The organism is Streptomyces sp. DSM 106670, from assembly GCF_055792845.1.
Genome location: NZ_CM147704.1, coordinates 2897316 through 2954986 on the forward strand (window position 1 = coordinate 2897316; position 57671 = coordinate 2954986).

Sequence of the window (57671 nt, forward strand, 5' to 3'; positions counted from 1 at the left end):
ACGATGCCCCGGCCGCCCGTGCCCGCACCCGTGGCCGCACCCGTGTCCGTAACGGCGCTCGTGCCGCCGGCCTCCGGCAGGGGCAGTCCGGTGGCCGCGCCGAGGGTGGTGCGCAGCCAGTGGGCGACGCCCTCCGTGCCCGGTGCGGCGCTCAGCGGGGTCTCGCGGTCCAGTGCGTACGGTCCGCAGGGGGCGGCGGTCAGGGTGCGCGGGGCCGGGATCAGACCGAGCGCCGCGGGGTCCGCGGCGTCCGTCGCCGTCCTGTCCTCGGGTGTCATGACATCAGTCCTTAACCGCTCCGCCCAGTCCGGAGACGAGGCGTCGCTGTACGAGTACGAAGAAGACCAGTACGGGGATGGTCATCACCGTCGAGGCTGCCATGATCCCTCCCCAGTCGTTCTCGTCCGGTTTGAAGAAGACCAGCAGCGCCATCGGCAGCGTCGACTGGGAGGTGTCGCTGATGATGAACGACTTCGCGAACAGGAAGTCGTTCCAGGTGGTGATGAAGGAGAAGACGCTGGTCGCCACGAGGCCCGGGAAGACCAGCGGGAAGAGGATCTGCCACAGGAAGCGGGTGCGGCTGGCCCCGTCGATGTAGGCGGCCTCCTCCAGGGCTTCGGGGACGGCCTTGACGAAGCCGCGCAGCATCCAGATGGCGAACGGCAGCGAGAAGGCGAGGTGCGGCAGGATCAGCGAGCCGAGGGTGTTCAGCTGGCCGAAGTCGCGCATCAGGAAGAACAGCGGGATGGTCAGCGCCTCCACCGGCACCATCTGCGCCACCAGGAACATGATCAGCAGCGTGGTGCGGAACTTGAAGCGGAAGCGGGTCACGGCGGTGGCGGCCAGGAAGGCGACCAGCGCGGAGAGGATGACGACCGTGCCCGCCACCAGCAGGCTGTTGAGGAAGTAGCGGCCGAAGTCCTGTTGTTCGAAGACCCGGCGGAACGAGTCGAGCGAGGGGGCGAGCGTCCAGGGGCGGGCGTCGGTGGACTGGATCTCCCCGGCCGGTTTGAAGGCGGAGAGCACCATCCAGTAGAGCGGGAAGGCGACCGCGACGGCGATGAGCAGGGCGGCGGCCTCGGCCAGCAGCCTGCCGGGCCGCTTGACGCGCAGGAGCGTGCGTGCGCTCACAGTTCCTCCCCCTGGCGGCGTACGAGACGCAGATAGACGAGCGTGACGGCGAGCAGGATCACCAGCATCACGACGCCGATCGCCGATCCGAGGCTGTACTGCGAGGACGCGAACGCCTTCTGGTAGGCGTACACGTTGAGCACCAGGTTCTGGCCGGCGATGCCGCCGCCGTTGGTCATGACGTAGATCTGGGTGAAGACCTTGAAGTCCCAGATGATCGACTGGATGGTGACGACGATCAGGATGGGCTTGAGCATCGGCGCCATGATGGTGCGCCAGATCCGCCACTGGGACGCGCCGTCCAGCGAGGCGGCCTCCAGGACTTCGGTGGGGATGGCGCGGATGCCCGCGTACACGGTGACCATCACGAACGGGAACGAGCACCACAGGACTTCGAGGAGGACGAGCGCGAAGGCGCTGTAGCGGCCGTACGTCCAGGAGAAGTCGCCGAGTCCGAGCACCTTGTTGACCGGCCCGAAGTCGGGGTCGAAGAGGAAGACCCAGACGGTGGAGCCGGTGATCGCGGGGGTGGCCCAGGCGCCGAGCGCGGCCATCATCAGCGCGAGCCGGGGCAGGGCGCGGATGCGGGTGAGCAGGACGGCGAGCGCGCAGCCGACGAACAGGGTGGAGACCACGCAGGCCGCGGCGAACAGCACGGTGGCGAGGAGGACCTGCCAGAACTGGCTGTCGTTGAAGAGCGTGGCGTAGTTGCCGAACCCCTGGAAGGTGGTGGGTTCGCCGCCGCTGACCTGGGCCTGGGTGTACTCCAGGAACGAGATCAGGCCGAGCTGGTAGATCGGGTAGACCAGCAGTCCGGCGAGCAGGACGAGGGCCGGCAGGAGGTAGAGCCAGGGGGTCCAGCCGGAGTGGCCCCGGGGGGACACGGACCGGCCGCGCCGGGGCGGGCGGGCGGCCTGCGAGCCGCTGCCCGCCCCGGCGGCGCCCGCGGGCGGCGCCTTGAGCGGAGAGGTGTGCGTGGTCATCGTCAGCCGGCTTCGGTGAAGGCCGCGTCCATCTTCTTCGCCGCGTCGTCCGAGGCCTTCGCCACGTCCTTACGGCCGGAGACGATCTCCTGGAACATCGTCGGCAGGATCAGCGAGGCGTCGATCTGGCCCCAGGCGGGCGAGGCGGGGACGAACTTGGCGCCCGCGCCGAGGGTCTGGACGAACGGGGCGACGAAGGGCTCCTTCTTCGCGGCGTTGTCCAGGACGTCGGTGTAGGTGGGCAGGAAGCCCATCGCGTCGAACATCTCGGCCTGGGTCTTCTTGCCGGAGAGCGACTTCATCAGGTCGACGGCGAGGGTGCGGTGCGAACTGCTCTTGAGGACGCCGAGGTTGTTGCCGCCGGCGAAGGCGGGGGCGATGGAGTTCGGGGCGACGCCGGGCAGCGGGACGACGGCGTACTTGCCCTTGACCGCGCCCGCCTCGACGGCGGCGTGGCTGAAGTCGCCGCCGATGGCCATGGCGGCCTTGCCGGAGGCGAAGGCGGTCACGGTGGCGTTGCCGCCCATGGAGGCGCACTTGGCGGCCGGACAGTTGTCGTCGCCGAAGAGCGAGGTGTAGGCCTCGATGCCCTTGCGGGCCTTCTCGCTGTTGATGCCGGACTTGTAGGTGCCGCCGCTCTCGCCCGCGAGTTCGCCGCCGTTGGCCCAGATGAAGGGCATCGCGCCGTAGGTGTACGCGCCGCCGACCGCGAGGCCGTAGAGGTCGGGCTTCGCCTTGTGGATCTTCTTGGCGGTGGAGATCAGTTCGGCCTGGGACTTGGGGGGATCGATGCCGAGGTCCTTGAAGACGTCGGTGCGGTAGTAAAGGGCCCGGACGCCGACGAAGAAGGGCGCGCCGTAGACCTTGTCGCCGACGGTGACGGACTGCTTGGCGATCGGGTCGGTGTCCTTGGCCTCGTCCCAGGCGCCGAACTCCTCGGTGACGTCCGCGAGTCCGCCGTCCTTGACGTATCCGGCGGTGTCGCTGTTGCCGTACTCGATGAGGTCCGGGGCGCTCTTGGGGTCGTTGAACGCGGCCTTGATGCGCTGCGCGCGGGTGTCGACGGGTATGTACTCGACCTCGACCTTCGCGCCCTTGTGGGCCTTCTCGAAGTCGGCGACGGCCGCGTCGACGACCTTCTCCTTGGGCTTGTTGCCGACCTCCTGGAAGAGCCAGACACGGAGCGTGCCGCTCTTCTCGTCACCCTTCGCACTGGTGTCGGAGGTCTGCGGCGCGCAGGCGGTGGCGGTGAGGCCGGCCAGCACAAGCGCCGCAGCCGGGGCGGCAATTCGGGCAGAAAGCTTCATCCGGAACCCCTACCGGTCATGCGTTGCATCATGTGCAACGTGCGTTTCGTTCTGCACAACTGGCAGGAGAGTAGATCCGCGCCCCGGCGACGACAAGTGGTCTCGACCACTCTGTGACCAGCGGATGCAGCCCGTGCAACGCGACCGTCCGGTCACCTTCCGTGAGCGGGCATGGAGAAGGCCCCCGGGGCGCGCGGTGACGCGCGCCCCGGGGGCCTGTCGGCGAAGCGGTGGGAGCCGGACCTACTTCTTGTCCTTGCCGCCGCCCTTGCCCTTGTCCTTGTCGCCACCGGCGCCCATGGACTCGTAGATCTCCTTGCACATGGGACAGACCGGATACTTCTTGGGGTCGCGCCCCGGTACCCAGACCTTGCCGCACAGCGCGACCACGGGAGTGCCCTCCAGGGCGCTCGCCATGATCTTGTCCTTCTGGACGTAATGGGCGTAGCGCTCGTGGTCGCCGTCGCCCCTCGACACCTGCGGCGTCGGTTCGACGAGGGTCCCCGTACCTGCCCCGCGATCGGGCTCAAGAGTGCTCATAACCGCCAAGGGTACTGAAAGCCGCGGCCTTCAGCGGCCCTCAGTTGAGGGAAGGGTCGTCCGGGTACGTGGCGATCATCGCGAGCTCGCTGCGCTGACGGCGGAGCACCGCACGCCAGAGCCGCTCCGGGTGCGGGGACGAGACGTCGCCGGGCTCCGACTCGACCACGTACCACGCGCCCTCGTTCAGCTCGCCCTCCAGTTGACCGGGGCCCCAGCCCGCGTATCCGGCGAAGATCCGCAGCGAGCCGAGGGCGGGGCCGAGCAGCTCCGGCGGGGTCTCCAGGTCGACCAGGCCGATCGCCCCGTGCACCCGGCGCCAGCCGAGCGGGCCCTCGTCGCCGGGGATCACCGCCACGCCGAGCGCGGAGTCGAGCGAGACCGGGCCGCCCTGGAAGACGACGTCCGGCTCGCCGGTGAGGCCGGCCCAGGACGCGAGGATGTCACCGACGCCGACCGGGGTCGGGCGGTTGAGGACCACGCCGAGGGAGCCCTCCTCGTCGTGGTCGAGGAGCAGCACCACCGCGCGGTCGAAATTCGGGTCCGTGAGGGCGGGTGCGGCCACGAGCAGTCGCCCTGTGAGCGAGGACACCTCGGTCATGGCAGGAATGATCCCGCATCTTCGCCCTCCGCGGGGGCCGAGTGACCGTGATGCCGCCCTCAGCAGACCGAGCGCAGCTCAGGGCGCACGGAGGCACGGGGAGCGCACTGTCCGGCGGGGGTGCGGTGGGCCATCCGGACGGTAACCCTCCGCAAGATCGGATGCGCGGAGGGTGTTGTGGCGGATTCATGACGTTCGTACACCCCCCTTCGCCTTACGGAAGGGGGGTAGGAGGCCATTACCCTTTTCGTTGGCCCCCTGCCCGACCACTCCGGAACGCGAGATACATGACCGGCACAGACGATGTCCTGCTTGTCCACGGCGGCACCCCGCTGGAGGGCGAGATCCGCGTCCGAGGCGCCAAGAACCTGGTGCCGAAGGCAATGGTCGCCGCGCTGCTCGGCAGCGGGCCCAGCCGTCTCCGCAACGTTCCCGACATCCGTGACGTACGGGTCGTCCGGGGACTGCTGCAGCTGCACGGCGTCACCGTCCGCCCCGGCGACGAGCCGGGCGAACTGATCCTCGACCCCTCGCACGTCGAGTCCGCGAACGTCGCCGACATCGATGCCCACGCGGGTTCGTCGCGCATCCCGATCCTCTTCTGCGGCCCGCTGCTGCACCGCCTCGGCCACGCCTTCATCCCGGGCCTGGGCGGCTGCGACATCGGCGGCCGGCCGATCGACTTCCACTTCGAGGTGCTGCGCCAGTTCGGCGCGACCATCGAGAAGCGGGCCGACGGCCAGTATCTGGAGGCCCCGCAGCGGCTGCGCGGCACCAAGATCCGGCTGCCGTACCCCTCGGTGGGCTCCACCGAGCAGGTGCTGCTCACCGCGGTGCTCGCCGAGGGCGTCACCGAGCTGTCCAACGCGGCCGTCGAGCCGGAGATCGAGGACCTCATCTGCGTACTGCAGAAGATGGGCGCGATCATCTCCATGGACACCGACCGGACCATCCGGATCACCGGTGTCGACAAGCTCGACGGTTACACCCACCGGGCGATCCCGGACCGTCTGGAGGCGGCCTCCTGGGCGTCGGCGGCGCTGGCGACCGAGGGCAACATCTATGTGCGCGGCGCCCAGCAGCGTTCGATGATGACCTTCCTGAACACCTTCCGCCGGGTCGGCGGCGCCTTCGAGATCGACGACGAGGGCATCCGCTTCTGGCACCCGGGCGGCGCGCTCAACGCCATCGCGCTGGAGACGGACGTGCACCCCGGCTTCCAGACCGACTGGCAGCAGCCGCTGGTCGTGGCGCTGACGCAGGCCGCCGGCCTGTCGATCGTCCACGAGACGGTGTACGAGTCGCGGCTCGGCTTCACCTCGGCGCTCAACCAGATGGGTGCGCACATCCAGCTGTACCGCGAGTGCCTGGGCGGCTCCGACTGCCGCTTCGGCCAGCGCAACTTCCTGCACTCGGCGGTCGTCTCCGGACCGACCAAGCTGCAGGGCGCGGACCTGGTCATCCCGGACCTCCGGGGCGGCTTCTCGTACCTGATCGCGGCGCTGGCGGCGCAGGGCACCTCCCGGGTGCACGGCATCGACCTGATCAACCGCGGTTACGAGAACTTCATGGAGAAGCTGGAGAAGCTCGGCGCGAAGGTGGAGCTGCCGGGCGGTTCGCTCGTCTGACCCCGCACAGTGCTGCCGCACACAGCGCTGCGCACCCGGCGCCCCGGCCCTCTCACGGAGGGCCGGGGCGCCGTGCTGTTCCGGCGAAGCGGCCCGGGGTGGTGCCGGCGATCCGCTTGAAGTGCCGGGTGAGGTGGGACTGGTCGTGGAAGCCGACCGCGGTGGCCGCCTCCCCCGGGGGCACGCCCTCCAGCAGCAGGCGGCGGGCGAGGTCGACCCGGCGGGCCGTCATGTACTGGTGCGGCGCGATGGCGTAGGCCGCGCTGAAGGCCCGTACGAGATGGGTCGGGTGCGCGTGGACCAGCCGGGCGGCCTCGGCGAGCGTGACGCCCTCCCGCAGCCGCTCGTCCAGCAGCTCGCGCAGGTCCCGGGCGACGCCCGGCCCCGGCCGGGGGCGCTGCGGGGCCTCGGCGGGCCGCAGATGGCCGCGCAGCCGCTCCTCGACGAACGCCAGGCGGCTCTCCGCCTCCAGCGCGTCTCCCGGGTCGGCGAGGGCGGTGTGCAGCCGGGCGACGCGGGCGCGCAGCAGCGGGTCGGCCAGATCGGGGGTGTCGACGGCGGGGCCGATGAGGCTCGCGTCGAGCCGGCTCAGGTCCAGATAGAGCACCCGTTTGCGGAAGCCGTCCGGGGTGGCGGGCGAACCGTTGTGCGGAACGTGCGGCGGCAGCAGGCTGACGGTGCCGTCCGGGGTGCCGTGCGGATGACGGTCCAGGTCGTAGCGGACGGCGCCGTCGTCGACGATCAGGAGCGTCCACGCCTCGTGGACGTGCATGGGGTAGGCGTGCTCGGTGAAGCGGGCGTGGAAGACCTCCACGACGCCGGCGACGGAGGGTCGCCAGGCCGAGATCTCCTGCGGGCGGCTCACGCGGGTCACGCCAAGAACGTACAAGACGCTCCGGTGGGGCGGCGGTCAGTCTCGGAGCATGGGAAACACGCACGAGAACACCGGCGGCGGCGAGGCCGCGCCCGTCCGCTTCGACACGAAGATCGCGGTGCTGCTCCGCGACGACCTGGAGACCTGGCAGCGGCTGAACGTGACCGCCTTCCTGGTGAGCGGCCTGGGAACCGCGGCGCCCGAGGTGATCGGCGAGCCCTACGAGGACGCCGACGCGACCGCCTACCTGCCGATGCTGCGGCAGCCGGTGCTGGTCTTCGAGGGGGCGAAGGAGACGCTGACCGCCGCGCACACGAAGGCGCTCTCCCGGTCGCTGACGGTGGCCGTGTTCACCTCGGACCTGTTCGGTACGGGGAACGACCGGGACAACCGGGCGGCCGTACGGGCGGTGGGGCGCGACGCGCTCGATCTGGTGGGGCTCGCGGTGTACGGGCCGCGCAACGCCGTGGACAAGGTCCTCAAGGGCGCGCGCATGCATCCATGAGGTCCGGGGCCCCGGCCCGCCGGAAGGGGCTGTGCGGGGCGCATGTGCCCCTGGCATGCGCGAGGGCGGCCACTCCTGGTCGGGAGTGGCCGCCCTCTGTTGCGCCTTCGAGGGTTACTTACCCTTGGCGGCTTCCTTGAGCTTCGAGCCCGCGGAGACCTTCACGCTGTAGCCGGCGGGGATGTTGATCGGGTCGCCGGTCTGCGGGTTGCGAGCGGTGCGAGCGGCACGGTGGGTGCGCTCGAAGGTCAGGAAGCCGGGGATGGTGACCTTCTCGTCGCCCTTGGCGACGATCTCACCGACGGTCTCGGCGAGCGCGGCCAGCACGGCGTCGGCGTCCTTGCGAGTCACCTCGGCGCGGTCGGCCAGGGCGGCCACCAGCTCACTGCGGTTCATGTTGTTACTCCCGTGTTCTTCTTGCCTGTGAGGCGTGAGATCGAAGCCGATGCTGCCAGGGCCCTCTGACAGTCCCCGGACCCGGGTCTGATGTCAGACCCTCTCGCCCGATTACGCATCCTGCCCCCACCAGCGGCGGGAAAGCCAATCCGGAACCCTTCGGGGTCAATGAAAAGCGCCACGGTTTGCTCGTGGTGACGCTCCGTCGACTTGGCCGAGCGGTCCGCAGCGGATGCCGGGCCCCGCAGGGCCCACTGCCCGCCCACCCTAAAGGGGCGTTTGGGGCGCCGCGACCCGCGACGCGCCGTACGGCACGGGCGGGTGCGGCCCGGGGTACTTCGCGCGTACCCCCCGAAAGGGCCCCGAAACGGCCGTGTCAGACGGTCGTGGAGGGGGTGGTCGCGGTGGCTCCGGCGGCCTTCGCGGCGGCCCGGACGGCTCCGGCGACCGCACCGGCGACCTTGTCGTTGAAGACCGAGGGGATGATGTAGTTCGCGTTGACCTCGTCCTCGGCGACCACGTCGGCGAGGGCTCCGGCGGCGGCGAGCATCATCTCCGTGTTGACGGTGCGGGACTGAGCGTCCAGCAGACCGCGGAAGACACCCGGGAAGACCAGCACATTGTTGATCTGGTTGGGGAAGTCGGAGCGGCCGGTGGCGACGACGGCGGCGGTCTCGCGGGCGATCGCGGGGTCGACCTCGGGGTCCGGGTTCGCGAGCGCGAACACGATCGCGCCGTCGGCCATCGCGGCGACGTCGTCGCCGTTCAGGACGTTCGGGGCGGAGACGCCGATGAAGACGTCGGCGCCGACGACGGCCTGCTTGAGGGTGCCGGTGACGCCCTCGGGGTTGGTGTTGTCGGCGATCCAGCGCAGCGGCGAGTCCGGGTCGGCGGCGACCAGGTCCTCGCGTCCGGCGTGCACCACACCGTGGATGTCGGCGACGACGGCGTGCTTGACGCCCGCGGCGATGAGCAGCTTCAGGATGGCCGTACCGGCCGCTCCGGCACCGGACATGACGACCCGTACGTCCCCGATGCCCTTGCCCACCACGCGCAGCGCGTTGGTGAGGGCGGCCAGCACGACGATCGCGGTGCCGTGCTGGTCGTCGTGGAAGACGGGGATGTCGAGGGCCTCGCGCAGCCGGGCCTCGATCTCGAAGCAGCGCGGCGCGGAGATGTCCTCCAGGTTGATGCCCGCGAAGCCGGGGGCGATGGCCTTGACGATCTCGACGATGGCATCGGTGTCCTGGGTGTCCAGGCAGATCGGCCAGGCGTCGATGCCGGCGAAGCGCTTGAAGAGGGCCGCCTTGCCCTCCATGACGGGCAGCGCGGCCATCGGGCCGATGTTGCCGAGGCCGAGCACCGCGGAGCCGTCCGTCACAACTGCGACGGAGTTGCGCTTGATGGTGAGGCGGCGCGCGTCCTCGGGGTTCTCGGCGATGGCCATGCAGACCCGGGCGACGCCGGGGGTGTAGATCATCGACAGGTCGTCACGGTTGCGGATGGGGTGCTTGGACGCCATCTCGATCTTGCCGCCGAGGTGCATGAGGAACGTACGGTCGGAGACCTTGCCCAGCACGACGCCCTCGATGTCGCGCAGACCTTCGACGATCTCGTCCGCGTGCGAGGTGGAAGTGGCGGCGATGGTGACGTCGATTCGCAGCTTCTCGTGGCCGGAAGCGGTCACGTCGAGGCCGGTGACCGAGCCACCGGAGGACTCCACGGCCGTGGTGAGCTGGGAGACCGCGGTGCCGCTCGCGGGCACCTCCAGCCTGACCGTCATCGAGTACGAGACGCTGGGCGCCGTTGCCATGGCCGAGTCCTTCGCTTTCCTTAGCTTCATTGCCGCGCATCCGGAACCCTCGTTCCGGATGCGCTTCCCGATCGTCGCACCTACCGACTGGTAGCCGGTAATGACTGCCGTCTTTCGGAAAGTAGTTTCCACCATACGAGAGATCACCCGTTCGGCGGAACCCCCAACCGGCGGAAAGCGGTCGGCGGGACCCCCACAACGAGAACAGACCCGCGCCACCGGAAGGTGACGCGGGTCTGTCTTTTACGTCTAGGTGGCACCGGCCCGCCATGCTCGCCTCGCGGCAAGTGGTCGCTCGAAGCGACGAAGGTTGGGCCCGGGGGCTTGGATCGAACCGGTGCCAGTACCAAGGTAACAAAGACCCCGGAAAAGTGATTCCCGTGCGCCGGGTTGACTCGCGGAACCTGCCGCGTCAGTCCCTGAGCAGGTCCGGCACCCCGTCCTCGTCCGGCAGGTCCCGCTCCCCCGAGACCACCGTGAGCTGCTGCGTCGCGCGGGTCAGCGCCACGTACAGCACCCGCAGACCGGCCGGGGACTCGTCCGCGATCTCCGCGGGCGAGACGACCACCGTGGCGTCGTACTCCAGGCCCTTGGCCTCCAGGCTGCCCAGCGCCACCACCCGCTCCCCCAGCTCCGCGAGCCACTCGCGGGCCTGGGCGCGGCGGTTCATCGCGACGACCACGCCGACCGTGCCGTCCACCTCCGCGAGCAGCCGGGCGGCCTCCTCGCGGACCGTGGCGGCCAGCTCCCCGTCGCGCACCGGCTCGAAGCGGGGCACCACCCCGGTCGAGCGGACCGCCGCCGGGGACTCCATGCCGGGCATGGCCAGCGCCAGCACCTTCGCGGCCAGCTCCGCGATCTCCGCCGGGTTGCGGTAGTTGACGGTGAGGGTGAAGCGGCGGCGCGGCCGGGAGCCGAGCGCCTCGTCCCGGGCGGCGGCCGCCTCGTCCGGGTCGGACCAGGAGGACTGGGCCGGGTCGCCGACGACCGTCCAGGTGGCGTGCCGTCCCCGGCGGCCGACCATGCGCCACTGCATCGGGGTGAGGTCCTGCGCCTCGTCGACGATGACGTGGGCGTACTCGGTGCGCTCCGCGGCGAGCCGCTCGGCCCGCTCCCACTGGGTCTCCTCGCGCTGCGGCATCAGCTCCTCCAGACCGGTGAGCTGGTCCAGCGGATCGGCCTCGCGCTTGCGCTTGGGCCGGTTCGGGGTGCCCAGCAGCGCCTGGAGCTCGTCCAGGAGCGCCACGTCGTGGACGGAGAGCGGACCGTTGCCGTCCGCGTCCAGCCGCTTGAGGGAGCGGGCCAGGCGGCGCACCTCGCCCTGGTTGAGGATGCGCCGGGACCAGCGGGCGAGCCGCCGTTCGTCGGCCATCGCGGCCAGCACCCGGCGCGGCGTCAGCTCGGGCCACCATGCGTCGAGGAACTCCAGGAACGGGGTCTCGGTGGAGACGTCCTCGTCGAACGAGGAGCGCAGCTCCGCGGCCAGCTGGGGGTCGGTGTACCGGCCGCGCCCGGAGGACTTGCTCCACAGGGCGTCCAGCAGCAGCTTGCGGGCGCGCGGGCGCAGCAGGTTGACCGGGGCGGTGCCGCCCAGGGCGTTGTGCCGGATGCGCTGGAGCTCGTCGGCCTCCAGCTCGACCCGGGCCCCGAAGGCGACCACGCGCAGCCGGTTCGGGGGCGTCGCCGCGCCCCGCTGCCCGGGCTCCTCGCCGAAGGCGAGCTGGCCCGCCTCCTCGCGGGGCGCGGCGGGCCTGCCCTGTTCCAGGGCGCCCCGGGCGGCCTTGCGCAGCACATGGAGCATCCGGGAGGAGCCCTTGATCCGGGCCACGGCGGGTTCGTCGTAGGCGGTGGCGCCTTCGAGGCCCGCCGCGTCGTCGGAGAGCGAGCCGATCGCGCGGATCGCCACCTGGCCCTCCTCGCCGAGCGAGGGCAGCACCCCTTCGGTGTACGCGACCAGGAGCGGGGTGGGCGAGACGATCAGGATGCCGCCCGCGTACCGCCGCCGGTCCTGGTAGAGCAGATACGCCGCCCGGTGCAGGGCGACCGCGGTCTTGCCGGTGCCGGGACCGCCGGTGACCTCGGTGACGGAGGCGGCGGGGGCCCGGATGACCAGGTCCTGTTCGGCCTGGATGGAGGAGACGATGTCCCGCATGGTGTGGCTGCGGGCCTGGCCGAGCGCCGCCATCAGCGCGCCGTCCCCGATCACCGGCAGCCGCTCGCCGTCCAGATACGCCGTCAGCTCCGGGCGCATCAGGTCGTCCTCGACCCCGAGGACCTTGCGGCCCTTGGAGCGGATGACCCGGCGGCGTACGACACGGCCCGGCTCCTTCGGGGTGGAGCGGTAGAACGGGGCGGCCGCCGGAGCCCGCCAGTCGATCACCAGCGGGGCGTAGTCGGAGTCGAGCACCCCGATGCGGCCGATGTGGAGCGTCTCCGCGATGTCGGCGGTGGCGTCGTCCCGTACGGAGTCCTCGGCCGGCTCGACGGAGGTGTACGCGCCGTCCGGGCCGCGCTCCCCGTCCTTGCCGAGCAGGAGATCGATCCTGCCGAACAGGAAGTCCTCGAACTCGCTGTTCAGCCGGTTGAGGTGGATCCCCGCCCGGAACACCTGGGCGTCCCGCTCCGCGAGCGCGCCGGGCGTACCGACCTGGCCGCGCTTCACGGCGTCGTTCATAAGAAATTCCGCCTCGTGGATCTTCTCTTCGAGGCGGTGATAAACACGGTCGAGATGCTCCTGCTCGACACCGATTTCCCGGTCCCGCAGCGATTCGACAGCGGCATCCTGCGCGGCCACCGAGGCCCCCTTCTTAACGGCACTGGGCAGCCGTCAACCCTATGCGAAGGGGGGCCCGAGCGCACCTGCCGACCGCATCCCGATCGCGCGTCGTACCGGGCGGGGGCGCGGGGAAGCGCGGCGGGCGCGGTTCAGGCCCCGATCTCCACCAGCCGCTCCCCGTCGAAGGTCCGCACCTCGAAGCGGGCGATGTCCTTCCGGTCCATCGCCGCTCCGCCGTGCACATACAGCGGGGCCTTCGCCGTCGGATGCGTGGCGCCCTCGATGCCGTACCCCCACTGCGGGACGGACCAGGAGGTGACGACCTCCTCCTCACCGGTCTTGGAGACGGCGATCAGATTGCACTTCTGCGGCCCCTTGACGTTCTTCAGCTCCAGGACCGTGTGGGTGCCCCAGGCCTTCTCCTCCATGCCGACGGTCGCGCCGACCTGGGTGGTGGGGTCGGTCGCGGAGACCTTCTCCGTCATGTGCTCGAAGAAGGCGTCCTCGGCCGGGCTGGTGGGATGGGGGTCGTTCGCGGCCACCGATCCGCCGCCGCCGCGGTCGTCGCCCGCCGTGACCGCGAACGCGGCGACCGGGCCGCCGATGATCAGGGCGGCGGCCGCGGCGACCAGATAGCGGCTGCGCCGGGTACGGCGGTGCCGCTTGCGCGCGACCTCGTCCATCAGCCCGCCGAGCACCCGGGGCGCGGGCTTCTCGGGTACGTGCGGCACGGGGCGGGCGCCGGGCACGGCGGAGGGCGCCTCGGAGAGCATCGCGAGCATGGGCTCCATCGAGGCGAACTCGTCGAGATGCGCCGCGCACCGGGCACAGCCCGCGAGGTGCGCCTCGAAGGCGCTCGCCTGCGCGTCGTCGAGGATGCCGAGGACGTACGCGGCGGCCGCGTCGTGCTCGGACCCTTCGGGCTCCACGCCGAACGGACCGCCGGGGCCGGTGGGGCCGCCGGGGCCGCTCGTGCCGCCGGGGCCGGAGTGGTGCGCGGGCCCTGAGGGGTGTGCAGGACCCGCGGTATACGGGGGACGTGAGGGACCGGACGGCGTGCGGGGGCCGGGAGGCCGGGGCCCGAACGGCTGCCACTGCTGGTCGCTCATGCCGTGATCCCCCTCTCTTCGAGTGCGAGCTTCATCGAACGCAGTGCGTAGAACACCCGGGACCGCACGGTCCCGCTGGGAACGCCGAGCACTTCGGCGGCCTCGTTGACCGTACGTCCCTTGAAGTAGGTCTCGACCAATGCTTCCCGGTGCGCGGGGGTCAAATCTTCGAGCGCGTCGGAGAGCGTCATCAGCCACAGCGCCTTGTCGATCTCGTCCTCCGCGGGAATGACCTCCAGCGGCGACGGATCGACCTCGCGCGGCCGGGCCTGCCGGCTGCGGTGGTTGTCGATGACGATGCGCCGGGCGACCGTCACCAGCCAGGGTCGGACGGAGCCGGTGGCCCGGTTGAGCCGGCCGGCGTTCTTCCAGGCACGGATGAGCGTCTCCTGCACCACGTCCTCGGCCCGCTGGCGGTCGCCCGCCACGAGCCGGAGCACGTACGCGAGCAGCGGCCCGGCATGTTCGCGGTAGAGCGCCCGCATCAGCTCCTCGTCCGGTATCCCGGAGGAGGACGGGGGCGGCTCACTGCGATGTCGAGCCCTGTGCGGACGGTCATCGGCCACGGCCGCATCCTTGCGCACCCGAACCTCCCGGTCGAGACCTCTGAAACGAGCTCTTGGACCATCGATACGGGGGCGGGGGCCGGTTCATTCAACGCCGGGCGGAATTTCTTTTTCCGGGCCGTACGCGCCCGGTCTCTCGCGGCCGTGCGCGTCGGTCGTCCGCGAGGTCCTGCGCCGGTGCCGGGCGACCCGTTCGCGGTTGCCGCAGACCTCGCCGGAGCACCAGCGCCGCCGCCCGCCGCGCGAGGTGTCCAGGTAGAGCCGGTGGCAGGCCTCGCCCTGGCAGCGGCGCAGGGCCGCCCGCGCGACCGGGTCGGTGAGCAGGTCGACCGCGTCCCGGGCGACGACGGCGAGGAGCCCCGCGCAGTCGGGCGCTGAGCTCAGGGCGCGCACCAGGTCGCCGTCCGCGCCGCGCACCGCGCGCGGCCCCGGAGGCGCCCCGGAAGCCAGGGAGTTGAGCCGCTCCAGTGCGCCGTCCGCCTCGGGCCCGCCGAGCTGAGCGGCCATCAGACGGCTGACGGCGGAGCGCAGTTCATGGAAGCGGGTCACCCAGGTGTCGTCCAGGGCGGTCAGCGCGGTGCCGGGCGGGACGAGCCGGGCGTCGGTCAGCCACTGGGCCAAGTGACCGGGCCCGTCGAGCTGTTCACCGGTGCCGGGCACGCCGCCCGCACGTTCCGTGGCCACCAGATCGAGGCAGATCCGGCCCGTGTCGAACCGCCATGTCCGCGCACCTCTGCCCGCTGCCATGATCCCGCTCACCGCCTTGGGTCACCCGGTGGAACGACCCTCCCCAGAGTGCTCCTGTCGGGGCCCGGCCGGAACCCCCGCCGCCGCCCCCGTACCGTGACGGCCATGGGTTACGAGGGGGAGGTACGTATGGACCCGTACGACGGGAGCACCGTGATCGGCTCCGCGGGGTTGCGGCTGCGCCGGTGGCGCGAGGAGGATCTACCCGCGCTGCTGCGGGCGTACGAGGATCCGGCGATGCGGCGATGGCTGGACACCCAGGTCACCGGGCCGGACGGGGCGGCCGACTGGCTGGAGGCGCAGCGTGCGGGGTGGGCGTCGGGCACCCGCTTCGCCTTCGCCGTGACGGAGGGCGGGCGGGCCGGTGAGCCGCTCGGCAACATCGTGCTGAAGCGGCCGGATCCGGTGAGCGGCCTTGCGGAGGTGGGCTATTGGACGACGGCCTCGGCGCGCGGCCGGGGCGTGGCGTCACGGGCGCTGACGGCGCTCACCGACTGGGCGTTCACGCACTTCGGCGAACAGGGCCCGACCCGGCTGGAGTTGCTGCACCAGGTGGACAACGAGGCCTCGTGCCGGGTCGCGGAGAAATGCGGATACCCGTTGGCACGCGTGATCCCGGCGCTGCCGCCCGACTATCCGCTGGACGGCCATGTGCATACGCGTGAGGCTCCGGCGGCGACGCTCAGCCGGCCGGCGGATCGTCGTGCAGAAGCCGCTGGAACAGATGGTGGTCGCGCCAGCGGGCGTTGATGTGCAGATAGCCGGGTGCGGTGCCGATCCGCTCGAACCCGGCCTTGGTGAGCACCTGTTGGGACGGGGCGTTGTCGGTGACGGTGGCCGCCTCGACGCGGTGCAGGCCCAGCCGGTCGCGGGCCGCCTCGCAGACCGCGCGGACGGCGGCGGTGGCGAGGCCGCGTCCGGTGCGGCCCTCGTCGACCCAGTAGCCGAGGCGGCCGTTGCGGAAGGGGCCCCGCTCGATGCCGGAGAGCGTGAAGGCGCCCACCACCTGGTCGTCGGCGTCCGCGAGCACCCAGGGCATGGCCCGCCCGGCGTCCCGGTCGGCCAGCAGCGCGGTGAGCCGGGCGGTCTGGCCCTCGACGGTGTAGAAGGTCTCGGGGCGTACGGGTTCCCAGCGGCGCATGTACGCGCGGTTGCGGGTGAGGGCGGTGGCGAAGGAGGGCGCGTCGGTGAGTTCGGCGGGCCTGAAGGTCACGTCGGGGGCGAGGAGGTGGGTGCGGTCGGTCATCCGGTCACGCTAACCGGGACGGCCGGGCGTTCCGTACGGCCCCCGGGCCCTCAGCGCCCGTACTTCGTGTCCGCCGACGCCCCCTCAGCGCCCGTACTTCGTGTCCGCCGACGCCCCCTCAGCGCCCGTACTTCGTGTCCGCCGACGGGTCCAGCGCCAGCCGGTAGCCGCGTTTGACGACCGTCTGGATCAGCCGGGGCACGCCCAGCGCCGTGCGCAGCCGGGCCATCGCGGTCTCCACCGCGTGCTCGTCGGTGCCGCTGCCGGGCAGCGCCCGCAGCAGGTCGGCGCGGGCCACCACCCAGCCGGGGCGGCGGGCCAGCGCGTGCAGGAGGGCCATGCCCGCGGGCGGCACCGCGCGCAGCTCGTCGTCGACGAGGACGGCGTGGCCCCGGATCTCGACGCGGTGTCCGGCGACGGGCAGGATGCGGGCGGCCGCCGGAAGGTGGGCGCACATCAGCTGGACGAGGGGGCCGAGCCGGAAGCGTTCGGGCTGGAGGGTGTCGACGCCCCGGGCCTGGAGCGGCAGGGCGGTGACCGGTCCGACGCAGGCGACCAGGACGTCGTCGCGCAGCGCGCCGAGGACTTCGGGAAGCTGTCCGCGGGTCTCGGCGCGGCCGAGGAAGGAGGCGGCGGCGGGGGCGCTGGTGAAGGTGATCGCGTCCAGGCCCCGGGCGGCCGTGACGTCGAGCATCCGGTCGAGCGGGGCGAGGTCCTGCGGCGGCATCCAGCGGTAGACGGGCACGACGACGACATCGGCGCCCGCGGCCGTCAGCGACTCGACGAAGCCGGGCAGCGGTTCGCCGTGCAACTGGAGCGCGACCCGGCGTCCCGCGACGCCTTCGGCCAGGAGCCGGTCGAGGACCTCGGCCATCGATTCGGACCCGGGCGACCAGGTCTCGGTCAGCCCGGCGGCCCGGATGGCGCCCTTGACCTTGGGGCCCCGGGCGAGGAGTTCGACCCGGCCCAGCGTCTTCAGCAGGGCGTCGCCGATGCCCCAGCCGTCGGCCGCCTCGATCCAGCCGCGGAAGCCGATCGCGGTGGTGGCGACGGCGATGTCGGGGGCGTGGCCGATGAGTTCCTCGGTGGCGGCGAGGAGTTCGCTGTCGTCGGCGAGCTGCACGATCCGCAGGGCGGGGGCGTGCAGGACGGCGGCCCCGCGGCGTTTGAGGAGGGTGCCCAGCTCCTCGGCACGGCGGGCGGCGGTCACCCCGACGGTGAAGCCCGCGAGGGGGCCGTGCGCTGTGTCGTCGTCCTGCATGGCGTGTTCCCGGCTCCTGTGTCCCGCTGGTACGCGATGTGCGGAGGCCCGAGACTGCCAACGGTGCGTGACAGGCTCGGTTCCTCCGTATTTCCCGGCCGTTACGTCGTACGACTCCGGGATGTCGTCCTGCGGGCTCCCTCACACCTCCGCGTAACCGAGCTGGGCCCGTGCGGTCACGGGTGCGGGGCGGCGAAGGTATACCGCCCAGGTGAGGGTGAAACACACGCCGTAGAAGACGAGGAAGGACCAGAAGGCCGCGGTTCCGGTGCCGGAGGTCTGGAAGGACTGGCGGAAGGCGAGGTTGATGGCCAGCCCGCCGAGCGCGCCGACGGCCCCGATGAGGCCCATGGCCGCGCCGGAGAGCCGCCGTCCGTGGGCGGCGGCCGCCTCGCCGTCGAGCCCCCGGGCCAGCGCCTTGGCGTGGAAGATGCCGGGGATCATCTTGTACGTCGATCCGTTGCCGAGGCCCGTCAGGACGAACAGGGCGGTGAAGCCGGTGAGGAAGACCGGCAGCGAGGCGGTTCCCGAGGCCTGGATGACGACGCCGGTGGCGGCGGCCATCGCGGCGAAGGTGGCCAGGGTGATCCGCGCGCCGCCGTACCGGTCGGCGAGCCTGCCCCCGACGGGCCGGATCAGCGAGCCCAGCAGCGGGCCGATGAAGGTGAGCGAGGCGGCCTGGAGCGGGGTGCGGCCGAACTGGGTCTGGAGCACCAGGCCGAAGGCGAAGCTGTAGCCGATGAACGAGCCGAAGGTGCCGATGTAGAGGACCGACATCAGCCAGGTGTGCGGGTCGCGGACGGCCTCCAGCGCGGCCCCGGTGTCGTTCTTCACGGGCCGCAGGTTGTCCATGTACAGGGCGGCGCAGACGGCGGACAGCACGATCAGCGGGATGTACACACCGAGGACGATCCGGGGGTGCGAGGCGCCCAGGGTGCCGATGACGAGCAGGCCGATGAGCTGGACGACGGGGACGCCGACGTTGCCGCCGCCCGCGTTGAGGCCGAGCGCCCAGCCCTTCTTGCGCAGCGGGAAGAAGGCGTTGATGTTGGTCATCGAGGAGGCGAAGTTGCCGCCGCCGATCCCGGTGAGCGCCGCGACCGCGACGAAGGTGGCGTACGAGGTGCCCGGTTCCATCACCCAGAACGCGGCCAGCGTCGGGACGAGCAGGCTCACCGCGCTGAAGACCGTCCAGTTGCGGCCGCCGAAGCGGGCGACGGCGAAGGTGTACGGCACCCGCACCAGCGCTCCGACGAGGGTGGCGGTCGAGATGAGGAAGAACTTTCCGGCCGGGTCGACGCCGTACTCCGGTCCCATGAACAGGACCATCACCGACCACAGGGTCCAGATGGAGAATCCGATGTGCTCGGAGAGCACGGAGAACCACAGGTTGCGGCGGGCGACGCGGTCGCCCTTCTCGCGCCAGAACGTCTCGTCCTCCGGCTCCCAGGTCTCGATCCAACGGCCTGCCATCACGCGCCTCCACAAGGGGTCGGGGTGTTGTTCCCGACGCTAGGGAGCCCGCGTTTCGGCGTGGTGCCGCGAGGTGACCGGTGCGCAACCTTGCTCTCACCGGGCCGTTCCCGGCCCGGTGAGATGGACCGCTACGGCCGCCCGTCCGGCCAGAGCTGCGGCCGGCGGCGGGCGGCGAGGTCCTCGGCCCAGCCGAAGGCGAGGACGCAGAGCGCGATGAGGGCCCAGGTGATCAGCAGGACGGGCACCCAGCTCTCCAGCAGCCAGGGCACGTTCTCGCTGAGCGCGTCCACCGACCAGAGCCGGTCGTAGAGGGTGGCGGCGGTCAGGATGCAGACGTTGTGCCAGAGGTAGACGGTCACCGCTCGCGAGTTGAGCAGGGTGATCGGCCGGTCGAAGGCCCGCAGCCGCCTCGGCCACTCGGTCCAGGACGGGCTGTAGTGCAGCAGGAGCAGCACACAGCCGAAGGACCACAGGGCCTGGGCGAGCGGGATGGAGTCCAGGTCGAAGCCGCTGCGGAACCCTTCGTGGCTCGCCCACCACAGCCCCGCGCCCGCGAAGAGCGGGGCGATCGACGGTACGAGGTAGGAGGGCAGCCGTTTCAGGACGCCTTCCTGGTGGGCCATGCCGAGGACCCAGCAGGCGCCGAAGGTGGAGAAGTCGGTGATCGCGGAGTCGAGCCGGTCGGTGGTGGAGAACAGCTCCAGACGCATCACGACGGCGAGCGCGAGCGGCGCCAGCAGCGTCGGCCAGGGCAGCCTGCGCAGGCCGCGCAGGATCAGCGGCGAGAACAGCACGAACCACAGGTAGGCGCGGATGTACCAGAGCGGCCCGGCCAGCTCCTCGGGCCAGCTCTCGCCGAGGAAGCCGTCGATGCCCGCCACGTCGTAGGCGTACGGCGGATCGCTGAGCGGCAGCACCCAGTACGCCATGTGCTGCCACCACCAGCCGGGGTGGCCCTCGGCGTCCGGGCCCCAGCCCTGGGCGAGCATGCCGGTGACGCCGATCGCGCCGAGCAGCCACAGCGGGGGCAGCAGCCGACGGATCCGGCCCCGGATGACCTGGACGGCGGGCCGCTTCAGCGAGCGGGCCATCAGCGTCCCGGCCAGCGCGAACATCACGCCCATGGAGGGGAAGACGATGGGCAGCCAGGCCCAGCCGGTCAGGTGGTAGAGGACGACCCGGAAGAGGGCGAGGGCCCGCAGGAGGTCGAAGTACCGGTCGCGTCCGGGCCGCACGGACTTCGCGGGCTCCGCCGGGGCGGGCGGCGGGACCGTGGGGTGCGGGGCGGTGGCCCGGGGAAAGGGCGGGGCGGTCATACGTAGGGCCTCCGGTCCGTGCTGTCACCGCTGACGGCCGGCCCGGCGTCCTGGGCCTGCCGGGGGCGCTGGGCGGACGAGCCGCCGGGGGCCTCCACCGCGCCGGTGCGGCGGAGCTTCTGCCAGCGCAGCCGGCCGCCGGTGAGCGCGGTGATCCAGGACTGGAGCAGCACGACGTACATGAGCTGGCGGTAGAGGATCTGCTGGAGCGGCAGCGAGATCAGGTGCGTCATGCGTTCCCGGTCCAGCCGGAACGCGTACGCGGCGCAGACCGCCTGGACCACCAGAACGCCGAACCAGGCGGCGACGGTCTTGCCGGTCGGCCCGAAGACCAGCCCGTACAGCAGGAACACGTCGATCAGCGGGGCGAGCAGCGGGGCGACGACCATGAAGAGGGAGACGAAGGGCAGCCCGACCCGTCCGAAGCGGCCCGACGGCCCGCGTTCGATGACGGCCCGGCGGTGCTTCCAGATCGCCTGCATGGTGCCGTACGACCACCGGTAGCGCTGCGACCAGAGCTGCTGGACGGACTCCGGCGCCTCGGTCCAGGCGCGGGCGTTCTCCGCGTAGACCACACGCCAGCCGTCCCGGTGCAGGGCCATGGTGACGTCGGTGTCCTCGGCGAGGGTGTCCTCGCTCATGCCGCCGACCCGCTCCAGGGCCTCGCGGCGGAACGCCCCGACGGCACCGGGGATGGTGGGCATGCAGCCGAGCACGTCGTACATCCGGCGGTCCAGGTTGAAGCCCATCACGTACTCGATGTGCTGCCAGGCGCCGATGAGGGAGTCGCGGTTGCCGACCTTGGCGTTGCCCGCGACGGCCCCGACCCGGGGGTCGCCGAAGGGCTGGACCAGTTCGCGGACGGTGGCCGGTTCGAAGACGGTGTCGCCGTCCATCATCACGACGATGTCGTAACGGGCGTGCCGGATGCCGTTGTTGAGGGCGGCGGGTTTGCCCGCGTTCTGCTGGCGCACGACCCGTACGCGGGGCAGCCGCATGGCCTCGACGAGGTCGGCGGTGCCGTCGGTGGAGCCGTCGTCGATGACGATGATCTCGATCGGGTGCTCGCTCGCGACGAGGGAGCGCACGGTGGCCTCGATGCACTCCCGTTCGTTGTACGCGGGGACGAGGACGGAGACCGGGCGGGTGACGGGCGCGCCCCAGCTGAAGTTCCTGCGGCGGACCTTGCGGGCGTGCAGGAAGGAGAGCAGCAGCATCAGCCCGAAGCGGGCCAGCACCAGGACGCCGATCACGGCGAGCCCGACGACCAGGACGCCGGTGATCCGCTCGGACACGGCGACGGCGGAGACGAACGCCTTGCCCTTCCACAGCGCGAACCCGGTGACCGGGGTGTGGGCGCTGGGGGCGTCCAGGGCGGTGGTGAGCCGGGTGAAGGTGTAGCCCTGCTTCTTGAGGTCCGGCAGCAGGGTGTCGAGCGCGGCCACGGTCTGCGAGCGGTCGCCGCCGGAGTCGTGCATCAGGATGATGGCGCCCTTGCCGTCCTTCGGCGTGGCCCGCTCGACGATGGCGCGGACGCCGGGGCGCTTCCAGTCCTCGCTGTCGGTGTCGTTGACGACGGTGAGGTAGCCGCGGCTGCCGATGTACTCCGTGACCGGCCAGGACTTGTTGTCCATGGCGTACGAGAAGGAGGAGTACGGCGGCCGGAAGATCGAGGTACGGATGCCAGCCGCGCCCGCCAGCGCCAGCTGGTTCTGCGACAGCTCCCAGTCGATGCGCTCGGTGGACTGGTAGGAGAGGTCGGGGTGGTTGAAGGTGTGCAGCCCGATCTCGTGGCCCTCGGCGACCATCCGCTCGACCAGCCCGGGGTAGCGGGCGGCCATGTTGCCGGTGACGAAGAAGACGCCGTGGGCGTCGTACTCCTTCAGCTTGTCGAGCACCTTCGGCGTCCACACCGGGTCCGGCCCGTCGTCGAAGGTCAGGACGATCCGGTGGTCGGGTATGCGCAGGGTCTCGGGGTCGCCGGAGCGGGCGTCGATGACGGGCCCGCCGGAGCGGACGTCCTTCGGCACCCGGGTGTGGGAGTCGGCGTCGCGGACCCGGTGGTCGGCGAGGATCTCGCTGTGCACGTATCCGCGCAGCATCAGCATCGCGAGCAGGGCGACGAGGAACGTCGTCGGCAGGAGGTAGCGCATGGGGAGCCTGAGCCGGCTCCGGCCGCGTGGCGCCTTCCTCTTCCTGCTGACCTTGCCGTTCCTGCCCCGCGTGGCGGGGGAGTTCATTTACGGGGCGCTCTCTTCTTGCACCGGTGGTTCGGGGGTCTCGGCGGGCGGCGTCGTCGGAGCGGGCGGCTCCGTCTCGGGCGGCGGCTGCGTGGGGTCGACCGGCGGTTTGGCGGTCGAGGCGGCGGGGGCCGGTTTCGTGGCCCCGCCCGTACCGCCTCCCCCGGTGGTACGGGACGGGTCCGCCGACGTGGACGCGGAGGGGCGGTTCGCCGATCCGGCGGGCACGAGTACGGAGGTGGCCGACGGGGTCGCGCCGTCGGGGGCGCCGGACGCACCGGGCGTCGCGGAGCCGGAGGCCCCGGGTCCCGGCTCCGGGGCGTCGTCGGACGGGTCGTCGGCGGCGTCGCCGGGTGCGGGCACCTCCTCGACCTGCTCCGCCTGCGTCTCCTCCTTGGGCTCGGACAGGGGCAGCCAGGGGGCGCTGGAGTTTCCGCCGAGGACGGCGAAGACCAGCGTCACGGCGTAGGCGGCGCAGACAGCGGCCAGGATCCAGCCGAGGCGCCGGAAGGTCTTGCTGCGGCGGCCGCTCTCGTCGACGAAGACGGGGCCGTCGGAGCCGTCCGGCGGGGTGGGCTCGCCGGGCAGTTCGGCGAGTTGACGGCCCAGTCCGTCGAGCTGGATCGTCGCGTCGTTGGGCTCATGCGTATGCCCGGTTCTCTTGCCTTCGCGCCAATTGTCCACAGGTGCAGCCCATCCCCCACTCAAAGAATCGGGCACACCGAATTTGACTGGTTCTTTACTGTCGGACTGGGTCCCCACCCGTCCAAGAACCTGGCGTACATGCACCCGGACGATGAATGTAGCGCACGACATTGACGCCCAAGTGCCCCTGAACGGAGTTGATCAGGAACGGTTGCGCATCGGTGACGGATCGCCCCGAAGCGACCACCGGCCGGACGGCGGGACCGGTCGGCCATCGGCAAGTGCCAACTGGTCAGTAGGGTTTTGCGGCGCGTTGTCGCCGGGCCGGTCGGGACCGGTGCGGCGACAACGCGCCGGTATGGAAACGGAACCGGACCGGCCGGTGGGCGCGGCAACGGTCCGGGCCGCGACCGAAGGCCGACGACGCCCGGCACGAGCCGTCCCACCTGGCGCAATGACCCACCGGAATTCGGCCACGCCTCCTCGTCAGTGCGGGCGCGGGCCCGGGGAAGGTTCGGCGGCGAGCGAGCCGAGCGGTATGACGAGGGGGCTGTGCGAGACGGGATCCTCGATGACCCGGCAGGGCAGCGCGAACACGTCCTCGACGAGCTCCTCGGTGATCAGGTCGGCGGGCGGCCCCTCCGCGACGACCGCCCCGTCCTTCATCGCGATGACATGGGTGCCGTAGCGGGCGGCCTGGTTCAGGTCGTGCAGCACGGCGACGAGGGTGCGGCCCTCCCGGTTGAGCCGCCGGAACAGCTCCAGCAGCTCGATCTGGTGGGCGATGTCCAGGAAGGTCGTCGGCTCGTCGAGGAGCAGCAGCGGGGTCTCCTGGGCCAGCACCATCGCCACCCAGACCCGCTGGCGCTGCCCGCCGGACAGCTCGTCGACCGGCCGGCCGGAGAGTTCGGCGACGCTGGTCTCCGCCATCGCCCGGAGCACCGCCTCCTCGTCCTCCCGCGACCACTGCTTGATCAGCTTCTGGTGCGGATGACGGCCGCGCGCGATCAGGTCGGCGACGGTGATGCCGTCGGGGGCGAGCGAGGTCTGCGGCAACAGGCCCAGCCTGCGGGCCACTTCCTTGGACTTGTACGAGGTGATCGCCCGGCCGTCCAGGATCACCTGCCCGGTGCTGGGGCGCAGCAGTTTCGACAGGCCGCGCAGGAGCGTGGACTTGCCGCAGGCGTTCGGGCCGACGATCACGGTGAAGGAACCGTCCGGGATCTCCACGGAGAGGTCGTGCGAGATGGTGCGGCGGTCGTAGCCGATGGTGATGCCGTCGGCCCGCAGCCGGGCGGCGGAAGTGGTCTCGGCCACGGGTGCGTCGTGGAGCTGGGTCATGGCGGTGCGGTCCTTCTCGGTGGAGGGGCTCATGTGCGGCGGGCTTCGCGGACGAGCAGCCAGACGAAGTAGAGGCCGCCGATCGACACGGTCACGATGCCGACGGGCAGCTGGACGGGGGCGAACAGCCGCTGCCCCACCAGATCGGCGAGCGCCAGCAGGAACGCGCCGAGCACCGCGGACGGCCCCAGGGCCACCGAGGAGCCCCGGGTGATCCGGCGGGCGATCTGCGGGGCGACCAGCGCGATGAAGGCGATCGGCCCGGCGGCGGCGGTGACCAGGGCGATCAGCCCGACGCCGAGCACCACCAGGACCAGCCGTACCGCCTCCGTACGGGTGCCGAGGGCGGCGGCCGCGTCGTCGCCGAGCTCCAGCCGGCGCAGGGCCGGACCGCAGGCCAGGGCGGGCGGGATCAGCAGCGCGAGGAGGGCGAGGACGGGCCAGAGCTGGTCGTAGCCGAGGCTGTTGAGGGAGCCCGCGCCCCAGACCGCGGAGAGCATCACGTCCTGGATGTCCGCCCGGAGCACCAGCCAGGTGTTGAACGCCCCGAGCATGGCGGAGACCGCGATGCCGACGATGATCAGCCGGAACCCCTGGGCGGCGCCCCGGCGGTAGGCGAGCAGGAAGACCACGAACGCCGTGAGGATTCCGCCGGTCAGCGATCCGGCGGCCACCTGGTAGTAGCCGCCGCCGGTCAGCAGCATCACGACGAGCGCCCCGGTGTACGAGCCGGAGGAGAAGCCGATGATGTCGGGCGAGCCGAGCGGGTTGCGGGTGACCGACTGGAAGATCGCCCCGGAGACCGCGAGGGCCGCGCCGAGCAGCACCGCGAGCAGGGCCCGGGGCAGCCGCCATTCGACGACGACCGTACGGGTGCCCGCCGGGCCCTCGCCGTACAGCGCCCGGACGACGTCGGGCAGCGGGATCTCGTACGTACCGTAGGCCAGGGTGGCCACCAGGACGGCGAGGGTGAGCAGCAGGAACACCGCGCAGCTGACGGCGGTGCGCACATCCAGGCGCAGCGACCAGCGGGGGCCGCGGGCGACGAGGGTGGGCCGCCCGAAGTCGACCTTGTGGAGCACGGGTGCGGGGGTCGGGCTCACAGGCCGCTCACCTTCTTGCGGCGGACGAGCAGGATCAGGACGGGCGCGCCGACGAACGCGGTGACGATGCCCGCCTGGAGCTCCTGCGGGGACAGCACGACCCGGCCGAGGACATCGGCGACGATCAGCAGCAGGGGCGAGCAGATCGCGGTGTACGGGATGATCCAGCGCTGGTCGGGTCCGATGAACCAGCGGGCCACGTGCGGGACCATCAGCCCGACGAAGCCGATCGGTCCGGCGGCGGCGGTGGCGGCCCCGGCCAGCAGGGTCACCGAGAGGATCACCAGCAGCCGGGTGCGGACGATGTCCGCGCCGAGGGACCGGGCGAGGTCGTCGCCGAGGGCGACCGCGTTCAGCGGGCGCGCCACGAGCAGGGCGAGCAGCAGCCCCGCCCCGATGAAGGGCAGGACGGTGAACAGGATGTTCCAGTCCCGCCCGGCGAGCGAACCGGCGGACCAGCCGACCAGTTTCACGAAGGCGTCCGGCTTCAGCAGCGTGATCGCCGAGGAGATCCCGGCGAGGACCGCGCCGATGGCGACGCCGACCAGCGTCAGCCGGATCGGGGTGCCGCCGCCCTGCCCGGCCGAGCCGATGACGTACACGAGGGCGGTGACGAGGATCGCCCCGGCGAACGAGAGCCACAGGTAGGCGGTGATCGAGGAGAGGCCGAGGAAGCCGACCCCGATCGTCACGGCGAACCCGGCGCCCGCGTTGACCCCGAGGATCCCGGGGTCGGCCAGCGGGTTGCGGGTCAGCGCCTGGATGAGCGCGCCGGAGACCCCGAGGGCCGCCCCGGCGGTGAGCGCGAGCAGGGCGCGCGGCACCCGCAGTTCGCGCACGATGAAGGCGTGCTCGGAGCCGTCGGGCGCGGTCAGGGCGGACCAGACGTCGGGCAGCGGGACGGACTTGGCGCCGACGGCCAGGCTCGCGGCGAGGACCAGGACGAGGACGGCGAGCGCGAGGAGCAGCCCGAGGGCCCGCCCGGCGTTGGTGCGGACGAGCCCGGGGCGCGCCTCGCGCCCGGCGGCCCCGGCCCGTACCGCGACCGGGGCGGCGGCGGTGGTCGTCATAGCCCGAGCCGCTCCAGCCCCGCCTCGTACAGGTCGAGGCGGAGTTCCTCGTCCTCGGTGCGGTCCCAGACGCCGTTGAGCTCGGCCATGGTCGCGGCGTCGAGGGCCCGGTACTTCTCCAGCCACTCCTCCTGCTGGTGACGCCAGTAGCCGATGACCTTGTACCAGGCGGCGGGGTGCTTCAGTTCGTGGCGCAGATAGCGGCGGGCGCCGCGCAGTTCGCCGGACTCGCCGGCCACCCAGACATAGGTGCCGGGCGCGAGTTCGAGGCCGCGCAGGATCTCGGTGATGGCGCTGGGGCCGACGCCGTTGCCCCGGCCGGCCACCCAGCGCACGTCCAGGCGGGCGGGGCTGGTGAGTTCGATGCGGTGGGAGGCGTCGGCGATCTCGACGACGGCGACGGCGTGCGTCGCCGGGTCGAGCTGTTCCAGGAGGCGGCCGAGGGCGGGCAGCCCGGTGGCGTCGGTGACGAAGACCTGCCGGGCGGCCTCGCCCGGGGCCTCGTACAGGGAGCGCGGCGGGCCGAAGAGGAGCCGGTCGCCGGGGACGGCCTTGGCCGCCCAGCCGGTGGCCCGGCCGTGCCCGTGCAGCACGAAGTCGATGTCGACCTCGGCGGCCTCCGGGTCGAAGCGGCGCAGGGTGTAGGGCTGGATGTGCGGGTACTGCCCGTCGGGGTAGTGCCAGTCGCCGTCCTCGTCGACCTCGGGCAGCACCAGCTCGCCGTCCTCGGGCGGGAAGTGCAGCCGGACGTACTCGTCGCCGACCCGGGTCGAGGGGTAGTCGCGCAGGCTCTCGCTGTGGAAGGTCAGCCGGACCATGCCGGGCGACAGCGGCGTAACGCGGGCGACTTCGGCGATCACATAGGCGGCGGTCATGAGCGGGCCTTCTCACTGATCCGGGCGAGGACGCCGTCCAGGGCGTCCAGGCTCTCGGTGCCCCACTCGAAGGAGGAGACGACGGACGCGGGGATGTTGCGGAAGACCATGCCGTTCTTCACGGCGGGGAGGTTCTTCCACACGGTGTTCCCGGCGAGCGTCTCGTCGACGAAGTCCTTCGCCCCGTAGGAGTGGATGAGGATGTCGGCGTTGTCGAGCTTGCCGATCTGCTCCAGCGAGAGCCATTCGCTGACGGAGCCCTCCACGCCCTTGTGCTCACCCTCGGTGAAGGGGCGGAACTTCGCGCCGACCGCGTCCCAGGCCGGCACGTAGAAGTGCCCGGCGGGGTAGGTGCCCCAGGTCGTCTTGTCCTGGCCGTAGGCGAAGACCGCGATCTTGTTGTTCTCCAGGACGTCCGCGTACTTCGTCCTCAGCTCGTCGGCCTTCTTGTCGAAGACGTCGGCCTGCTTCTTGATCTCGGCGGACTTGCCGATGGCGGCCCCGATCATCAGGGTCCGCTCCTTCCACGCCCCGACGCCCGCCGCGTCGAGCTGGACGACGGGGGCGATGCCCTGGAGCCGCTTCAGCTCGCCCTTACGGAGGAAGCGGGTCTCGGCGAAGATCAGGTCGGGGTTCTGCTGGGCGACGGCCTCGATGTTGAGCTCGTAGTACGTCCCGATGGTGGGGGTGGCCTTGAGGGCGTCGTGGTAGCGCTGGGGGCGCAGGTCCGGGTCGTCGCTGTCGAAGCCCTCGACGACGCCGACGGGCTTCACGCCAAGGTCGACGAGGGTCGCGGGCGAGTAGAAGTCGACGGAGACGATCCGCTTCGGCTCGGCGGGGACCTCGACCTTGCCCGCGATGTCGGTGACCGTGCGGGTGGCGGAGCCCTTGCCCGCGCCCGCTCCCTTCGCGTCCGTGCCGCTCGCGGAACAGGAGCTGACGCCCAGCACGGCGACGAGGCTCGTGGCGGCCACGGCGATCAGGCGTCTGCGGGACGGCAGGGCGGCGGAGGTACGGGGGCGTGTCATCGGACTCCTTCAGGAACCCCTGTCCGGCGGCCGGGACATGGCCGGAACGGATCGGTTAGGGCAGGCTTACCTAAGGAAGTTACCTCAGTTCCCATGAGGGTATGGCGACACGCTGTTCCGGTTTCACGACACGCACGGCCGCACGGCCGGGCTCACAGACCCGGCTCGCCCACCCCGTTCACCGAGCGGAAGTACGCGGCGGGCGTATGGCCGGTGACCTGCCGGAAGAGATCGATGAACGTACTGGGGTTGGCATAGCCGAGCCGCCGCGAGACGGCCACGACCGGCTTGCCCGCGGCGATGTCGATGAGCGCGGAGCGGACACGGACGAGAATGCGCCACTGCGTCAGGCTCACCCCGGTGTCGCGCTGGAACCACCGCATCAGCGTCCGCCCGCTCAGCCCGATCATCCGGGCCCACTCCTCGGTGGTCCGGTCGTCGGCCGGATCCGCGATGATCCGCTCGGCGATCGTGAGCAGCTCCGGCGTCTTCGGCAGCGGGATGTCGAGCGAGACGGCCCGCACCGGCCGGATCAGATCCACCCCGACCCGCTGGAGCCGCAGCCGCGCCTCGGCGGACATCTCCTCGTTCTGGTTGTGCAGCAGCAGCTCCCGCAGCAGCCGGCTCATCGGGATGCCGACGACGGTCGCCCAGTCGACCGCCACCAGCTCCGGACTCAGGAAGGTGGCGTACGTGACGGCCCCCGCGCTCGCCCGGACCCGGTGCGGGGTGCCGGCCGGCAGCCAGATCCCGAGGCTCGGCGGCACCAGCCACAGCTGCCCGGCGGCCTCCACGGTGACATTGCCCGTGGTGGACCAGAGCAGTTCATGCTCCTGATGGGCGGTCGTCGCCCACTCGGTGGGCTCGGGCGTGGGGAAGGTCCCGGTCGTCAGCAGCCAGCGCTCCTCGACCTTGGGCTCGTCCGTCTCCACGGACGCGGTCCACTCGTCCCGCTCCAGGGTCGGCGCGCCCCAGAGCCGCACGGCGGAGCTCTCACGGGACGCCTGCCGCTTCGCCGTCACGCCCTTCACCAGCCCCTTCGCCGTCACGCTCGCCGTCACGGGAACACCTGTCGTCTTACCGTCATAACCTGTCACGATACCTTCTTGTGGCCAGCGCGACGCCGTTCCTAGCGTGAGGCGGTGACCGCTCCCGACCGCACCCCGCGCCCCGGCGTCCCCGCCGCTCCCCCGCCCGCCGCCCTGGTGCGCCTGGCCTTCTCCGGCTCGGGCCGGGGCGTCCGGCTGGCCGTCGCCGGGGCCGGGTTCGCCGGCCATCAGGTGGCGGAGGCGCTCGTACCGGTCCTGCTCGGCCTGGTCGTCGACCGGGCGATCGGCCGGAGCGACCCGGGCGCGCTGCTGGGCCTGCTCGGCGCGCTGGCCGCCCTGTTCGCGGTGCTGATCCTCTGCTGGCGCACCGGCTCCCGCCTCACCACCGGGGTGTACGCCTACGGGGAGCACGAGCTGCGCCTGCTGGCGACGGGCCGGGCGCTGCACCCCCGGGGCATGGCCGCCCGCCGGCCGCCCGGCGAGGTGCTGACCATCGCCACCTCCGACGCGTCCAACGTCTCCGGCGTCTCCTGGCTGATCGCCGAACAGGGCGCGGCGCTGGCGGGGCTGCTCACCGCCGCCGTCTCGCTGCTGCTGATCTCCTGGCAGCTGGCCGCCGTCGTCCTCGCGGCGACGGCCGTCCAACTGGTCGTGCTCCAGCTGCTGAGCGGTCCGCTGGACCGACGGGTGTACGCCGAACAGCGCGAGGCCGCCCGCGCCGGGGCCCTGGCCACGGACCTCACGGCCGGGGTCCGGGTCCTCAAGGGCTTCGGCGCGGAGCGGGCGGCCTCCCTGCGCTACCGGCGGGCGAGCCGGGACTCGATGGCGGCCGCGCTGCGCCGGGTCCGCTCGCTCGCCGGGCTCACGGCGCTCAACTCGGCGGTCTCCGGCGCCTTCCTGGCCGGGATCGCCCTGCTGGCGGCCTGGCACGCGCTCGAAGGGCGCCTAAGCGTCGGCGAGTTCGTCGCGGCGATCGGGCTCGCCCAGGTCGTCGCGGGACCGATGCGGACGCTCGGCTTCTTCGGCGCCTCCCTCGCCTCCAAGCGCGGCTCGGCGCGACGGCTGGCGGAACTGCTGGCCGAGCCGCACCGGGTGACACGACAGCAGCCGGTGTCCGGCGAACTCTTGCCCTCCGACGCCCTGTTCGCCCTCCGGTACGGCCGGGTCACGATCACCGCCCGGCCCGGCGAGCTGATCGGCGTCCGGGCCGCCGGAAGCGTGGCCGAGGAGCTGGCGGCCGTCGCCGCGTGCCGCCGGACGCCGGAGCCGGGGCAGTACGCCGTGCGGGCGCCCACGACCTGCACACACACGAATAAAAGCATGTGGCCCGAGCTCCCTCCGGCCCGCGACGCCGCCGCCCTCTCCCCCGACGACGTGCGCCGCATCGTCTACGCACCGCCGCACGACGCGTCCGTCTTCACCGGGACGGTCGCGGAGAACCTGTTCGCGGACGGGGTGAGCGCCCGGGCCACCGCCGCGTCCGGCCTGGACGACGTGCTCACCCACCTCACCGGCGGACTCGGCGCCCAGGTCGGCGAAGAGGGCCGCCTCCTCTCCGGCGGACAGCGCCAACGCCTGCTCCTGGCCCGGGCGTTGCACCAGCCGCAGCCGGTGCTGGTCCTGCACGAACCGACGACGTCGGTGGACAGCGTCACCGAGGACCGCATCGCACGGGCCCTGCGCGCGAGCGGCCGGACCGTCGTCCTGATCACCACCAGCCCGACCCTGCTCAGCGCCTGCCACCGGGTCCACGACCTGACGCCGAGCACGGCCACGGCACCGGAACCCGCCACGACGAAGGCCACCCGATGACCTCCCCGCTCCCCGTCGCCTCTCCCCGGGACACCGCCCGCACGACCCTGCGGCTGCTCGCCCGGCACCGCGTCCGGCTGGCCGCCACGGTCCTGGTGCTGCTCGCCGCGACGGCCTGCGCCCTCGCCGTACCGGCCCTGCTGGGCACGATGGTCGACGCCGTGGCCGACGGCCGCCCCTGGTCCGGTCTGCTGCGGCCCGCCGCGGGCATCGTCGCGGCCACGGGCGCGGGCGTCGCGCTCGGCTGGTGGGGGCAGTTGCTGCTGGCCCGGACCGCGCAGGACACCCTGGCCGGGCTGCGCGAGGACGTCTTCGCCACGGCGGTCGCCCAGCCCGCCTCCGTACTGGAGCGGGCGGGCAGCGGCGATCTGGTCTCCCGGGTCGCGGGCGACGCCGAGGCCGTCAACACGGTGATCGGGAAAGTCCTCCCGGCCACCGTGTCGGCCCTCTTCACGATCGCCCTGACACTCGTCGGCATCGGGGCGATCGACGTACGGTTCGCGCTCGCGGTGCTGGTCGCGACCCCGGTCCAGTACCTCGCGCTGCGCCGCTTCCTCGCCCGCTCCGGCCCCGTCTACCGGGCGGCCCGGCAGGCCGAGGCGGCGCGCGGCCAGTGCGTCGTCGAGAGCCTGACCGGCGCGGACACGGTGGCCGCCCTGCGCGCCCAGGACCGCCACACGGCGGCGGTGGCCGCGTCGTCCGAGCACGCCATCGGCTTCGAGCTGCGGGCGGTGCGGCTGCGCACCACGTTCTACGGGCTCCTGAACCTCGCGGAGTTCATCGGTCTCGCCGCCGTCCTGGCCACCGGCTACCACCTGGTGGGCGGGGGCGCGGTGACGCTGGGCGCGGCCACGGCCGCCGCGCTCTACTTCCACCGGCTGTTCGACCCCATCGGCGTCCTGCTCTCAGGCGTCGACGAACTCCAGGACGCGGGGGCGGGTCTGGCCCGGCTGACCGGCATCCTCTCGCTGCCCGCGCCCGCGCACCACGGGAGCGTCCCGGCACCACGGACACCGCCCGCGCCCGGCCGGATCGTCCTGGACCAGGTCTCGTACGCCTACGAGCACGGCAGCGGCCGCCGGGCGCTCGACGCGGTCTCCCTCACCGTGGAGCCGGGCGAGACCGTCGCGGTGGTGGGAGCGAGCGGGGCGGGGAAGACCACGCTCGCCAAGATCCTCGCCGGCGTCCTGCCCGCCGACTCCGGCCGGGTCCTGCTGGACGGCGTCCCGGTCGCGGACCTCCCCGTGGACACGCTGCGCCGCCGGATCGTCCTGGTCAGCCAGGAGGTGCATGTCTTCGACGGCACGGTCGCGGAGGACCTCCGCCTCTTCGCGCCCGAGGCGACCGACACCGGCATCCGCGCGGCCGCCGCCCGCCTGGGCGCGACGGAGTGGCTCGACGCGCTGCCCGAGGGGATCGGCACCCGGGTCGGGGCGGGCGGCCACGCTCTCACCGCCGCCCGCGCCCAGCACCTCGCCCTGCTCCGGCTCGCCCTCGCGGACCCGGGGGTGGCCCTGCTCGACGAGGCGACGGCGGAGGCCGGGACCGGCGAGGCGGAGCTGCTGGAGAACGCCGCGGCGGCCGCCCTCGCGGGCCGTACGGGCGTGGTGATCGCCCACCGTCTGAGCCAGGCCGCCCGTGCCGACCGGATCGTGGTCATGGACGCCGGGCGGATCGTCCAGTCCGGCACGCACACGGAACTGGCCGCCGCCGAAGGCCCGTACGCCCGGCTCTGGGAGGCGTGGAACCGCGCGCGGTGACCCGGGGGCGGCCGGTCGCCGGGCACACGAAAAAGCCTCCGCCCCGCGAGTGAACTCGCGGGGCGGAGGCTTACATGGGGTGGTGGAGATGGCGGGAATCGAACCCGCGTCCAACGGTGCGGAACCAGGGCTTCTCCGAGTGCAGTTCGCTACGCTTTTCTCGGCCCCGGAGGTCACGCGAACAAGCCTCCGACAGGCCCAGCCACTGTTTGATTTCCTTCTCGGCCCCGTGGCCGGGCCGAGAAGTTTAGATCCCTAGTTGATGCCAGGATCCGGGTCGGGATCACCCCCGGGCTGACACTCCGCAGAGTCTTCGCTTAGCTGCTAATTAGGCAGCGAGGGCGAAGGCGGAGGAATCGCGCTTGGAATTGGCGATTATTGTTTGCGACATATGGTTTACGAGATCATTGCCGCTTCCTCGACTCGCTTCCCCTGCTTCGACATCCGCTGTCGAAACCGATCATCCCCATGTTGATTTTTCAAAACGCGCACCTTCGCTGAGGTGCACGGCCCATCGTACGTGACCAACGCCGGACGATGCCAGCGTATTCCCCGCGGGGGGGTCCTCAGGCGCTGCGCTGCCGCCGGCGGGCCGCCGCGATGGCGCGGTTCGTCTCCCGCGTGTCCTGCTTCTCGCGGAGCGTCTGTCGCTTGTCGTACTCCTTCTTGCCCTTCGCCAGCGCGATCTCGACCTTGACCCGGCCGTCCTTGAAGTACAGCGCGAGCGGCACGATCGTGTGACCGCTCTCCTGCGACTTCGACTCCAGCTTGTCGATCTCGGCCCGGTGCAGCAGCAGCTTGCGCTTCCGCTTGGCCGCGTGGTTGGTCCAGGTGCCCTGGACGTACTCGGGTACGTGGATGTTGTGGAGCCACGCCTCGTGGTCGTCGATCTGCACGAAGCCGTCGACCAGGGAGGCCCGCCCCATGCGCAGGGACTTGACCTCCGTACCCATGAGGACGAGGCCGCACTCGTAGGTGTCGAGGATCGTGTAGTCGTGCCGCGCCTTCTTGTTCTGCGCGATCATCTTGCGCCCGGTGTCTTTTTCCTTCGCCATAGTGCGGTCATTTTCGCACTACGACCCACCCCCGAGGCCACTCAATACCGTTTCGGCCCGCTGCTGGGCCCGCTCCCCCACCACGAGGTCGGGGGTGATGCCCCGGCCGTCGACCGTGCGGCCGCCCGGAGTGCGGTAGTGGCCGACGGTCAGCTCGGCCACCGAACCGCCCGGAAGCTCGCTGGGCATCTGCACGGAGCCCTTGCCGAAGGTGGGCGAACCGACGGTGACCGCGCGGCCCCGGTCCTGGAGCGCGCCGGTCAGCAGCTCGGCCGCGCTCATCGTGCCGCCGTCGACCAGGACGACGACCGGCCGCTCCGTGTCACCGCCCGGATCGGCGTACAGGGCCTGTTCCTCGCCGCGCACGTCGTACGTGGCGACCAGACCGCCGTCCAGGAAGGCGGAGGCGGCGACGACGGCCTCGGCGACGAGCCCGCCGGAGTTGGCGCGCAGATCGAGCAGTATCCCGGCCCCTTCGGGAGCGTCCCGCACGGCGTCCCGGACGCCGGCCCCCGCACCCTTGGTGAACGCGGCCACCTTGATCAGGACCGCCGACGAGGGCTCGGCCCCCAGCCGCCGTACGGTGACCGGCTCGGTCGCCAGCCGGGCCCGCCGCAGGGTCTCGGTCCAGCTCCGACCCTCCCGGACCAGACCCAGCTCCACCCGGCTGCCCTCGGCCGCTCCCTTGCCGTCTCCGCGCAGTAACGCGACGATCTCCGCGACGGGGCGCTTGCCGACCGCCCGGCCGTCCAGGGTGCGCAGCAGGTCGCCGGTACGGATGCCGGCCCGGTCGGCGGGACCGCCGGGCTGGACCCGGGACACGGTGACGCCGCCGTGGGCGGTGCGCCGGGCGGAGAGCCCGACGCCGGTGTACGTACCGTCCAGCGCCTGCTCGAACTCCTCGTACTCCCGCTCGTCGTAGACCGCCCCCCAGCGGTCCCCGCTGCGGCTGACGACCTCCTCGGCGGCGTCCTTCACGGACTTCCCGTCGGCCTCGGCCTCGGCGGCGGCGTCCTCGATCTCCTCACGGTCGACCGGGGCGACGGTGGAGGAGACGGCACGGGTCTTCGGCCCGGCCCCGGGCTCGGGGTCCTGCGGCAGCGAACCGGTCGCGGCGGCGGTGGCGAGAGCGCACCCGAAGACCAATGTCAGGGCCGCCCCGCGGCGGAGACCGCGGGGCCCGAAGCGTTGAGCGGAGCCCGACATGGCGACGAGTCTAGGACAAACCCCCTGGGGCGCACGGGCGATCGCCCGTGCGCCCCAGGGGGCACATGTCACACCTTCAGGTACTTGCGCAGCGCGAAGAGAGCGGCGACGGCGGGCATCAGCAGACCGATCGCGAGCACCAGCGGAAGCTTGGTGAGGACCGCGTCCCAGCCGATGAAGTTGATCAGGTTCAGCTTCTCCTGGAGCGCGAGACCGCCGTCGATCAGGAAGTACCGGCCGCCGAGCAGCATGCCGCAGGCCAGGACGCCGCCGATCAGGCCGGCGACGGCCGCCTCCATGATGAAGGGGGCCTGGATGTAGAAGCCGGAGGCTCCCACCAGGCGCATGATGCCCGTTTCACGTCTCCGGCTGAACGCGGAGACGCGCACGGTGTTGACGATCAGGATCAGCGCGATGACGAGCATGAGGATCATCACGTAGATCGCGACGACGTTCATGCCGTTCATCAGCTCGAAGAGGTTGTCCAGGATGGACCGTTGGTCCTGGACGGACTGCACCCCGTCGCGTCCGGCGAAGGCCGTCGCGACGACCTTGTACTTCTGCGGGTCGTCCAGCTTGACCCGGAAGGACTCCTGCATCTGGTCGGGCGTGATGTTGCCCGCCATCGGGGAGTCGCCGAACTGCTCCTGGTAGTGCTTGTACGCCTCGTCGACCGTCTCGAAGTGGACCGTCTGGACGGCGTCCATCTTCTCCAGATCGGCCTTGATCTCCGCCTTCTGCTCCTTGGTGACAGCCCCCTTGGCGCACTTGGGCATGTCCTTGGCGTCGTTCTTGTTGCAGAGGAAGATCGAGACGTTGACCTTGTCGTACCAGTAGTCCTTCATCGTGCTGACCTGCTCGCGCATCAGCAGCGCACCGCCGAACAGGGCGAGCGAGAGGGCGACGGAGACCACGACCGCGAAGGTCATCGTGAGGTTGCGGCGGAGACCGACGCCGATCTCCGACAGGACGAACTGGGCGCGCATGGCGTCCTTTCAGTACTCGATGCTCGAAATGCACGAGGGGCCGGAGCCCCTCGGTCAGTGCTGGTAGCCGTAGACGCCGCGTGCCTGGTCGCGTACGAGACGGCCCTGCTCGAGCTCGATGACGCGCTTGCGCATCTGGTCGACGATGTTCTGGTCGTGGGTCGCCATGATCACGGTGGTGCCGGTCCGGTTGATCCGGTCCAGCAGCTTCATGATGCCGACCGAGGTCTGCGGGTCGAGGTTGCCGGTCGGCTCGTCCGCGATCAGCAGCATGGGGCGGTTCACGAAGGCGCGGGCGATGGCCACACGCTGCTGCTCACCACCGGAGAGCTCACCGGGCATCCGCTCCTCCTTGCCGCCGAGGCCGACGAGGTCGAGCACCTGGGGCACGGCCTTGCGGATCTCGCCGCGGGGCTTGCCGATGACCTCCTGCGCGAAGGCCACGTTCTCCGCGACCGTCTTGTTGGGCAGCAGGCGGAAGTCCTGGAAGACCGTCCCCAGCTGGCGGCGCATCTGCGGCACCTTCCAGTTGGACAGCCGCGCGAGGTCCTTGCCGAGCACATGGACCATGCCCGTGCTGGCGCGCTCCTCGCGCAGGATCAGTCGCATGAAGGTCGACTTGCCGGAGCCGGAGGACCCCACCAGGAAGACGAACTCACCCTTCTCGATGTCCAGCGAGACATCGCGCAGAGCCGGTCGGGTCTGCTTCGGGTAGGTCTTGGAGACGTTGTCGAATCGGATCACGGATGCACCACGGTCGGCCGGGAGTAGGTGAGCGTGACCATACGCGAACCGGGCTCACGCGTGCAGGCGGCGTCCGGCAATGGGCGATTTATGGCGGATCGACCGCCGGAACGAAACGGGTCGTGCCGGACCTTGTCCGGCGGGCCGCGCCGAAATCGCCGCGAGCTGGCACAGTGGTGGGGGGAACGGTTGCGTTTCCGTGAGCGTTGTGCGGAGAGAAAGCAGGCAAGCGGCTCCGCCGCGCGGGAGGAGGAATGCGCATGACCTATGACCGACTGGTGTGCGCGAACTGCGCGGCGCCCGTGAGCGAGGGCCGCTGCCGTGTCTGCCGTGCCGTACGGCAGCAGATGCTGGAGGAGCAGGGCCAGGGCCCGCTGGCCGGGATGAGCCCGGCGATGCTGATCGCCCTGATGGTGGTGCTGCTGACCGCTCTCGCGCTGCTGGCGCACCAAGCGGCCTGATCCGGCCCGCACACGCGCACGGCCCTCCGGGGCCGCCCCTCATCGCCCCGTCGGGGGCTGACAGACGTATGCGTACGGCCGCCTGAGCGGTTCGGGCGCGCAGAAGGGCCCGGGAGGCGTCGTACGCCCTCCCGGGCCCTTCGCGGTCCGCGCCGCGGACTAGGCGACCGTGCGACCGCCGCCGACGAGGCGGGGCAGGATACGGAAGCCGATGCCGCCCGCGATCATCGTCGCGGCGCCGATGACCAGGAAGGTCGTCTCGGCCGCACCGGTCTCGGCGAGCTCTTCCTTGCCCTTGCTCTGCTCGACCGGCTTGTTGCCGACACTGTCGGTGTCGGTGCCGTCGGTGCACTCGGCGCCGTCGAGGTCGACGGTGCAGGTGCCGGCGTCGTCGCCACCGGTGGTGGAACCGCCGGTGGAGCCGGCCGTGGAGCCACCGGTGGAGCCGGTGGTGCCGCCCTGGTCGCCGCCGCCGTTGTTGCCGGAGCCACCGTTGTTGCCGGAACCGCCGTTGTTGCCCGAGCCGCCGTTGTTGCCGGAGCCGCCGTCGACGCCACCATCAACGCCGCCATCGGCACCGCCGTCAGCACCGCCATCGGCACCGCCGTCAACGCCACCATCGGCACCGCCATCGACGCCACCGTCAGCACCGCCGTCAACGCCACCATCGGCACCGCCGTCAACGCCACCGTCGACACCGCCATCGACGCCACCGTCAGCACCGCCATCGACGCCACCATCGGCACCGCCGTCAACGCCACCATCGACACCGCCGTCAACGCCACCGTCGACACCGCCGTCAGCGGTACCGCCGTCGGCGCCCGCGTCGACGCCACCCGGGTCGCCACCATCGGTGGTGCCCTGGATGAGGCCACCGATGAGACCGTCATCGGTCTCGTCCTGGGTGGTGATCGATTCGTTGGAACCGTTGAGGTCCAGCGCCTGCGCCGCACCGGCAGCGGTCAGCGAGGCACCTGCGGCAATAACCGCACCAGCGGCTATCCGCGCGACGCGGACACGCGTCTTCTTCGTCATGTGTTGCTACCCCCAGTAGCCGATCTCGTCATTGGAGCAGCCATATGCGGGCCGTGGCCCTGCGGGGAATCGCTCTCGGCAAGGCCACGTCGTGTCGTGGTCACCCCGCCCGCCCCCCGGTTCACACCCGTCCCAGACATACGCATGCTGCTCTAGCACCCTGGCCAGAGTTAAGGATTACGTCAAGGCCGTTCCGTGCACTACACACCGGTATGGGGGTTCTTGACGGCTATTCGGAAGCACGACTGTGACGCATCGGGCACAGCTTCTCCTCAACGCGGAAGGGCCCGGACAGTCGCCTGTCCGGGCCCAACCTCCGTACCGCCGAGGCTACTTCTCGCGCTGCTTGCGCCAGCGGATGCCCGCTTCGACGAAGCCGTCGATCTCGCCGTTGAAGACCGCTTCGGGGTTGCCCATCTCGAACTCCGTACGCAGGTCCTTGACCATCTGGTACGGGTGCAGGACGTACGAACGCATCTGGTTGCCCCAGGAGTTGCCGCCGTCGCCCTTGAGCGCGTTCATCTTGGCCTGCTCCTCCTGGCGGCGGCGCTCGAGAAGCTTCGCCTGGAGGACGTTCATCGCGGACGCCTTGTTCTGGATCTGCGAGCGCTCGTTCTGGCAGGAGACGACGATGCCGGTGGGCAGGTGGGTCAGACGGACCGCGGAGTCCGTGGTGTTGACGCCCTGTCCGCCGGGGCCCGAGGAGCGGTACACGTCCACGCGCAGCTCGGACTCGTCGATCTCGATGTGGTCGGTCTGCTCGACGACCGGGAGCACCTCGACGCCCGCGAAGGACGTCTGGCGGCGGCCCTGGTTGTCGAAGGGCGAGATGCGGACCAGACGGTGGGTGCCCTGCTCGACGGAGAGCGTGCCGTAGGCGTACGGGACCTGCACGGCGAAGGTGGTCGACTTGATGCCGGCCTCTTCGGCGTAGGCGGTCTCGTAGACCTCGGTCTTGTAGCTGTGCTGCTCGGCCCAGCGGAGATACATGCGCTGGAGCTTCTCCGCGAAGTCCGCGGCGTCGACGCCGCCGGCCTCGGCCCGGATGGTCACCAGGGCCTCGCGCGCGTCGTACTCGCCGGAGAGGAGCGTACGGACCTCCATCTCGTCCAGCGCCTTCTTCACCGACTCCAGCTCGGACTCGGCCTCCGCCTGGGCGTCGGCGTCGCCCTCGTCAGCGGCGAGCTCGAAGAGGACTTCGAGGTCGTCGATGCGGCCGCGCAGGGTCTCGGCCTTGCGGACCTCGGCCTGGAGGTGCGAAAGCTTGCTGGTGATCTTCTGGGCCGCCTCCGGGTCGTCCCACAGGGACGGCGCCGCAGCCTGCTCCTCGAGCGCGGCGATGTCCGCCCTCAGCGCATCCAGGTCCAGGACGGCCTCGATCGACCCCATGGTCGAGGAGAGGGACTTCAGCTCTTCGGAAATATCGACGACTGCCACGGGTCCAGCGTAACGGCTGACCGGATGAAGCTTGCCCTCCCCCGGGAACCGGTCCGGAAACCCGCCCGGGGAAGGGGTGCGCTCAGGGGGTCGCCGGGGCCGAGTTCTCGCTGTCCTGGGGCGCCCCGTCCCCGTCTCCGCCGCCGGTGGCCAGCCAGCCGCCGACCGCGACGGCCGCGCAGAGGGCGAGGGCGGCGACACCGAGGGTGAGGCGGCGCTTGCGGACGGCGGCCGCCTTGTTGCGGGCGGAGCCGGGCCGGGGCCTGCCCGGGGCGCGGGGGGCGCGGGCCGTCCCGAGCGGGCCGCCCGCCAGCTCGTCCGGGGCCGGGACGCGCATGCTCGTGTGGGTGTCCCGGTTGAGTCGGGCGCGGAGCCGGGCACCAGCGGGACCGCGCCGCGGCGGCGGGGCTCCTCGGCGGCCGGGGTGTACTGCTGCTCGTCGTAGCCGGCGGGCTGCTGGTCGCTCTCCTCGGGGCCCGGCTCGTCCACCTCCAGCGGGGGTATCCCTGCCAGCAGGGGCAGCAGGTCGCGCAGCCGTACGGCGAGCTCCGAGGCGCGCAGCCGGGAGGCGGGGGCCTTGGCCAGGCACTGGACGAGGAGCTGCCAGAGCTCCTCGGGGATGCCGGGGAGCGGGACGACGGTCTCGGTGACATGGCGGCGCAGGACCGCGCCGGGGTGGCCGCCGCCGAAGGGCGTGAATCCGGCGAGCAGCTCGTAGAGCACGGTCGCGAGCGCGTAGATGTCGACGGCGGCGCGTGGCGGGAGGCCCTCGACGATCTCGGGGGCCAGGTAGTCCGGCGTACCGATGATCTTCGTGGCCTTGGTGCGGCGCGGGGTGTCGATCAGCTTGGCGACGCCGAAGTCGGTGAGCAGGGCGGGGTGGGCGCCGCCGGGGCCGAGCGGGCCCTCCATGTCGAGCAGGATGTTCTCCGGCTTGACGTCCCGGTGGACGATCTGGGCCTTGTGCGCGGCGGCCAGCCCGTCGGCGACGTCCGCGATGATCGCGACGGCGGCCTCGGGGGCGAGGCGGCGCTCGCGGTCCAGGCGGGTGCGCAGGTCGGTGCCGCGGACGAGCGTCATGACCAGGGCGAGGTCGTTGCCGTCCACGACGAGGTCCCGGACGGCGACCACGTGCGGGTGGTCGAGCCCGAGCAGGGCGGTGCGCTCCTGTACGAAGCGGCCCACGAGCTCCTGGTCGGACGCGAGGTCCTCACGGAGCAGCTTGATGGCGACCGGGCCCTCGGGCCCTTCGCCGAGCCATACCGTGCCGGCGCTGCCGCGCCCCAGGATCTGGTGGGCCGTGTACCGGCTGCCGATATTCCGTGCCAAGACTGCTCCCTCAGCGGCTGGCGGTGGACCCCCGGTCGACAAAGTTACGCGGCGTTCGGGGTGTCACGTGCCCTGGATGGCGCCGACCTTCACTTCTCCGGGCCAAATAGGCCCGGAGAAGTCGACAAAGGGACAGCATTGCGCGGCCGGGCCCTGATTACGGGTCAGGCCCCGCCCGAGCCTCCGGCGCTGTCGCCGAGCTGGGAGAACCAGTCGGTGACCTTGCCGATGGCGTCGCCGATCGCTTCCCAGTAGCCCTTGCCCTGGGCGACCCAGTCCTGGAGCGGGGTCAGCTCCCAGATGAGCCAGCCGGCGATGATCAGGAGCACCACGGTGAACAGGCAGCCCTTGAGGCAGCCGAGTCCGGGGATGCGCATCGGGTTGGCGCCGCGCTGCCTCGGCGGACGCGGCTCGCGCGGCGGGCGCGCGGCCGGCTGCTGGGGCTGCTGCGGCTGCGGGGGCGCGTACTGCTGCCGCTGGGGCTGCTGCGGCTGCTGGTAGCGCTGCGGCTGCTGTTGCTGCTGTTGATACGGGTACTGCTGCTGGAGCGGCTGCTGCCTGCGCTGTGCGGGCTGCTGCTGCCGCTGGGGCGGCTGCTGCTGCGGCGCCTGGCGCTGGGGGCGGCGGCGCAGCGGGTCCTGGCTCGGGTCGAGGTACTGGACCTGGGTCTGCTCGTTGCGGTCGCGGGCCGCCTGGAGCTGTGACTGCCAGGGGTGCGGGCCGTCCGGCTGCGGCGGCCCGTCGGGGCGCTGCGGCACGGGCGGCAGGACGGCGGTCGGGTCGGCGTGGCCGCCGGGTCCGCCCTGGCCGCCGGGTCCGGTCTGCGGGAGCACGCTGGTGGCGGCGGCCGGGTCGTAGGAGCCCGCGTTGCTCGGCAGCACCTGCGTGGGGTCGGCCGCGCCCGGGGTCTCCGGGACCGCGGCGGGCGCCGGGTCGGGGGCGAGCAGGGCGCCCACCCCGTCGGCGGCGGCGATCTGGGCGGAGTTCGCGTGGACGCCGATGCCCGCGGCGACCGTACGCAGACCGCGGGCCAGGTTCTCGGCGCTGGGCCGGCGCTCCGGGTCCTTGCTGAGGCAGCGCTCTATGACCGTCCACAGCGGGGCGGGCACGGTGGAGGGCCTGCGGGGCTCCTCGCTGAGGTGCCGGTGCAGGACTTCGAGGGCGGTGCCCCCGGCGAACGGCGGACGGCCGGTGACCAGCTCGTACAGCAGGATGCCCGCGCCGTAGATGTCGACGGCGGAGGTCTGCGGGCGGCCCTCGGCGGACTCCGGCGCGACATAGGCGGGCGTGCCGACGAACTCGTGGGTCCGGGTCAGGCCCGGGGAGTCGGCGAGGCGCGCGATGCCGAAGTCGGTGAGCATCGGGGTCATGCCGCCGTCGCGCTCGTCGAGCAGCACGTTGGCGGGCTTGAGGTCGCGGTGGACGACGCCGTCGGCGTGGCTGGCGGCGAGCGCGTCCGCGATCTGCGCGGTGAGCAGCGACGCGGCGACCGGGGTGAGCGGGCCGTTCTCGCGGAGGTAGCGGTGCAGGTCGGGGCCGTCGATCAGGTCCATCACGAGGGCGAGGAGATCGCCCTCGACGACGAGGTCACGGGTGCGCACGATGTTCGGGTGCGTGAGCCGCAGCAGGACGGAGCGCTCCCGCAGGAACCGCATCACGACATCGGCGTCGTTGGCCAGCTCCTCCTTGAGGACCTTGATGGCCACGGTCTCGCCGGGCTGACCCGCGACGGCCGCCTCGGCGCCCGCGGTCTCCCGCTGGCGGGCTCGCCAGACGGTGCCCGTGGCGCCGCGCCCGAGCGGCTCCTCGAGCAGGTACTTGCTGCCTACCGGCCGCACGTCATGCGCTCCCTGCTGATCGTGGTGCTTGCGGTCCCCCGAGAGGGTGCCCGAATGTTCCGGCCCACTGTAGTGCCGCCGAACGGGGCATGTGGGGGCTCGCGTTTCGGGGGAAGACGCGCGGGCCGGGCGGAAGGTTGCCGCACGGCCGCCCCAGGGGCGTACGAACGTTCGGACGCAGGTACGGGTTCCGGCCCGGCATCGGGCAGGTAACTGCCAGGGAAGCCCTCCGAGCGGCAGGATCCGGACGCAAGCAGGCACTTTTGCGCCCACAGCCGACCATTCAAGATCATTTAAAGGTGACCGCCGGGCGTGTTGTCAGTGGCAGGTGCGAGGATGCCTCCAGCACGGATCTGCGGGCTCGGAGTCTCGCGGTGCGTGACGACCTGTACGGACGACGTGTCCGTGCCGGGTGGGGGGAATCACAGGGCGTTTCCCCTGCCGGGCACCCCCGCGCAGAAGGGACCGCTGACGGCGATGCAGATCCGGCTGACCGTCCTCGCGCCGCGCAGCGGCCAGACCCCGGCGCGCACCTGCGACGTGCTCGTCACCGCCCCCGCCGGGACGGCGCTGGCCGCCGTCGCCTCGCAGCTGGCCGCCGCCGTGTCGGGGCCCGAGAGCTCCCAGGGCGGCGGGGCGGTCGTGCTCTTCGCCGGCCGGGAGCGGCTGGACGGACACCGCATCGCGCTGGGCGAGCCGCCCCTGGTGGACGGCGCGGTCCTCTCGCTCCAGGTGCCCGGCGACGACGAGGCGACGGACGACGCCGTTCCGGCCCAGTTGCACGTGGTGGCGGGGCCGGACGCGGGCGGGGTCCATCTGCTGCACGGCGGGCAGATCCGGATCGGCCGCTCCGCCGACGCGGACGTCCCGCTCGACGACCCGGACGTCTCCCGGCTGCACTGCGCGGTGACGGTCTCCGACGACGGCCGGGTCTCGGTCGCGGACCTCGGCTCGACGAACGGCACCTCGCTGGACGGCGTCGAGGTGCACGAACGGCCGGTCCGTCTCGTCCCCGGCGCACTGCTGCGGCTCGGCGAATCCGCCCTCCGCCTCACCGCGGGCTCCCGTCCGGCGACGCTGCCGACCGCCCCGGACGGCGAGGGGCACCTGCGGGTGACCCGCGCCGAGACGGGGCCCTCCGCCCCGGGCCACGGCACCGGTGCGCCCTTCGCCGCGCACACCCCCGACCACGGCGGCCCGGGCCCCGGCCAGGCGTACGGCGCCTCGCCCCGGACCCCCGGCCCCGGCACGTCCGCACCGGCCTCCCCGTTCTCCGCCTCCGCATCCGCCGCCCCTTCCACGTCCTTCACTTCCTCCGCTTTCTCCGCCTCCTCCGCTTCCTCCGACCCCGACGAGGGCTCCTGGCCGGAGCGCGCCGAGGCCGGACACGGCGATCGCGGACGCGACGAGGAGTTCACCGACGCCCCGGCGCCCCGGCGCGGCATAGGGGCCTGGGCGAGGCGGCTCAAGGGCGGCGCGAAGGGTGAGCAGACGGCGGGCCCGGAGACCGGGGGCGGCCGGTCCAGGCCCTCCGGCGGCCCGGACGGGTACGGCGGCACCCGCAGCCCGGACGACCCGGGCGCCGCGTCGGCGTACGGATCGTCGGCGTACGGCTCCGGCACGCATGGATCCTCGGGGCCCTCCGGAACGTACGGCTCCGGCGCCTCCGGTACGTACGGCTCCCAGGGTTTCCCGGACGGGTACGCCGACCCCTCCGGCGATCCGGCGTCGGGCGCCGGGCACCTCGCCTCGCCCGTCTCCCCCGGTTCGCCCTTCTCCGCGCTGACCTCCGCCCCCGAGGGCACCTGGCCCGACCCGGCCGCCGTGCTGCTGACCGCGCTCGGGCCCGGGCCCCGGCTCTGGGAGCGCCACCCGGAGCACCCGGAGGCGCTGGTGGTGCGGCTCGGCACGACCGACCGGGCCGAGGTGCCCGCCGTGCCGGTGACCGTGGGGCTGCGGGAGGCCGGTTCGCTGGGGCTCGCCGGTCCGCGCGCCCGGCTGGCGGGGCTGGCCCGCGCGACGGTCGCGCAGCTCGCCGCGCTGCACTCCCCGTTCGACCTGGAGATCGTCCTCATCAGCACGGACCGCGCCCGCCCGCTGGAGGAACGGCGGCGCGAGTGGTCCTGGCTGGGGTGGCTGCCGCATCTGCGTCCGACGCACGGGCAGGACTGCCGGCTGCTCCTCGCGTACGACCGTGATCAGGCGGCCGCCCGTACGGCCGAGCTGGTGCGCCGCCTCGACGAGGGCCCGCTCGGTCCCGGCTGGCCGCATCTGGACCGGGCGGCGGTGGCCGAGGCCGCCCGCGCCCACAAGGGGCCGCACACGGTGGTCGTCCTGGACGGCGACCCCGGTACGGCGATGCTCCGCGAGACCACCGCACGACTGGCCGGGGCGGGCGCGGCGGCCGGGATCCATCTGATCTGCCTGGCCGAGACCCCGGCCGCCTCCCCCACCTCCCCGGTGGCCGCGACGTACGAGGCCGCCTGCCGGGCCTCCATCGCCTTCCGCGAGTGCGGGGCGGTCGCGATGCTGAGCGGCGACGTCGCCACGGCGTTGCGGCTGCTGCGCACGGCGGGCGGGCAGGCGGCGGGGCACGGGACGGTGGCCGCGGTGGACGCGGTGTCGCCGGCCTGGGCCGAGCGGTTCGGGCGGGCGCTCGCACCGCTGCGCGAGGAGGGCTCGGCCGCGCTGGCGGGCCGCCCGACGACCGCGGCGCTGCCGCCGTCCGCCCGGCTGCTGGACGAGCTGGGCCTGGCCCGCGCCACTCCGGCCTCGCTGATGGCCCGCTGGGCGTCCACGGCGGAGGCCCAGCCCGGTGCCTCGGCGCCCAGGGCCTCGGCTGTCTCCGCGCCCCGCCCGGAGCTGGACAGCCCCAACTCCGGCCGCACCCTCAGCGCGGGCCCGCGCGTCGGCCCCCAGCGCACGGCGGCCTCCTCGGAGCGCGACTCCGGCCGCACCCCGTACCCGGCGGCGGGCACCCCCGACCCGGACCGCACCCCGTATCCCCCGCTGGACGCCCGCGACTCCGGCCGCACGCCCTACCCGCCGCTGGACGCCCGCGACACCCGTGACTCCGAGCGCACGCCCTACCTCGGCGCCCAGCGCTCCGGGCCGGGCCAGGGCGCCGGGGCCGGTGAGCAGGGCGACGCGGTCGCGGACCGGCCCACCGTGCACTCCGGCCGGCCGGTCCTCGTGCTCGGGGCGGGCCCCCGGGGCCCCCTCAGCGTCGATCTCGCCGACGAAGGGCCGCATCTGCTGATCGAGGGGCCGCCGGGCAGCGGCCGTACCGAACTGCTCCGGGCCGTCGCCGCCTCGCTCGCCGCCGCGGCCCGGCCCGACCGGCTCGGCATCCTGCTGGTCGACGGCGCCGGCGGCGAGCAGGGCGAGCGCGGCGAGGGCCTGCTTCCCTGTACGGAGCTGCCGCATGTCTTCACGCACCTCGTGGCGTGCGACCCGGTCCGGATGCGGGAGTTCGCGCAGGCCCTGGGCGGCGAGCTGAAGCGGCGCGCCGAGCTGCTCGGCGACCTGGACTTCGCCGCCTGGCACGAGCGGTACGCCCAGCAGGAGGCGCAGCAGGAGGCCGCGCCCCGCGTCGTGGGCCAGCGGCCGCCGAGCGGCGCCGAGCGGCGGGGCGATCTGGACTCCCCGGCCAGCGGCACGCTGCGGCTGCGCCCCGCCGCCGCCCGGTCCGCGGACCCGGGCCCGTCCCCGCTGCCCCGGCTCGTCGTCCTCGCCGACGACTTCGACGCCCTGGTCGCCCCGGCGCTCGGCAGCCCGGGCCGGCCCGCCGCCGGTTCGGTGGTGCGGGCGCTGGAGGCCGTCGCCCGGGACGGCGGACGGCTCGGGGTGCATCTGGTCGCCACCTCCGCGCGCCCCGACCGTACCGAGGACACCGAGCTGGCCCGCGGCGCCCGGCTGCGCATCGTGCTGGACGCCCCGGTGCTGCCGCCGTCCCCGGACGAACCGGCCCCCGGCCGGGGCCGGTTGGGGCATCCGGACGGCCGGGTGACGCCGTTCCAGGGGGGCCGGGTCACCGGCCGCATCCCGCGCACGGCGACGCTGCGCCCCACCGTGGTCCCGCTGGAGTGGGAGCGGATGGGCGATCCGCCGACCCGGCGCCCGGTCCGGGAGCTGGGCAACGGGCCGACCGACCTGGCGCTGCTCGCCAGTGCCCTGGAGCGCGCGGCCCGTTCGGTGAACGCCGAGCGGCTGCCCGCCCTGGTCCCGTTCACGGCCTGAAGCGACCACCGGCACAGGACACCGGCACTGGCACGCACCGCAGACACAGACACAGGCACGGGCGTGTACGCCTGCCGCTCCTCCCTGCCCCTGCCCGGGGCCGTGTCCGGCATGCCCTGACACGACGTCACGAGGCGATCACGATCACCATGTTGGGACCTACGGCGGTATTGCGGGGCCCGTGCGCCGGGCGTAGGACTGTGCGCACGGACGACGTGGTCCGGGCATGCGACGTGGCCGGGCGCGTAAAGAAGAGACGGGGCAGGAATGCGCACAACCTTCTCGATACGCAGGGCCGCACTCGTGTTCGCGGCGGTCGGCGCTCTGGCGCTCACCGGCTGCGGAGGCGACGGCGACGGCAAGAAGAAGTCGGGCGACGGCTCCGGCAAGGGCACGGACAGCGCGTCCACGGTCGACCTGCCGAAGCTGGACGGGGAGAACATCTCGGTCGCCGCGGTCTGGACCGGACCCGAGCAGACCAACTTCACCAAGGTGCTGGACGAGTTCGAGAAGCGTACGGGTGCGAGCGTCACGTTCGTCCCGGCGCAGGACCCGATCATCAACTTCCTGGGCACGAAGATCGCGGGCAAGCAGCCGCCGGACGTGGCGATGATCCCGCAGGTCGGCGCGATCCAGCAGGCGGCCGCGAAGAAGTGGGCCAAGCCGGTCGGACCCGAGGCGCGGGCCCAGCTCGGCCAGAACTACGCCGAGGTCTGGCAGGAGCTCGGCAAGGTGGACGGCACCCAGTACGGCGTCTACTTCAAGGCCGCCAACAAGTCGCTGATCTGGTACAACGCCGCCGCGTTCGACAACGCGGGGGCCAGTGAGCCGAAGACCTGGAAGGACTTCCTGACGACCGCGGAGACCATCTCCGCCTCCGGTGTCACCCCGGTCTCGGTGGGCGGCGCGGACGGCTGGACCCTGACCGACTGGTTCGAGAACGTCTATCTCTCCCAGGCGGGTCCGGAGAAGTACGACCAGCTGGCGAAGCACGAGATCCCGTGGACCGACCCGTCCGTGAAGGACGCGCTGACCACGCTGGCCGAGCTGTTCGGGAAACCGGAGCTGATCGCGGGCGGCGCGGACGGGGCGCTCCAGACGGAGTTCCCGGCCTCGGTCACCCAGACCTTCACCGGGGGCGACCAGCCCAAGGGTGCGATGGTCTTCGAGGGCGACTTCGTCTCGATCAACATCGCGCAGACCGAGGCGAAGATCGGTACGGACGCCAAGGTCTTCCCGTTCCCGGCGGTCGGCGCGGACTCCCCCGTGGTGACCGGCGGCGACGCGGCGGTGGCGCTGAAGGACACCAAGGGCGCGCAGGCGCTGCTGACCTGGCTGGCGTCGTCGGACGCGGCGAAGATCTGGGCCGAGGCGGGCGGGTTCATCTCCCCGAACAAGGGCCTGGACCTGAAGGCGTACCCGAACGACGTGCAGCGCACGATGGCCCAGGCGCTGATCGACGCCGGTGACGACGTCCGGTTCGACATGTCCGACCAGGCCCCGCAGTCGTTCGGCGGGACGCCCGGGAAGGGCGAGTGGAAGATCCTCCAGGACTTCCTGAAGAACCCGAAGGACATCGCGGGGACCCAGAAACAGCTGGAGTCCGAAGCGGTCAAGGCGTACAAGAGCTGACGCCGTGACGACAGCGACCGCGGGGGGCGCCGGTGCGGCGCCCCCCGCCGACGAGACGAGTCCGCGCCCGTCCCCGCCGCCGGATCCGAAGAAGCCCGGCCGGAGCGTGACCGGCACCCGCAAGGTCATCGCGGCGGCGTTCCTGCTGCCCGCGCTGGTGCTGCTGGGCGCGCTGGTCCTCTATCCGATCGGGTACTCGGTCTACCGGTCGTTCTTCGACCAGGCCGGTACGGGCTTCGCCGGGTTCGACAACTACAAGGCGCTGTTCACCGACGCCACCATCCTCACGGCGGTGAAGAACAACGCGATCTGGGTGGTCTTCGCCCCGACGGTCGCCACCGCGCTCGGGCTGATCTTCGCGGTGCTGACCGAACGGATCCGCTGGGGCACCGCGTTCAAGCTGATCGTCTTCATGCCGATGGCGATCTCGATGCTGGCGGCGGGCATCATCTTCCGGCTGGTGTACGACCAGGCTCCGGAGCGCGGGGTCGCCAACGCGGTGGCGGTGAGCGTGCACGACACGTTCAACGAGTCCGCCGGCTTCCCGAAGGCCCGCCCGCTGCCCGTGCACCCGCTGGAGAAGGGGGACGGCGGGACGTTCGTGTCCAAGGAGCCGATCCGGGCGGGTCAGCCGCTGCGGGTGCCGCTGGTCGGTGTGGCTCCGGCGAAGATGCCGGGCGACGCGAGGCCCGCCGAGGGCGCTCCGACGGCCTCCGGGGACCAGATCTCCGGAACCGCCTGGCTGGACTTCACCCGGGGCGGCGGCGGCAAGCCGAATGTCGTCGACCCGAAGGAGCTGGGGCTGAAGGGCCTGAAGGTCGAGGCGGTGAAGGACGGCGAGGTCGTCGCCACCGCCACCGCGGGAGCGGACGGGGTGTTCACCCTGCCCGCCTCGGCGGACGGGGCCCAACTGCGGCTGCCCGCCGACAACTTCCGCGAGCCGTACAACGGCGTCGACTGGCTCGGCCCGTCCCTGGTGACGCCCGGGATCATCGGCAGTTACGTGTGGATGTGGGCCGGGTTCGCGATGGTGCTGATCGCGGCGGGCCTGGCCGGTCTGCCGCGTGAGCTGCTGGAGGCGGCCCGGGTGGACGGGGCCAACGAGTGGCAGGTGTTCCGCCGGATCACGGTGCCGATGCTGGCGCCGGTGCTGGTGGTGGTCCTGGTGACGCTGATGATCAACGTACTGAAGGTGTTCGACCTGGTGTTCATCATCGCGCCGGGCTCCTCGCAGGACGACGCGAACGTGCTGGCGCTCCAGCTCTACCGGTCCTCGTTCGGCACGGACGCGGACCTCGGCATCGGCAGCGCCATCGCGGTGCTTCTGCTGCTGCTGGTGATCCCGGTGATGCTGGTCAACATCCGCCGGATCCGGAAGGAGGGACGCCGATGAGCAGCGCACCGGACGTGAACACCGCGCGCATCGGCCGCCAGAAGGCGGTCACCCGGCAGCCGGGCGCCCCCGAGGCGCCCAGGGCCACACCGTCCCTCGGCGCCCGGATCGCCGCCCGGGCCGGCGGCGGGGTGATGCGGGTCTTCCTGATCCTGGTCGCCCTGTTCTGGCTGATGCCCACGATCGGCCTGCTGCTGTCCTCGCTGCGCGGTCCGCAGGACATCGCGGCGACGGGCTGGTGGAAGATCTTCACCGCCCCGTCCGAGCTGACCTTCGACAACTACCAGCGGCTGCTGGACAATTCGACGATCACCGGATCGCTCGTCAGCACGATCATGATCACCGTGCCCTCCACGGTGCTGGTGGTGGTGATCGGCTCGCTCGCCGGATACGCCTTCGCGTGGATGGAGTTCCCGGGCCGCGACTGGTGGTTCCTGCTGGTCGTCGGACTGCTGGTGGTTCCGGTGCAGGTCGCGCTGATCCCGGTCTCCGAACTCTTCGGCACCATCGGGATCTTCGAGACGACGCTCGGGGTGGTGCTGTTCCACACGGCGTTCGGCCTGCCGTTCGCGATCTTCCTGCTGCGGAACTTCTTCGCGGAGATCCCCCGTGAGCTGCTGGAGGCCGCCCGGCTCGACGGGGCGGGCGAGATCCGGCTGTTCACCCGGGTCGTGATGCCGCTGGGCGGTCCGGCGATCGCCTCGCTCGGCATCTTCCAGTTCCTGTGGGTGTGGAACGACATGCTGGTCGCGCTGATCTTCGCGGACTCCGAGTCGCCGCCGATCACTGTGGCGCTCCAGCAGCAGGTACGCCAGTTCGGCAACAACATCGATGTGCTCGCGCCCGGCGCGTTCGTGTCGATGGTGATCCCGCTGGCGGTGTTCTTCGCCTTCCAGCGGCAGTTCGTCTCCGGCGTGATGGCGGGCGCGGTCAAGTAGCTCCCGCGGCACGGCCGTACGGCTGCACACCTGCACACACGTACGTCAACAAGGAGCGGCCCGGCTCCCCGGAACCGGGCCGCTTCGCCGTGTACGTCCCCCGAATGCCACGTCCGGCGTAACCCTGTCATTCCATCCGACGTTTGCGGGCCACCTGGTTCCCGCGAACGACCCATGGATGTGTAGTGCCCCGGTTCACTGTCATCGTGCCCGCATTCCGGGTCCAGGCGTATCTGCACGCGTGTCTGGATTCCGTGCTGAGTCAGTCCTTCAAGGACTACGAGATCATCGTGGTCGACGACTGCTCCCCCGACGCCTGCGGTCCGATCGCCGACGAGTACGCCCGCCGGGACCCCCGCGTCACCGCGCTGCACCTGCCCCGCAACATCGGCCTGGGTCCGGCCCGTAACGCCGGGATGGCCCGGGCGGGCGGCGACTACCTGGTCTTCCTCGACGGCGACGACACCCTGCTGCCGGACGCGCTCCAGACCATCGCCGACCGGATCGACGCGACCGGCGAGCCCGATGTCCTGATGTACGACTACGCCCGTACGTACTGGACGGGCCGCAGCGTCCGCAATGTCCTGGCCGCCCATCTCGACGAGGGCGGCCCGGCCCGTTTCCGGCTCACCGACCGCCCCGAGCTGCTGCAACTCCTCATGGTCGTCTGGAACAAGGCGTACCGCCGGGCGTTCGTCGAGGCCGAGGTGTTCGTCTTCCCGCCGGGCTACTACGAGGACACCCCCTGGACCTACCCGGTGCTGATGGCGGCCGATTCGATCGCCGTGCTGGACGCGGTCTGCGTCTCCTACCGGCAGCGGCGGCGCGGCAACATCCTCTCCACCACCAGCGAGAAGCACTTCGACGTCTTCGACCAGTACGACCGGGTCTTCGCGTTCATCGACTCCCGCCCCGAACTCGCCCTGTGGCGGCCGGTGATGTTCCGCCGGATGCTGGACCACTTCTCGGCGCTGTTCGCCTCCCGGGACCGGCTGCCGCCGCACAGCCGCACCGCGTTCTTCCGCCGGGCGACCGCGTCCTGCCGCCGCTATCACACCCCCGGCGCCCCGGTCCCGCGCCGGGCGCTCCTGCGGCACGGCCTGATGCATCTCGGCGCGCGCCGCACCTACCGGGCGCTGTCGGTGGCCCAGCGCCTCGGCGGCCGGCTGCGCAAGGCGGCGGACGCCGTGCGCCGCGCGGTGCGGGGCGCGGCGCTGCGGGCGCACTACCGGATCCAGCTGCGGCTGCCGCTGCGCCCCCGGGACGCGGTGTTCACCGCCCGGGGCGGCCGGGGGTACGGGGGCAGCCCGGCGGCGATCGAGGCGAAGGTCCGCGAGCTGGTCCCGGGGGTGCGGACGGCCTGGATCTGCCGGGCCGTCGACGCCCACACCGTGCCGACCGGCAGCCGGCACCTCGCGCCCGGCACCTTCGCCCACTGGACGGCGCTGGCCCGTTCCGCGTATCTGGTGAACGACGCCTCCTTCGACCGGGGGCTGGTGAAGCGGCGCGGCCAGGTGCTGCTGCAGACGCACGAGGGCACGCCGCTGCGGTCCGTGGGCACCGATCTGCTGGACCGGCCCGCCGCCGCCCGGGGCACCGACTTCGAGCAGTTGCTGCGCTCGGTCGACACCTGGGACTTCTCCCTCTCGGCGAACCCGCACTCCACCCTCGTACGGGAGCGGGCCTATCCGTCCGCGTACACGACGCTGGAGTACGGCTCGCCGCGCAACGACGTGTACCACCGCACCGGCCCGGCCGAGGTGGCGCGGCTGCGCGAGACGCTCGGCATTCCGGCGGGCAGCACGGCCCTGCTGTACGCCCCGACGCACCGCGACTACCGGCTGGTCCAGCGGCCCGCCCTGGATCTGGAGCGGCTGATCCGGGTGCTGGGCCCGCAGTTCGTGATCCTGGCCCGTGCGCCCCGTCCGCCGGGGCTCGGCGGCGTCCGCCGTGCGCCGCATCCCCGGATCATCGATGTCAGCGCGCACCGGTCGGTGGAGACGCTGGCGCTCGCCTCGGACGCCCTGATCACGGACTACGCGTCGCTGATGTTCGACTACGTGAACCTGGACCGCCCGGTGGTGCTGCACCTGGACGACATCGAGGCGTACGAGGCGGCCCGGGGCACGTACTTCGACATCACGGCGTTCCCGCCCGGCATCGTGGCCCGCAGTCAGGACGAGCTGTTCGACATCTTCGCCACGGACCACTGGCGGGGCTCCCGCTCGGCGCAGCTGCGGGCCGCGTTCCGGGCCCGGTTCTGCCCGTACGACGACGGGTACGCCGCCGAGCGGGTGGTGCGGCGGGTGTTCCTCGGGGAGACGGACGGGCTGCCGCTGCCGGTGCCGGCCGCCGCCCGCCGGACGCCCGCCGCCCTGCCCGCGCAGGACGGGGCCGGGGCAGCCGTCGGAGGCTGACCCGGGCCCGTACTCCAGGTCCCCGGGCTCTTACCCCGGGTCCCCGGGCCCGTACCCCGGGTCCGCTCAGCGTTCCAGGAACGCGAACAGCTCCTCCCAGCGGCGCAGGGTCTCCGGCTCGGAGAACCGCTGGACGCCGGACCGGGCCCGCGCGCCCATGGAGTCGCGCAGCCGGGGGTTGCCGGTGAGCCGCAGCAGCCGGTCGGCGAGGGCGGCGACGTCCCCGGCCGGGGCCAGGAGCCCGTCCTCGCCGTCCCGGACGATCTCGCGCACCCCGGGCGCGCAGTCGAAGGCGGCGCAGGGCACGCCACTGGCCATCGCCTCCAGGAGCGCGAGCGGGAAGCCCTCGCCCCGGGAGGACTGGACGAAGACGGAGGCCTCCGCGAGGGCCCGCTCGACGTCGTCGGTGCGGCCCATCCACTCCACGGACCCGTCGAGGCCGAGGGCGGTGCACTGGCCCTTCAGCGCGGCCTCGTCCTCGCCCGCCCCGTACACCCGCAGCCGCCAGTCCGGGCGGAAGGGCGCGACCAGGGCCCAGGTGTCCAGGAGCAGGTCGATGCCCTTCTGGTCGCTGAGCCGGCCGATGCTGGCGACGGTCCGCTCGGTGCGCGGGGAGGGCACGGCGGGGAGGCGGGAGAGGGCGTTGGGCAGGAAGCCGACGTTGTTCATGCCGTCCCCGGCCCACTGGTCGGCGTCCTCCTCGGTGAGGACGAGCCAGTGGTCGAGGTCCTTGTAGTGGTTCTTGATCCAGCGGTAGCGGTGGCTCGCGCGGGAGTAGCCGTAGGACTCGTGGCTCATGCCGATGACCCGCAGCCCGGTGGTGTCGGCCTCCCCGACCCACTCCATCGCCCAGACCTGGGTGACGATGACGACCGCGCCGGGGCGGGCGGTCGCGAAGATCTCCGAGAGCCGGCCGACCGCCCGCTGCTTCGCGGCGACGCGGGCCGCCTCCTTGCGCCGGGCGGGGATCCGGAAGCGGTCGCGGACGCCGTGGGGCGTCCAGGGGGTCGGCGGGTGGGCGGGGTAGAGGGCGGTGACGGGGTGGGCGGGCTGTTCGGGCAGCACCATCGTGAGCTCGGAGGCGTGGATGCCGATGGCGTGCACCCGGTGGCCCTGGCCGGCCAGGAGGCGGGCGGTCTGGTGCATCCAGCCGGTGACGCCGCCGAGTTCGTCGGTGCTGTTGGAGACGATGAAGATGTCGCGGCTCATCGGCCGGCCCCCCGGTCGTGGTCGGTGGTGTGGCGGGAGCCCCGGGAGGCCCTGGAAGCTGCGGGGCCGAAGACGGCCTCGACGGTCCTGCGGGCCGCGTCGCCCCGGTCGTAGGACCCGAACCGCTCGGCGAATTCCCGGCGTTGATCGGCGTACCGGGTGTCGGACTTCTTGAGTTCCGCGAGGGCGGTGAACAGCTCGTCCTGGGTCGCGGTCACCGGCCCGGGGGCGTTCTCCCGCAGGTCGAAGTAGCTGCCGCGCTCGTCCGCGTAGGCGTCGAGGTCGGGGGCGAACAGCACGACGGGCCGGTCGAGCAGGACGAAGTCGAACATGATGGAGGAGTAGTCGGTGATCAACACATCGGTGAGGGCCAGGAGTTCGCTCACGTCGTGGTGGCGTGAGACGTCGACGACGGTGCCGGGCGGGCAGACCGGCAGCCGGGCGGACTCCAGGTAGTGGGACCGCACCAGCAGGGTGTGGGTGTCGCCGAACCGCGCCGCGAACTCCCGTACGTCCAGCAGGAGTCGGCTCCGTCGCTGCTTGCCGGGGCCGCCCCGGAACGTCGGCGCGTACAGCACGGTCTTCTTGTGATCGGCCAGCCCGAGCGCCTCGGCGAGCGGCGGGCGCGGCAGCCGTCCCTCGGTCTCGGACCGGTTCCGTTCGGCGATCAGGGCGTCGTTGCGCGGGTAGCCGGTGCGCAGGAGCCGTTCGTCGGGCAGCCGGTAGGCGCGGGCGAGGGTGTTCACGTCGTGCTCGGAGCGGACGAGGAAGTGGTCGAAGCGGTCCACGGCCCGCTGGAGCCGTTCGCGCTGCGGGGCGTTCTGGAGCCGTACGCGGGTCTCGTCGAAGCCCATCCGCTTGTACGCGGAGCCGTGCCAGGTCTGGAGGTACGTGGTGTGCCGGGGCTTGCGCAGATGCTGCGGGAAGCCCTGGTTGTCGACCCAGTACTCCGCGCGGGCCAGCGCCCACAGATAGCGCCAGGACCAGCGGCGTACGAGGCGGGCGTCGTCCGGGAAGCCGGCCGGGGCGGGGTCGTAGGACCAGGTGGCGTGCAGTTTCAGGCCCTGGCGGCGGATCTCCTCGTACAGGGCGCGCGGGCTGTCGCCGTAGCAGGTGCCCATGTGGCTCTCGAAGACGACGGAGCCCCGGCGTACGGGGAGCCGGGTGAGCCAGCTGTTGTAGGCGGGGGCCTTGAAGCCCCGGGAGCGGTAGCGGTCCAGGCGCTTGCGCAGAGCGCGGACGAGGAGCTTGGCCTTGCGGGCGGGCCGGAAGCGGGTGGCGTAGCGGATCAGCCGGTGGGTGGTGCGGGCCGGGCGGCGGCGGGCGGTCAGCCGGAGCGCGAAGTGGTCCTTGAGCGTGATGTAGGGCTCCCAGGTGTCCCCGGCGAGCCGCCCGAGCCGGGGCCGGGCGGCGAACCGGACCGCCCCGGCCACCTGGTCCTGCGGGGCGAACAGATCGCTGACGGAACGGGGCCCGTCGGGGCCCTCCGCCTGTACGGTCAGCCGCGCGTCCCACGCCGTGTCGCGGACGCCGACGGGGCGCAGCCGGCGCGAGACGTCGGCCCGTGCGCGCCAGATGATCCCGTTGCCGTCGTGCCGGACCTCCTCGACCGGGAACGCGACGGCGCGCGCCCCGCCCCGGGCCCGGAACTCCAGGGTGGCGGTGAGGGGGGTGCCGGGGGTGGGCCCGCTGTGGCCGGGCAGCACGAGGCGCCCTTCGAGCAGCAGGCGGCCGTCCTCGGCGGTGGCGCAGCGGGTGAGCCGGTTCATCAGCCGGAATTCGCCGAACGGGCGGTGCTGGTGGCCGAGTTCGGTGATGTCGAGGGGCGGGCCCGAGGTGACACGGACGCCGCCACCGCCCTTGCCGTCGCTGCCGCCGTCGCTGCCCCAGGTCACCCGCCCGTCCGCGTCCGTCGTCAGCGGCGCGCACACGGTGGCGGGCCGGCTCAGCGCGTACGCCGCCGTGAGGGCCCCTTCCGCGTCGCCCCGGGCCAGCAGGGTCACGGCGACCCGCTCCAGCGGCGGCAGATCCGGCGGCACGGGCCCGGTCAGCGCGCGGGCGGCCGCCGCGGCGACCCGGGTGCGGCGGGCGGCGGGCAGCCCGGGGAAGGAGCGGACCAGCGGCACCAGATGGTCCCGGGCGAACGCCTTCTCCCGCTCCTCGCGCAGTTCGGGCAGCCCGCGCGCGAGGAGGGTGTTGGCGACCCGGCGGTGGGCCTCGACCAGGGCGGTGAGGTCGCGGGCCCGGTCGGGGACGGCCCGGCCGGTCACGATGAGCCGCCGGACCAGGGCGATCCGGCCGACCGCGGCGGCGGCGAGCGGGCCGAACAGGATCTCGCCGTGCGCCAGGTCCTCCTCGTACCGCAGCCCGTGCCGCCGGGCGGCCTCGCGGCGCAGACAGAATCCGGTCACCAGGGCGTCCCTGACGACGAGTTCGGGGGCCTCGGTGAAGCGGGCGAGGGTGCGGGAGCGGGCGTACAGCTCGCCCTGCCAGGACGGTTCGCGCTCCTTGCCTCCCTCGTCGGCGGCCCGGCTCCAGCGGCCGGCGATCAGGT

45 protein-coding genes, 1 other RNA gene and 1 pseudogene (2 of these 47 cut by a window edge) are annotated in these 57671 nt (G+C 72.3%); 11 read left to right on the plus strand and 36 right to left on the minus strand.

Annotated features, from left to right (window positions below; all coding sequences use genetic code 11):
- The 6 genes from ACSMXR_RS12840 to ACSMXR_RS12865 form a co-directional block, all read right to left on the minus strand.
- Window positions 1-278, minus strand: partial view of a beta-N-acetylhexosaminidase gene (locus ACSMXR_RS12840; RefSeq protein WP_473171904.1) — the beginning only. The gene continues 1438 nt to the left of window position 1, outside the view; the window shows 278 of its 1716 coding nt (coding positions 1-278); the start codon lies at window positions 276-278; its stop codon lies beyond the left edge, outside the window.
- Window positions 279-282: 4 nt separating this feature from the next.
- On the minus strand, window positions 283-1131 hold the full coding sequence (locus ACSMXR_RS12845) for a carbohydrate ABC transporter permease (protein WP_137233678.1): 849 nt from the start codon (window positions 1129-1131) through the stop codon (window positions 283-285).
- Complete coding sequence (locus ACSMXR_RS12850) at window positions 1128-2114, minus strand: carbohydrate ABC transporter permease (RefSeq protein WP_218526255.1); 987 nt, start codon at window positions 2112-2114, stop codon at window positions 1128-1130. The genes ACSMXR_RS12845 and ACSMXR_RS12850 overlap by 4 nt, the downstream gene beginning before the upstream one ends.
- A 2-nt stretch (window positions 2115-2116) precedes the next feature.
- On the minus strand, window positions 2117-3421 hold the full coding sequence (locus ACSMXR_RS12855; protein ID WP_137233676.1) for an extracellular solute-binding protein: 1305 nt from the start codon (window positions 3419-3421) through the stop codon (window positions 2117-2119).
- A 243-nt stretch (window positions 3422-3664) separates the two neighbouring features.
- Window positions 3665-3961 carry a DUF3039 domain-containing protein gene (locus ACSMXR_RS12860; protein ID WP_006124925.1) on the minus strand — a complete coding sequence of 99 codons (297 nt, stop codon included), beginning with the start codon at window positions 3959-3961 and terminating at the stop codon, window positions 3665-3667.
- Between the two features lie 40 nt (window positions 3962-4001).
- On the minus strand, window positions 4002-4562 hold the full coding sequence (locus tag ACSMXR_RS12865; RefSeq protein WP_103506921.1) for a YqgE/AlgH family protein: 561 nt from the start codon (window positions 4560-4562) through the stop codon (window positions 4002-4004).
- Window positions 4563-4849: 287 nt separating this feature from the next.
- Here ACSMXR_RS12865 and murA point away from each other — a divergent pair, with 287 nt between their 5' ends.
- On the plus strand, window positions 4850-6190 hold the full coding sequence (gene murA, locus ACSMXR_RS12870; RefSeq protein ID WP_007450559.1) for a UDP-N-acetylglucosamine 1-carboxyvinyltransferase: 1341 nt from the start codon (window positions 4850-4852) through the stop codon (window positions 6188-6190).
- A gap of 52 nt (window positions 6191-6242) precedes the next feature.
- Here murA and ACSMXR_RS12875 read toward each other — a convergent pair whose 3' ends face one another.
- A complete protein-coding gene (locus ACSMXR_RS12875) occupies window positions 6243-7064 on the minus strand; it encodes an AraC family transcriptional regulator (RefSeq protein ID WP_137233675.1) in 822 nt (273 codons plus the stop codon).
- A 49-nt stretch (window positions 7065-7113) separates the two neighbouring features.
- Here ACSMXR_RS12875 and ACSMXR_RS12880 point away from each other — a divergent pair, with 49 nt between their 5' ends.
- A complete protein-coding gene (locus ACSMXR_RS12880) occupies window positions 7114-7569 on the plus strand; it encodes a DUF2000 domain-containing protein (protein ID WP_218526252.1) in 456 nt (151 codons plus the stop codon).
- A gap of 114 nt (window positions 7570-7683) precedes the next feature.
- On the opposite strand, the gene ACSMXR_RS12885 is transcribed toward ACSMXR_RS12880, so the two are convergent.
- The 6 genes from ACSMXR_RS12885 to ACSMXR_RS12910 all read right to left on the minus strand — a co-directional run bounded on the left by ACSMXR_RS12885 (window position 7684) and on the right by ACSMXR_RS12910 (window position 14976).
- Window positions 7684-7965, minus strand: a complete 282-nt coding sequence (locus ACSMXR_RS12885; RefSeq protein ID WP_003968811.1) for an HU family DNA-binding protein — start codon at window positions 7963-7965, stop codon at window positions 7684-7686.
- Between the two features lie 376 nt (window positions 7966-8341).
- The gene (locus ACSMXR_RS12890; protein WP_137233673.1) at window positions 8342-9778 is read right to left on the minus strand and encodes an NAD-dependent malic enzyme; all 1437 of its coding nucleotides are present in this window, start codon (window positions 9776-9778) and stop codon (window positions 8342-8344) included.
- Between the two features lie 412 nt (window positions 9779-10190).
- Window positions 10191-12572 (minus strand): HelD family protein, encoded by a 2382-nt coding sequence (locus ACSMXR_RS12895; protein ID WP_381849280.1) that lies wholly within the window; start codon window positions 12570-12572, stop codon window positions 10191-10193.
- A gap of 131 nt (window positions 12573-12703) precedes the next feature.
- Complete coding sequence (locus ACSMXR_RS12900; RefSeq protein ID WP_376188030.1) at window positions 12704-13663, minus strand: anti-sigma factor family protein; 960 nt, start codon at window positions 13661-13663, stop codon at window positions 12704-12706.
- The gene (locus tag ACSMXR_RS12905) at window positions 13660-14247 is read right to left on the minus strand and encodes a sigma-70 family RNA polymerase sigma factor (RefSeq protein ID WP_063751866.1); all 588 of its coding nucleotides are present in this window, start codon (window positions 14245-14247) and stop codon (window positions 13660-13662) included. The genes ACSMXR_RS12900 and ACSMXR_RS12905 overlap by 4 nt, the downstream gene beginning before the upstream one ends.
- Window positions 14248-14313: 66 nt before the next feature.
- Complete coding sequence (locus ACSMXR_RS12910) at window positions 14314-14976, minus strand: CGNR zinc finger domain-containing protein (RefSeq protein ID WP_218526249.1); 663 nt, start codon at window positions 14974-14976, stop codon at window positions 14314-14316.
- 105 nt (window positions 14977-15081) lie between these two features.
- Between ACSMXR_RS12910 and ACSMXR_RS12915 the strand changes: the two genes are divergently transcribed.
- Complete coding sequence (locus ACSMXR_RS12915) at window positions 15082-15726, plus strand: GNAT family N-acetyltransferase (protein ID WP_473171905.1); 645 nt, start codon at window positions 15082-15084, stop codon at window positions 15724-15726.
- Here ACSMXR_RS12915 and ACSMXR_RS12920 read toward each other — a convergent pair.
- The 12 genes from ACSMXR_RS12920 to ACSMXR_RS12975 all read right to left on the minus strand — a co-directional run bounded on the left by ACSMXR_RS12920 (window position 15659) and on the right by ACSMXR_RS12975 (window position 29638).
- Window positions 15659-16222, minus strand: a complete 564-nt coding sequence (locus tag ACSMXR_RS12920) for a GNAT family N-acetyltransferase (protein ID WP_473171906.1) — start codon at window positions 16220-16222, stop codon at window positions 15659-15661. The genes ACSMXR_RS12915 and ACSMXR_RS12920 overlap by 68 nt on opposite strands.
- Window positions 16223-16340: 118 nt before the next feature.
- Window positions 16341-17483 (minus strand): uroporphyrinogen-III synthase, encoded by a 1143-nt coding sequence (locus tag ACSMXR_RS12925; RefSeq protein WP_137233668.1) that lies wholly within the window; start codon window positions 17481-17483, stop codon window positions 16341-16343.
- Window positions 17484-17624: 141 nt separating this feature from the next.
- Window positions 17625-18956, minus strand: coding sequence for a nitrate/nitrite transporter (locus ACSMXR_RS12930; protein ID WP_364890909.1), 1332 nt, complete (start codon window positions 18954-18956; stop codon window positions 17625-17627).
- 131 nt (window positions 18957-19087) lie between these two features.
- Window positions 19088-20275: an acyltransferase family protein gene (locus tag ACSMXR_RS12935; RefSeq protein WP_473171907.1), complete on the minus strand. Its 1188-nt coding sequence runs from the start codon at window positions 20273-20275 to the stop codon at window positions 19088-19090.
- Window positions 20272-22428 (minus strand): bifunctional polysaccharide deacetylase/glycosyltransferase family 2 protein, encoded by a 2157-nt coding sequence (locus ACSMXR_RS12940; RefSeq protein WP_473171908.1) that lies wholly within the window; start codon window positions 22426-22428, stop codon window positions 20272-20274. Before ACSMXR_RS12940 ends, ACSMXR_RS12935 begins: the two co-directional genes overlap by 4 nt.
- Window positions 22429-22515: 87 nt before the next feature.
- On the minus strand, window positions 22516-23199 hold the full coding sequence (locus ACSMXR_RS12945) for a hypothetical protein (RefSeq protein WP_473171909.1): 684 nt from the start codon (window positions 23197-23199) through the stop codon (window positions 22516-22518).
- Window positions 23200-23646: 447 nt separating this feature from the next.
- On the minus strand, window positions 23647-24501 hold the full coding sequence (locus ACSMXR_RS12950) for an ABC transporter ATP-binding protein (protein ID WP_137233774.1): 855 nt from the start codon (window positions 24499-24501) through the stop codon (window positions 23647-23649).
- A gap of 29 nt (window positions 24502-24530) precedes the next feature.
- Window positions 24531-25604 carry a FecCD family ABC transporter permease gene (locus ACSMXR_RS12955; protein WP_473171910.1) on the minus strand — a complete coding sequence of 358 codons (1074 nt, stop codon included), beginning with the start codon at window positions 25602-25604 and terminating at the stop codon, window positions 24531-24533.
- On the minus strand, window positions 25601-26674 hold the full coding sequence (locus ACSMXR_RS12960) for an iron chelate uptake ABC transporter family permease subunit (RefSeq protein WP_137233662.1): 1074 nt from the start codon (window positions 26672-26674) through the stop codon (window positions 25601-25603). Before ACSMXR_RS12960 ends, ACSMXR_RS12955 begins: the two co-directional genes overlap by 4 nt.
- Window positions 26671-27549, minus strand: a complete 879-nt coding sequence (locus ACSMXR_RS12965) for a siderophore-interacting protein (RefSeq protein WP_218526242.1) — start codon at window positions 27547-27549, stop codon at window positions 26671-26673. The genes ACSMXR_RS12960 and ACSMXR_RS12965 overlap by 4 nt, the downstream gene beginning before the upstream one ends.
- Window positions 27546-28577 (minus strand): ABC transporter substrate-binding protein, encoded by a 1032-nt coding sequence (locus ACSMXR_RS12970; protein WP_137233660.1) that lies wholly within the window; start codon window positions 28575-28577, stop codon window positions 27546-27548. The genes ACSMXR_RS12965 and ACSMXR_RS12970 overlap by 4 nt, the downstream gene beginning before the upstream one ends.
- A gap of 152 nt (window positions 28578-28729) precedes the next feature.
- Window positions 28730-29638 (minus strand): AraC family transcriptional regulator, encoded by a 909-nt coding sequence (locus tag ACSMXR_RS12975; protein ID WP_473171911.1) that lies wholly within the window; start codon window positions 29636-29638, stop codon window positions 28730-28732.
- Window positions 29639-29719: 81 nt separating this feature from the next.
- Here ACSMXR_RS12975 and ACSMXR_RS12980 point away from each other — a divergent pair, with 81 nt between their 5' ends.
- A complete protein-coding gene (locus tag ACSMXR_RS12980; protein WP_473171912.1) occupies window positions 29720-31438 on the plus strand; it encodes an ABC transporter transmembrane domain-containing protein in 1719 nt (572 codons plus the stop codon).
- Window positions 31435-33198 carry an ABC transporter ATP-binding protein gene (locus tag ACSMXR_RS12985; RefSeq protein WP_473171913.1) on the plus strand — a complete coding sequence of 588 codons (1764 nt, stop codon included), beginning with the start codon at window positions 31435-31437 and terminating at the stop codon, window positions 33196-33198. The genes ACSMXR_RS12980 and ACSMXR_RS12985 overlap by 4 nt, the downstream gene beginning before the upstream one ends.
- Window positions 33199-33278: 80 nt before the next feature.
- Here the strand turns inward: ACSMXR_RS12985 and ssrA are convergent.
- The 5 genes from ssrA to ftsE all read right to left on the minus strand — a co-directional run bounded on the left by ssrA (window position 33279) and on the right by ftsE (window position 37189).
- Window positions 33279-33666: a transfer-messenger RNA gene (ssrA, locus tag ACSMXR_RS12990) on the minus strand.
- 98 nt (window positions 33667-33764) lie between these two features.
- A complete protein-coding gene (smpB, locus tag ACSMXR_RS12995) occupies window positions 33765-34253 on the minus strand; it encodes an SsrA-binding protein SmpB (protein ID WP_026241535.1) in 489 nt (162 codons plus the stop codon).
- An 18-nt stretch (window positions 34254-34271) separates the two neighbouring features.
- On the minus strand, window positions 34272-35459 hold the full coding sequence (locus tag ACSMXR_RS13000) for a S41 family peptidase (RefSeq protein ID WP_137233657.1): 1188 nt from the start codon (window positions 35457-35459) through the stop codon (window positions 34272-34274).
- A gap of 68 nt (window positions 35460-35527) precedes the next feature.
- Window positions 35528-36445 carry a permease-like cell division protein FtsX gene (ftsX, locus tag ACSMXR_RS13005; protein WP_030087517.1) on the minus strand — a complete coding sequence of 306 codons (918 nt, stop codon included), beginning with the start codon at window positions 36443-36445 and terminating at the stop codon, window positions 35528-35530.
- A 54-nt stretch (window positions 36446-36499) separates the two neighbouring features.
- Window positions 36500-37189, minus strand: a complete 690-nt coding sequence (gene ftsE / locus ACSMXR_RS13010; protein ID WP_003968787.1) for a cell division ATP-binding protein FtsE — start codon at window positions 37187-37189, stop codon at window positions 36500-36502.
- A gap of 260 nt (window positions 37190-37449) precedes the next feature.
- Between ftsE and ACSMXR_RS13015 the strand changes: the two genes are divergently transcribed.
- Window positions 37450-37650, plus strand: coding sequence for a hypothetical protein (locus tag ACSMXR_RS13015; RefSeq protein WP_030087514.1), 201 nt, complete (start codon window positions 37450-37452; stop codon window positions 37648-37650).
- Between the two features lie 159 nt (window positions 37651-37809).
- On the opposite strand, the gene ACSMXR_RS13020 is transcribed toward ACSMXR_RS13015, so the two are convergent.
- The 4 genes and pseudogenes from ACSMXR_RS13020 to ACSMXR_RS13035 all read right to left on the minus strand — a co-directional run bounded on the left by ACSMXR_RS13020 (window position 37810) and on the right by ACSMXR_RS13035 (window position 43289).
- The gene (locus tag ACSMXR_RS13020; protein ID WP_473171914.1) at window positions 37810-38685 is read right to left on the minus strand and encodes an LPXTG cell wall anchor domain-containing protein; all 876 of its coding nucleotides are present in this window, start codon (window positions 38683-38685) and stop codon (window positions 37810-37812) included.
- Between the two features lie 330 nt (window positions 38686-39015).
- Window positions 39016-40122: a peptide chain release factor 2 gene (gene prfB, locus ACSMXR_RS13025; RefSeq protein ID WP_030075761.1), complete on the minus strand. Its 1107-nt coding sequence runs from the start codon at window positions 40120-40122 to the stop codon at window positions 39016-39018.
- 82 nt (window positions 40123-40204) lie between these two features.
- Window positions 40205-41451, minus strand: a pseudogene (locus ACSMXR_RS13030) (serine/threonine-protein kinase).
- 164 nt (window positions 41452-41615) lie between these two features.
- Window positions 41616-43289, minus strand: a complete 1674-nt coding sequence (locus tag ACSMXR_RS13035; RefSeq protein ID WP_376188545.1) for a serine/threonine-protein kinase — start codon at window positions 43287-43289, stop codon at window positions 41616-41618.
- A gap of 477 nt (window positions 43290-43766) precedes the next feature.
- Between ACSMXR_RS13035 and ACSMXR_RS13040 the strand changes: the two genes are divergently transcribed.
- From ACSMXR_RS13040 to ACSMXR_RS13060, 5 genes are all read left to right on the plus strand, one after another.
- Complete coding sequence (locus ACSMXR_RS13040; protein WP_473171915.1) at window positions 43767-47528, plus strand: FHA domain-containing protein; 3762 nt, start codon at window positions 43767-43769, stop codon at window positions 47526-47528.
- 267 nt (window positions 47529-47795) lie between these two features.
- Window positions 47796-49160, plus strand: coding sequence for an ABC transporter substrate-binding protein (locus ACSMXR_RS13045; protein ID WP_473171916.1), 1365 nt, complete (start codon window positions 47796-47798; stop codon window positions 49158-49160).
- A 106-nt stretch (window positions 49161-49266) separates the two neighbouring features.
- Window positions 49267-50553 (plus strand): carbohydrate ABC transporter permease, encoded by a 1287-nt coding sequence (locus ACSMXR_RS13050; RefSeq protein ID WP_473172372.1) that lies wholly within the window; start codon window positions 49267-49269, stop codon window positions 50551-50553.
- Window positions 50550-51491, plus strand: a complete 942-nt coding sequence (locus ACSMXR_RS13055) for a carbohydrate ABC transporter permease (RefSeq protein ID WP_137233650.1) — start codon at window positions 50550-50552, stop codon at window positions 51489-51491. The genes ACSMXR_RS13050 and ACSMXR_RS13055 overlap by 4 nt, the downstream gene beginning before the upstream one ends.
- Window positions 51492-51676: 185 nt before the next feature.
- Complete coding sequence (locus tag ACSMXR_RS13060) at window positions 51677-53908, plus strand: CDP-glycerol glycerophosphotransferase family protein (protein WP_473171917.1); 2232 nt, start codon at window positions 51677-51679, stop codon at window positions 53906-53908.
- Between the two features lie 66 nt (window positions 53909-53974).
- On the opposite strand, the gene ACSMXR_RS13065 is transcribed toward ACSMXR_RS13060, so the two are convergent.
- Window positions 53975-55117, minus strand: coding sequence for a glycosyltransferase (locus tag ACSMXR_RS13065; RefSeq protein ID WP_473171918.1), 1143 nt, complete (start codon window positions 55115-55117; stop codon window positions 53975-53977).
- On the minus strand, window positions 55114-57671 hold the 3' portion of the coding sequence (locus ACSMXR_RS13070; protein ID WP_473171919.1) for a bifunctional glycosyltransferase/CDP-glycerol:glycerophosphate glycerophosphotransferase. The gene runs 364 nt beyond the window's last position; only the last 2558 of its 2922 coding nucleotides appear in the window; the start codon falls outside the window, past its right edge — the gene reads right to left on this strand; it ends in the stop codon at window positions 55114-55116. Before ACSMXR_RS13070 ends, ACSMXR_RS13065 begins: the two co-directional genes overlap by 4 nt.

What these genes read in the sequence shown, in the direction of transcription:
- ACSMXR_RS12850 (WP_218526255.1), bottom strand. Translation starts at nt 2,114, where the DNA reads ATGACCACGCACACCTCTCCGCTCAAGGCGCCGCCCGCGGGCGCCGCC.
- ACSMXR_RS12855 (WP_137233676.1), bottom strand. Translation starts at nt 3,421, where the DNA reads ATGAAGCTTTCTGCCCGAATTGCCGCCCCGGCTGCGGCGCTTGTGCTG.
- ACSMXR_RS12860 (WP_006124925.1), bottom strand. Translation starts at nt 3,961, where the DNA reads ATGAGCACTCTTGAGCCCGATCGCGGGGCAGGTACGGGGACCCTCGTC.
- ACSMXR_RS12865 (WP_103506921.1), bottom strand. Translation starts at nt 4,562, where the DNA reads ATGACCGAGGTGTCCTCGCTCACAGGGCGACTGCTCGTGGCCGCACCC.
- murA (WP_007450559.1), top strand. Translation starts at nt 4,850, where the DNA reads ATGACCGGCACAGACGATGTCCTGCTTGTCCACGGCGGCACCCCGCTG.
- ACSMXR_RS12880 (WP_218526252.1), top strand. Translation starts at nt 7,114, where the DNA reads ATGGGAAACACGCACGAGAACACCGGCGGCGGCGAGGCCGCGCCCGTC.
- ACSMXR_RS12885 (WP_003968811.1), bottom strand. Translation starts at nt 7,965, where the DNA reads ATGAACCGCAGTGAGCTGGTGGCCGCCCTGGCCGACCGCGCCGAGGTG.
- ACSMXR_RS12890 (WP_137233673.1), bottom strand. Translation starts at nt 9,778, where the DNA reads ATGGCAACGGCGCCCAGCGTCTCGTACTCGATGACGGTCAGGCTGGAG.
- ACSMXR_RS12900 (WP_376188030.1), bottom strand. Translation starts at nt 13,663, where the DNA reads ATGAGCGACCAGCAGTGGCAGCCGTTCGGGCCCCGGCCTCCCGGCCCC.
- ACSMXR_RS12910 (WP_218526249.1), bottom strand. Translation starts at nt 14,976, where the DNA reads ATGGCAGCGGGCAGAGGTGCGCGGACATGGCGGTTCGACACGGGCCGG.
- ACSMXR_RS12915 (WP_473171905.1), top strand. Translation starts at nt 15,082, where the DNA reads ATGGGTTACGAGGGGGAGGTACGTATGGACCCGTACGACGGGAGCACC.
- ACSMXR_RS12920 (WP_473171906.1), bottom strand. Translation starts at nt 16,222, where the DNA reads ATGACCGACCGCACCCACCTCCTCGCCCCCGACGTGACCTTCAGGCCC.
- ACSMXR_RS12925 (WP_137233668.1), bottom strand. Translation starts at nt 17,483, where the DNA reads ATGCAGGACGACGACACAGCGCACGGCCCCCTCGCGGGCTTCACCGTC.
- ACSMXR_RS12930 (WP_364890909.1), bottom strand. Translation starts at nt 18,956, where the DNA reads ATGGCAGGCCGTTGGATCGAGACCTGGGAGCCGGAGGACGAGACGTTC.
- ACSMXR_RS12935 (WP_473171907.1), bottom strand. Translation starts at nt 20,275, where the DNA reads ATGACCGCCCCGCCCTTTCCCCGGGCCACCGCCCCGCACCCCACGGTC.
- ACSMXR_RS12940 (WP_473171908.1), bottom strand. Translation starts at nt 22,428, where the DNA reads ATGCGCTACCTCCTGCCGACGACGTTCCTCGTCGCCCTGCTCGCGATG.
- ACSMXR_RS12950 (WP_137233774.1), bottom strand. Translation starts at nt 24,501, where the DNA reads ATGACCCAGCTCCACGACGCACCCGTGGCCGAGACCACTTCCGCCGCC.
- ACSMXR_RS12960 (WP_137233662.1), bottom strand. Translation starts at nt 26,674, where the DNA reads ATGACGACCACCGCCGCCGCCCCGGTCGCGGTACGGGCCGGGGCCGCC.
- ACSMXR_RS12965 (WP_218526242.1), bottom strand. Translation starts at nt 27,549, where the DNA reads ATGACCGCCGCCTATGTGATCGCCGAAGTCGCCCGCGTTACGCCGCTG.
- ACSMXR_RS12970 (WP_137233660.1), bottom strand. Translation starts at nt 28,577, where the DNA reads ATGACACGCCCCCGTACCTCCGCCGCCCTGCCGTCCCGCAGACGCCTG.
- ACSMXR_RS12985 (WP_473171913.1), top strand. Translation starts at nt 31,435, where the DNA reads ATGACCTCCCCGCTCCCCGTCGCCTCTCCCCGGGACACCGCCCGCACG.
- smpB (WP_026241535.1), bottom strand. Translation starts at nt 34,253, where the DNA reads ATGGCGAAGGAAAAAGACACCGGGCGCAAGATGATCGCGCAGAACAAG.
- ACSMXR_RS13000 (WP_137233657.1), bottom strand. Translation starts at nt 35,459, where the DNA reads ATGTCGGGCTCCGCTCAACGCTTCGGGCCCCGCGGTCTCCGCCGCGGG.
- ftsX (WP_030087517.1), bottom strand. Translation starts at nt 36,445, where the DNA reads ATGCGCGCCCAGTTCGTCCTGTCGGAGATCGGCGTCGGTCTCCGCCGC.
- ACSMXR_RS13015 (WP_030087514.1), top strand. Translation starts at nt 37,450, where the DNA reads ATGACCTATGACCGACTGGTGTGCGCGAACTGCGCGGCGCCCGTGAGC.
- ACSMXR_RS13020 (WP_473171914.1), bottom strand. Translation starts at nt 38,685, where the DNA reads ATGACGAAGAAGACGCGTGTCCGCGTCGCGCGGATAGCCGCTGGTGCG.
- ACSMXR_RS13040 (WP_473171915.1), top strand. Translation starts at nt 43,767, where the DNA reads ATGCAGATCCGGCTGACCGTCCTCGCGCCGCGCAGCGGCCAGACCCCG.
- ACSMXR_RS13045 (WP_473171916.1), top strand. Translation starts at nt 47,796, where the DNA reads ATGCGCACAACCTTCTCGATACGCAGGGCCGCACTCGTGTTCGCGGCG.
- ACSMXR_RS13055 (WP_137233650.1), top strand. Translation starts at nt 50,550, where the DNA reads ATGAGCAGCGCACCGGACGTGAACACCGCGCGCATCGGCCGCCAGAAG.
- ACSMXR_RS13065 (WP_473171918.1), bottom strand. Translation starts at nt 55,117, where the DNA reads ATGAGCCGCGACATCTTCATCGTCTCCAACAGCACCGACGAACTCGGC.